Consider the following 40927-nt stretch of genomic DNA (forward strand, 5'->3'; position numbering starts at 1 on the left):
GCAAGCGCCAGATGGTCGCGGAGCAGCAGCGGCACGAAGCCGAGCGGCAGGAGCAGGAAGCCAAGCGCGTGAACGACGCGAACCAGGCGGCCATCTTGCGGCTGATGAACGAACTGCAGACGGTGGCCGAAGGCGACCTGACGCAGGAAGCGACCGTGACCGAGGACATCACCGGCGCCATCGCGGACTCGGTGAACTACACGGTGGAGGAACTGCGCCAGCTGGTGGGCAACGTGCAGACCACGGCCACGAAGGTGGCGGCCACGACGGCGCAGGTGGAATCGACGTCGACCGAGCTGCTCGCCGCGTCCACCGAACAGCTGCGCGAGATCCGCGAAACCGGCCAGTCGGTGCTCGACATGGCGACCCGAATCAACCAGGTGTCAGAGCAGGCGCAGGAATCGGCCCAGGTCGCGCGCCAGTCGCTGGTGGCCGCCGAGTCCGGCCTGGCCGCCGTGCAGAACGCGATCGGCGGCATGAACTCGATTCGCGACCAGATCCAGGAAACCTCCAAGCGGATCAAGCGGCTGGGCGAGTCCTCGCAGGAGATCGGCGAAATCACCGAGCTGATTTCCGACATTACCGAGCAGACCAACGTGCTGGCGCTGAACGCCGCCATCCAGGCGGCCTCGGCCGGGGAAGCCGGCCGCGGCTTCTCGGTGGTGGCGGAAGAAGTGCAGCGGCTGGCGGAACGCTCCGCCGATGCGACGCGCCAGATTTCGGCGCTGGTGAAGGCGATTCAGACCGACACGCAGGACGCCGTGGCCGCCATGGAGCGCTCGACGCAGGGCGTGGTCGAAGGCGCCAAGCTGTCCGATAACGCCGGCACCGCGCTGACCGAGATCGACCAGGTGTCGCGCCGGCTCGCCGAGCTGATCGAGCAGATCTCGGCTTCCGCTTCCAAGGAAGCGCAGTCCGCCAACGTCGTGGCCGACAACATCCAGCACATCTTCGCCGTGACCGAGCAGACCGGCGAAGGCACGCGCTCGACGGCGCAGCAGGTGCGTGAACTCTCGCGCATGGCCGAGGAGCTGCGCCAGTCGGTCGCGCGGTTCAAGATCGCCTGAAGGCCGCCGTCCCGCCCGAGCTTTTCATGCAAGCCACCGAACACGACCTCGACCTGGCCACCTCCGACCTCGGGCCGCTGGCCTGGGTGCTGGACGAGCTGCGCAAGTCGCTCGCCTCGGCCTCGGCCGCGCTGCGCCGGTTCGTGCGCGACACCAGCCTGGCGCGCGGCGCCGACCTGGCGTCGGTCGACGACGGCCAGTTGCGCATCGCCCGCCAGCAGCTGCATCAGGCCGTCGGTGCGCTGGAGATGGTCGGCCAGGGCGGGCCCGCGCACATGCTGCGGGCCATGGAAGCGGCCGTGCAGAAATTCATGGAGCGGCCCGAGCTGTGCACCGAGGCCGCCGCGGCCAAGGTGGAACGGGCCGGCTTTGCGCTGACCGACTACCTGGAGGCCCTGCTGCTCGGCAAGCACCCGTCGGCCGTGGCGCTGTTCCCGCAATACAGGGACGCGCAGGAGCTGGCCGGCGCCGACCGCAACCATCCGGCGGACCTGTGGGCCATGGAGTGGCGCTGGGAAGACCCGCAGGCGCCGGCGCCGGCCCAGACGCTGGCCTACGGCCCGCCGGTGCGCGCGCGGCTGGACGCGGCGGTGCTGCGCGTGATGAAGGCCGGCGACGCCGAGGCGGCCCATGACGTGGCCCAGGTCGGCCTGGGCCTGGCCGCGGCGCAGACGGCGCGCGAGCCGCGCATTTTCTGGAGCGTGTGCGCCGGCTTCTTCGAAGCGGTCGCGCTCAAGCTCGTTCCGCTGGACATCTACGTCAAGCGCGCCGCCACCCGGGTGCTGATGCAGTACGCATCGCTGGCCAAGGGCGACGCCGGCGTGTCGGACCGGCTGGTCCAGGACCTGGTGTTCTTCTGCGCCCAGGCGGCCTGCGGGAGCCGTCCGGGCGCCGACGCGCTGCGGGCGGTGCGCCAGGCGTGGCGGCTGGACCGCTACCCGCCGGTCGATTACCAGACGGCGCAGTACGGGCGGTTCGATCCGGCGGTGCTGGCGCAGGCGCGCAAGCGCATTGCCGCGGCCAAGGACCTGTGGTCGTCGCTGTCCGGCGGCGAGGCAGCCAAGCTCAAGGGCCTGACCGAGCAGTTCCAGAAGCTGTCCGACGCGCTGCTGAAGCTCCACCCGGCCACCCGGCCGCTGGCCCAGGCCCTGCAGCTGGTGATCGAAGCCGTGGTCCGTTCCGGACGCCCGCCCGGCGCCGAACTGGCGATGGAAGTGGCCACGGCGGTGTTGTACCTCGAGGCGGCCTTGCAGGACATGGATCCGGCGGACGCCGAACTGGCCGACCGCACGGCGCGCCTGGCCGAGCGCCTGGACCAAGTGCGCCAAGGCGGCCAGGCCGACGCGCTGGAGCCCTGGATGGAGGAGCTGTACCGCCGGGTCAGCGACCGCCAGACCATGGGCAGCGTGGTCAGCGAACTGCGCGGCACCCTGGGCGAGCTCGAGAAGGTGCTCGACCAGTTTTTCCGCGCCCCGGCCGAGAAGGGTCCGCTGCGCGAGGCGCCCGGCTACCTCTCGCAGATGCGCGGTGTGCTGTCGGTGCTGGGCCTCGATCAGGCCGCCCAGGCGGTCGCCCGCATGCGCGAGGCGGTCGAGGCGATCATGGTGGCCGAGGGCGATGCCGAGCAGGCGCGCGCCGCCGGCACCTTCGAGAAACTCGGCAACAACGTCGGCGCGCTCGGGTTCCTGATCGACATGCTGAATTACCAGCCGGCGCTGGCCAAGAAGCTGTTCATCTACGACGACGAGGCGCGCGAACTGCGGCCGCTGATGGGCCGCGCCGCGCCCCCGGCCGAGCAGCCGCTCACGGCCGCCACCCACGAGTTGTCGCGCCAGGTGAGCGCCGCGGCCGCCGCGCCGCAGGACATCTCGCGCGAGCAGCTCTCGGCCAAGCTCGACACGCTGGCCCAGCAGGCGGCGCTGGCGGAGCAGCCTTCGGTGGCGCAGACCGCGCGCGAAGCCGCCGCGACCTTGTCGGCGCATGGCCCCGAGGCCGCTGCGGCAACGCTGAGCCAGCTGTCCGCCGCGATGAAGCCGCAGCCGGCGGCCACGCCGGCGCCTGCCGATGAGGCGGGGATCGAGGAAGACGATCTGCTCGGCATCTTCCTGGAAGAAGCCCGCGAGGTGGTGCAGAACGGGCAGGCGGCGCTGCAGGCGCTGGCCGTGCAGCCCGCCGAGGTGTCGGAACTCACGATCCTGCGGCGCGCGTTCCACACGCTCAAGGGCAGCTCGCGGATGGTCGGGTTGACCGAATTCGGCGAAGCCGCGTGGTCGCTGGAGCAGGTGCTCAACACCTGGCTGGCCGACCAGAAGCCGGCCAGTCCTTCGCTGCTGACGCTGGCCGGCCAGGCGATGACCGGCTTCGAGCGCTGGATCGGCGATGTGGCGGCGCACGTCGACGGCGGCTGGAAGGCCGCCATGTTCCGCGGCCCGGCCGACGCATTGCGCACCGACAACCGGCTCATGCCATTGGTGCTGCCGCAAGCGCCGGCCCCCGCCGCCGCGCTGGAGGAATTGCCGGCTGCCGGGGCCGAGCCGGACGTGCCGCCACCGGACGCGCCGGCCCTGGATTTCGATTTCGCGCTCGACGCGCCGGTGGCCGCGGCGCCGCAGCCGTTCGCGCCCGAGCCCGCAGCCGAGCCGGCGTTCCCGCCAGTCGAGGCCCCCAGTGTCGCTCCGACCGAACTGCCCGCGCCGGATCAACCGGCATCCGGACGGGCGGCGCTCGACGAGTCGGCGGCGCAGGCGGATCTCGAGACAGCCCAGGTGCCGCGCGGTCCGTTGGAAACCGACGGGGTGCTGACGCCGCCGGACGTGCCGGCGGCCCTGTCGCCAATCGATCTGCCGGCAGAAGACTTCGATATCGATCTGACGGCGCACCTGTCGGGCGAGCCGCCCGCGGCGCCGGCCGCGCCGCCGTTGGAAATCGCCGGCATCGATTTCGACAGCCTTGCTGCTGCAGCGGGGCATGCCATCGAACCCGAAGCCGCGCCGCAGCCGGCGCACACCGCCGCATTGCCGGCCGGCATCGAGGTCTCGGACGAGACGCCGATGGACGAACTCGCGCTCGACCCGAGCGACTTCGCGCTGGCGCCGCCGGCATCGGAGGCGCCGGGCATGGCCGGCACGCCGGCCGCACCAGAGCCGGTGGCCGCCGAACAATCGACGGCGGCCCAGCCAACCGATGGGGCCGAAGAAGGGCGGCTGTCGGAAATCGACAGCGACGAACAGGTCAAGGTGATCGGTTCGCTGCGCATCGGCATACCGCTCTACAACGTCTACCTGAACGAAGCCGACGAGTGGTCGCGGCGGCTCGCCACCGAGATCGCCGAGTGGGCGTTGGAGCTCAACCATCCGGTCCAGGATTCCACGGTGGGACTCGCCCATGCGTTGGGCGGCAGCTCCGCCACTGTGGGTTTCCACGCGCTGTCGGAGATTGCCCGCGCGCTCGAGGGCGCCTTGCAGCGCGCCCAGTGGCTGCCGGTCGGCACGGCGCAGCATGCCCAGGCGTTCGGCGACGCCGCCGAGGAAATCCGCCGGCTGCTGCACCAGTTCGCGGCCGGCTTCCTGAAGGAAGCGAATCCCGACATCCTGGCCGCCCTGCAGGCGCTCGACGAAGCGCCGCTGACCCAGAGCGGTTTCGGCGCCAGCGTGCTGCCCGAGGAGGCGCAGGAGGCGCCCGCCCCGCCCCCGGTGGGGGCCGAGCCCAGCGCCGCTGCGGTCGCGGTGCCGCAGCCGGCGTCGGCCGTCAGGCGCGTGACCGAGGAGGAGGTCGAGCACGAGGATTTCGACGTCGCGGATGCGATCGACCCCGACCTCTTCCCCATCTTCGAGGAAGAAGCGCAGGAGCTGATGCCGCAACTCGGCGGCGCGCTGCGCCAGTGGGCGGCGCGGCCCGACAACCGCAGCGCGCGCGACGAAGTGCTGCGGTCGCTGCACACCATCAAGGGCAGCGCCCGCCTGGCCGGGGCCCTGCGCCTGGGCGAACTGGCGCACCGCCTCGAGTCCGAGATCGAATCCCTCGGCTGGGAACAGGAGTTCACGGTCGCCGACATCGACCCCTTGCTGCAGCGCTTCGACGGGCTGCAGGCGAATTTCGACCGCGTGCGGGCGCGCCTGGCCGGTGCCGCGCCCGCGCCGGAGGCGTTCGCTGCCGAGGCCGCAGGGGCCGCCGAGGTGACCGCGCCAGCCGCGCCCCTGCTGGCGCCTGCGCTCGCGGCGGCCACCACGCACCTGGCGCCCCAGCGCACCGCCGGCACGGTGCGGGTGCGCTCCGAACTGCTGGACCGGCTGGTGAACCGGGCCGGCGAGGTGACCATCACGCGGTCGCGGCTGGAAGCCGAAGTGCGCCAGCTGCGCGCCTCGCTCACGGACCTCACCGGCAACCTCGACCGGCTGCGCGCCCAGCTGCGCGACATCGAGCTGCAGGCCGAATCGCAGATGCAGTCCCGCCTGGCGCAGGCCCGCGACACGGCGGCCGGCTTCGACCCGCTCGAATTCGACCGCTTCACGCGCGTGCAGGAGCTCACGCGCATGATGGCCGAGTCGGTCAACGACGTCGCCACCGTGCAGCGCAACCTGCAGCGGACCGTGGAAGCGACGGAAGACAACCTGGTCGAGCAGGCGCGGCAGACGCGCGAACTGCAGCGCGACCTGCTGCGCACGCGCATGGTGGAGTTCGAGAGCATCTCCGACCGGCTGTACCGCGTGATCCGCCTGGCCTCCAAGGAAACCGGCAAGCAGGTGAACCTGGACATCACCGGCGGCACGATCGAAATGGACCGCGGCGTCCTCGATCGCATGACGCCCGCGTTCGAACACCTGCTGCGCAACTGCGTGGCCCACGGCATCGAGTTGCCGCAGGCCCGCGGCGCCGCCGGCAAGCCGCCGGCGGGGACGGTGCTGATCGGGCTGCACCAGGAAGGCAACGACGTCTCGGTCGAATTCCGCGACGACGGCGCCGGCATGGACCTCGCGGCGATCCGCCGCAAGGCCGCCGAGCAGGGACTCGTCGCGCCGGGGCAGGCGCTGAGCGACGCCGAGGCCGCGAACCTCGTTTTCGTGCCGGGGTTTTCGACCGCGGCGCAGGTCACCGAACTCGCCGGCCGTGGCATCGGCATGGACGTGGTCCGGGCCGAAGTGAACGCGCTGGGCGGGCGCATCGAGACACAGACCGAGGCCGGCCAGGGCACCACCTTCAAGCTGGTGCTGCCGCTGACGACCGCCGTTACCCAGGTGGTGATGATCCGCAGCGGCCAGCTCAGCGTCGGCGTGCCGGCCAACCTGGTGGAGATCGTCCGCCGCGCGACGGCCGCGGAGGTGCAGCAGGCCTATGAAACCGGGCTGTACGAGCTCGGCTCGGAGCAGCTGCCGTTCTACTGGTCCGGCGCGTTGCTGCAGGCCTCGCGCGGCAGCATCGAGCCGCCGGCGAAAACCATGCACATCGTGGTGGTGCGCAGCGCCGCGCAGCGCATCGCCATGCATGTGGACGAAGTGCTCGGCAACCAGGAAGTGGTGGTGAAGAACCTGGGGCCCCAGCTCGCGCGGCTGCCCGGCCTGGCCGGCATGACCGTGCTGGCCTCGGGCGCCGTGGTGCTGATCTACAACCCGGTGGCGCTCTCCACGTTCTACGGCGAGCAGGCCCGCCAGCTCGGACTCAGGCCGGGCGCCGTCGAAATTGCGCCGCCGGCGCTGCCGGCCTCGCCGGAGGCGATGACCGCGGCCCAGGCGCAGATCCCGTTGGTGCTGGTGGTCGACGATTCGATCACGGTGCGGCGGGTCACGCAGCGCCTGCTGCAGCGCGAGGGCTACCGCGTGGTCCTGGCGGCCGACGGGCTGCAGGCGCTCGAGCGGCTGGCCGAGGACGTGCCGGCGGTGGTGCTGTCGGACATCGAGATGCCGCGCATGGACGGCTTCGACCTGGCCCGCAACATCCGCGGCGACGATCGCCTCAAGCACCTGCCGATCGTGATGATCACCTCGCGCATCGCCGAGAAGCATCGCGAGCACGCCAAGGAGCTCGGCGTCGATCACTACCTGGGCAAGCCGTACGCCGAAGAGGAACTGCTGAGCCTGGTCAAGCACTACTGCAGCATCGCCGCCGCGGCTTGATCAGGCCGGGTGGCCGCGGACCGCGGCATAGCGGCGCAGCGTCTGCTGCCGTGCCGTCTCGTGGTCGACGATGGGCGCCGGGTAGGTGACTCCCAGTTCGATCCCGGCCGCCGCCAGTTCCAGCGGCGCCGCCGTCCACGGCGCGTGCAGCGTCGGGCCGGCCAGGCCGGCCAGCTGCGGCAGCCAGCGCCGGATGAAGCGGCCCTCGGCGTCGAACCTGCGGCTCTGCGTCACGGGATTGAAGATCCGGAACCAGGGCTGCGCATCGCAACCGGTGGACGCCGCCCACTGCCAGCCGCCGTTGTTGGCGGCCAGGTCGTAGTCGAGCAGCTGGCGGGCGAAATAGGACTCGCCGCGGCGCCAGTCGATGCCGAGGTCCTTCACCAGAAAGCTGGCCACGACCATTCGCAACCGGTTGTGCATGAAACCGGTGGCGTTGATCTGGGCCATGGCCGCGTCGACCAGCGGATAGCCGGTGCGCCCCGCGCACCAGGCCGCGAAGCGCTGCTGCGCCAGCGGGCCGTGCTCCCACTCGATGGCGTCGTAGGCCGGTTTGAAGCTGCGCCGCTCGCCCTCCGGCCCGGCGATGCGCGGGAAGTTCGACAGGATCTGCAGGTAGAAGTCGCGCCAGATCAGCTCGTCCAGCCAGACGGCCGCGCCCTGGCTGCCGGCCTGGGCCCGCGTCTGGGCCAGGCGCGCCAGGGCCCGGATCGACACGGTGCCGAAGCGCAGGTGCACGCTCAGCCCGCTGGTGGCGGCCAGGGCCGGGAAGTCGCGGGTGCGGCCGTAGTCGTCGATGCGCTCGGCGAAGGCCGCCAGCAGGGTCGCCGCGCCGGCGCTGCCGGACACGACGCCGAGCTGGCGCAGGTCGGTCCGGGCAAAGCCGAGCGCCTCCAGCTCGGGCACCGCGCGCTGCCAGCGCGCCGGCCGTGGCGCCAGCCGCCGGCCATGCTCCTGGACCGGGTGCGGCGCCAGGTCGTCGGGCCCCAGCTTGGCCAGCCAGGCGTTCCGGTACGGCGTGAACACGGTGTACGCGCCGCCGCCGCGGGTCAGCAGTTCGGACCGCTCGAAGATCGCGTGGTCCTTGAAGTCAGCGAAAGCGATGCCGGCTTGCGCCAGCCGCGTGCGCACGCCCTGATCGCGGGCGAGCGCCGCCGGCTCGTCGTCCCGGTTGGCGAACACCGCTTGCACGCCAAGCGCCTGCGCCAGACGCGGGATCTCGTCGAGCGCGGCGCCGTGGCACACGATCAGGCCGGCGCCGCCATGGCCGGCGAGCTGGCGCAGGTCGCCATCGAGCTGCACCAGCGACTCGCGGATGAACTCGACCCGGCGATCTGCTGGCGGCAGGGAGTCCAGGATCGCGCTGTCGAACAGGAAGGCGCAATGGACCTGCCGGCACTGCTGGAGCGCGCGGGACAGGGCGGCGTGGTCGTGGGCGCGCAGGTCGCGCCGGAACCACACCAGGCCGAGGGGATGGGTGCTGGACATGCGGTGGCTGCCCGGCGGTGCGGCCGCCGGGCATCGTCATTGTCCGGTAGCGCCGATTCGTGCTGGCGCTAAAATTGCGCCATGCCGGCCGATGATCCTTCGATCAACCTCACGCATCACTTCCTGATCGCGATGCCGGGCATGCAGGACCAGGCGTTCGCCCGCAGCGTGATCTACCTGTGCGAGCACAGCGCGCGGGGCGCCCTCGGCCTCGTGATCAACAAGCCCAGCGACATCGATCTGCGCCACCTGTTCGACAAGGTGGAACTGCCGCTGGGCCGCGCCGACCTGCAGCGCACCCCGGTGTTCCAGGGCGGACCGGTGCAGACCGAGCGCGGCTTCGTGCTGCACGAAGCTGTGCTGGCCGGCAGCGCCGCGCCCACCGAGCCGGTCTATGCGTCGACCATGACCATTCCGGGTGGTCTGGAGATGACGACGTCCAAGGACGTGCTGGAAGCACTCTCGACCGGCGCCGGTCCGCGCAAGGTGCTGGTGTCGCTCGGCTACTCGGCCTGGGCGGAGGGCCAGCTCGAGTCGGAGCTGGCGGAAAACAGCTGGCTCACCGTGGAAGCCGACCCGGCCGTCATCTTCGACACGCCGGTGGAGCAGCGCTACGACAAGGCGCTGTCGCTGCTGGGGCTGCAATCCTGGATGCTCTCGCCGGCGGCGGGGCATGCGTAGGGCGGGCATGAGACGACGCCCCGAGCACCTTGCGGGGGCCGCAGCATGAGCCTGGCGGCCGTGCCGGACGTTCCCTCCCACCTTCAAACCTTTCTCGCTTTCGATTACGGCCTCAAGCGCACCGGCGTCGCCGTGGGCAACCGCCTGCTGCGAAGCGCGACGCCGATGCCGACGATCCGGGCCGAGGGCCGGGCGCAGCTGGCGCAGGCCGAGGCCCGCGTGCGCGAATGGCAGCCCGACGCGCTGGTGGTCGGCGTCCCGTTGCATCCGGACGGCGCGCCGCACGAGAACACCGAGCGCGCGCAGCGGTTCGCCCGCCAGCTGCGCGGCCGGCTCCAGCTGCCGGTGTTCGAAGTCGACGAGCGCTACAGCACCACCGAAGCGCTGGCGCAGGGCGCCGCCGATGCCGACGCCGGCGCCGCCTGCATCATTCTTGAACAGTTCTTGAGGAGCTTGCCGTGAGCACATTCAACCCAGCCCGGCCGAGCCAGGGAGGATCTTCCCCCCCTGCCGCGGGCGCCCTGTTTCTCGACGCCGAGGCGCTGTACCGCGAGCTGTTGCGCGGCGTGCAGTCATTGCGCGGCCAGGAGGGCCGCCTGGTCGGCATCACCTCGGGCGGCGCCTGGCTGGCCGAACGGCTGCAGGGCGACCTGCAGCTGCCCGGCGAGCCCGGCGTGATCTCGTCGGCCATGCACCGCGACGATTTCGCCAAGCGCGGCCTGGCCGGCGCCGGTCACCAGACGCAGCTTCCGTTCGACGTCAACGACGCGCACATCATCCTGCTGGACGACGTGCTCTACACCGGACGCACGATCCGCGCCGTCCTCAACGAGCTGTTCGACTACGGCCGCCCGGCCAGCGTCAAGCTCGCCGTGCTGGTGGACCGCGGCGGCCGCGAGCTGCCGGTGTCGGCCGATTTCGCCGCGGCGCGGGTCGCCCTGCCGGACACGCAATCGCTGGCGCTGGCGCGCGATGCGAGCGGCCGCTTCAGCTTCCAGGTCGAGGGGCAATGACGATGCTCTACAAACGCAATCCGCAATTGAACAAGCACGGTGAACTGGTTCACCTGCTGTCCATCGAGGGGCTGCCGCGCAGCCTCATCACCCACATTCTGGACACCGCCGCCAGCTTCGTGAGCGTCAGCGACCGCGAAGTGAAGAAGGTGCCGCTGCTGCGCGGCAAGAGCGTGTTCAACCTGTTCTTCGAGAACTCCACCCGCACGCGCACCACGTTCGAGATCGCCGCCACCCGGCTGTCGGCCGACGTGATCAACCTCGATATCGCGCGCTCCTCGTCGTCCAAGGGCGAGTCGCTGCTGGACACCATCGCCAACCTGTCGGCGATGGCCGCCGACCTGTTCGTGGTGCGGCACAGCGAGTCGGGCGCGCCGTACCTGATCGCCGAGCACGTCGCGCCGCACGTGCACGTGATCAACGCCGGCGACGGGCGCCATGCGCATCCGACGCAGGGGCTGCTGGACATGTACACCATCCGGCACTACAAGAAGGACTTCTCGAACCTGACGGTGGCGATCGTCGGCGACGTGCTGCACTCGCGCGTGGCCCGCTCAGACATCCATGCCCTCACCACGCTGGGCTGCGCCGAGGTGCGGGTGGTGGGCCCCAAGACCCTGGTGCCGTCCGACATGGCGCCGATGGGGGTGCGGGTGTGCCATTCGCTGGAGGAGGGCATCCGCGGCTGCGACGTGATCATCATGCTGCGGCTGCAGAACGAGCGCATGAGCGGCGCGCTGCTGCCGTCGTCGCAGGAATTCTTCAAGAGCTTCGGCCTCACGCCCGAGAAGCTGCAGCTGGCCAAGCCCGACGCGATCGTGATGCACCCCGGTCCGATCAACCGCGGGGTCGAAATCGATTCGTCGGTGGCCGACGGCCGGCAAAGCGTCATCCTGCCGCAGGTGACCTTCGGCATTGCCGTGCGGATGGCGGTGATGAGCATCGTGGCGGGGACGGAAGCATCATGAAAATCCTGATCAGGAATGGCCGCGTCATCGACCCGGCCTCGAAGTTCGACGCGATCGCCGACGTGGCGGTGGCCGCCGGCCGGGTGCTGGCGATCAAGAACGTGCCGGAGGGCTTTGCGCCGACCAAGGTGATCGACGCGAGCGGCTGCCTGGTGGTGCCTGGCCTGGTCGACCTGTCGGTGCGGCTGGGCGAGCCGGGCTACGAGCACGAAGGCATGCTGGAAAGCGAGATGGCGGCGGCGGTGGCCGGCGGCGTCACCAGCGTGGTCTGCCCGCCCGACACCGATCCCGTGCTCGACGAGCCGGGGCTGGTCGAAATGCTCAAGTTCCGCTCCGAGAAGCTGCACCAGGCGCGGGTGTTCCCGCTGGGGGCGCTCACGCGCCGGTTGGAAGGCGAGATCCTCACCGAGATGATGGAACTCACCGAGGCCGGCTGCGTCGGCTTCAGCCAGGCCGAGGTGCCGCTCGGCAACACGCAGGTGGTGCAGCGCGCGCTGCAGTACGCCGCGACCTACGGCTACACGGTCTGGCTGCGGCCGCAGGAACTGCACCTGGGCCGCGGCGTGGCGGCCAGCGGCGCCCTGGCCACCCGGCTGGGCCTGCCGGGGGTGCCGGTGGCCGCCGAAACCATCGCGCTGCACACCATCTTCGAGCTGATGGCGGCCACCGGGGCCCGGGTCCACCTGTGCCGCCTCAGCAGCGCGGCGGGCGTGGAACTGGTGCGCCAGGCCAAGGACCGCGGCCTCGCGGTCACCTGCGACGTCAGCGTGAACTCGCTGCACCTGACCGACGTCGACATCGGCTATTTCGACAGCCGCATGCGGCTCAATCCGCCGCTGCGCCAGCAGCGCGATCGCGACGCGCTGCGCGCGGGGCTGGCGGACGGCACGATCGACGCCCTGGTGTCCGACCACACGCCGGTGAGCGAGGATGCCAAGACGCTGCCATTCACGGAAGCGGAGCCGGGCGCCACGGGGCTGGAGTTGCTGCTTGGCCTGGCGCTCAAGTGGGGCCAGGAGAGCGGGCTGGACGTCGCGCGCGTCCTGTCGGTCCTTACCAACGAGCCGGCCCGGGTGCTGGGGCGCGCGCTGGGCACCTTGCAGGCCAGCGTCGGCCAGCTGGTGGACGGCGGGATCGCCGACGTGTGCGTGTTCGATCCGCAGGCCCATTGGACGGTGGAAGCGGCATCGCTGCGCAGCCAGGCCAAGCACACGCCGTTCTCCGGCTACGAGCTGCCGGGGCGCGTGCGCTGCACGATCGCGGCGGGCCAGGTCGCCTTCGAGGGATGGGATCGCGCCTGAGCGCCGACCGCCGATGAATTCGCTGCGCGCCGCCTGGCGGCTGTGGCGCGCGGTGCTGCACGCGCTGGGCGGCCTGGCCACCATCCTGTTGCTCTTTCCGAGGATGACGGATGCTGCCCGCGAGGCGCGCGTGCAGACCTGGTCGCTGCGGATGCTCGCGCTGCTTGGCGTGCGGCTGGAGGTGCGCGGCGCACCGCCGTCGAACGGTCCGGTGCTGCTGGTGGCCAACCACATCTCCTGGCTCGACATCCTCGTGATGCACGCGGCCCGCTACTGCCGCTTCGTCTCGAAGGCGGACGTGAAACGCTGGCCGGTGATCGGCTCGCTGGCGACCGGCGGCGGCACGATCTACATCGAGCGCGAATCGCGCCGGGATGCGATGCGGGTGGTGCACGCGATGGCCGACAGCCTCAAACGCGGCGAGGTGGTCGCGGTGTTCCCGGAGGGCACGACCGGCGACGGGATCGAACTGCTGCCGTTCCACGGCAACCTGATCCAGGCGGCCATCGCGGCGCGGGCCCCCGCGCAACCGGTGGGCCTGTGTTTCCTGGATGCACGCACGCGCCGCCTGAGCCACTCCCCTTCGTACGTCGGCGACGAGACCCTGCTGGGTTCGGTCTGGCGGACCTTGAGCGGCCGCGGCCTGGTGGCCGTGGTCCATTACGGCGTGCCGCAGCTGCCGCACGGCCGCACGCGCCGCGAATGGGCGGCCGACCTGCGGACCGCGGTCGCGGCGCTGCGCCAGGTATGAGCGGCCGGCCCCGGGCGTCAGGCCTCGTCCGTCCAGTCGAGCCTGGTGTTGGCCGGTTTCCGGAACACCACCTCGCCGGTGGGCACGTGCACGACCCGGATTTCCTGGCCGGACGGTTTGGTCGCGCTCTTGGCCGCCATGGCGACGGCCAGGTCGCGGTTGTGGAAGAAATACTGGTGGCCCCCGGACAGCGGCCACAGCCGGCCGGTGATGGGGTGGTTGCTTTCGACGCGGAAATCGGCTGGCGACATGGGAACCTCGCTGCTCTCTTCGGTCTCGCCTGGACTGGAATGCTGCGCTCGCTCGAAACCATGCTAAGCAGCCGACCTCGTGCCAGCGCATCGCCCTTGCAAGCCGCCGGTCACAGCTGTAACTGAATGCGATGACGCGTTGCGACAAGTTAATGATTGGCGGTCCTGTCTGTAGGACGGGAGCCAGCATGCGCGTCGGAATAGCGCTCCCGGCGCGCCGCCAGCTCGGCCGCGGCGCCAAGGCCGCAGGAGGGATCGTGTGATCGGCAAACTCGTCATCGCAGCGATCTCGCCGCTGGGCACCGCGCTCTTGCTGGGGCTGTTCGGACTCGCCGTGCACCGCTGGGCGGCGGCGCCCTGGCGGGCCCGCGGGCTGCGCTGCGTCCTCGCGGCACTCGCCTGGTTGTGGCTGTGGTCCATGCCCGTCGCCAGTCACGCGCTGCGCGGCTGGTTGGAAGCGCAGGCGGGGCCGCGCACCATCGACGCGCTGCCTGCGGCGCCGGCGATGGTGGTGCTTGGCGGCGCCATGCGCGGCGCGCGGCCACCGCTGCGGCCGGACCCGGACCTCGGGTCGGCGGCCGATCGCGTCTGGCACGCGGCCCGCCTGTATCGGGCCGGCAAGGCGCCGCTGGTCGTGCTGTCCGGCGGCAGCGCCCGGCCGGGGCAAGCGCCGGAGGCGCAGGTGATGGGCCAGCTGCTGTCGGAACTGGGCGTGCCGGCGACGGCGCTGGCGACCGAGCCGCGCAGCATCACCACCACGGAAAACGCCGCCTACACCGCGCAACTGCTGCGGCAGCGGCACATCGGCCGGATCCTGCTGGTCACGTCGGCGCTGCACATGAGCCGGGCGCGGGCGCTGTTCGAACGCCAGGGACTCGAAGTGATTCCGGCGCCCACCGACTACGAGGTGGTGCAGCGGCCGTTCGATTTGCTGCAGGTGGTCCCGGACGGAGAAGCGCTGGAAGGCAGCGGACGCGCGATCAAGGAGATCGTGGGCGCGCTGGTCGTGGGCCAGCCGGCAATCACCAGCCGATAGTTCCGCCATGACCGGCCGACAGCGGCGGACCTTGCGCGCAGGAGCCGCAACGCATCGGGCGCCCGGCGGCGGGCCCCGGCCGGGACCTTCTCGGTGCTCGGCATCGTCAGGAACGCCTCGACTTCAGCTCGCCCGAGCTCGCGCGATGCCGCGGGCCGTGAAAGTTCACGAAGCATCTGCTCCAATCAAGGGTTGCAGGTGTTGTTCCGCATCCTGCGACTCACGACACAGTCAGGCCCCATGGGCCATGCAGAGGGATATGAAGCTTCTTCTCACCTCGGGGGGCATCACGAATGCGAGCATCCGGGACGCCCTGGTTCATCTCCTGGGCAAGCCGATCGCCGACGCCAGCGCCCTGTGCATCCCCACGGCGGAGTACGGGCACCCGATGTGCACTCCTGCCTCGGCCTGGCGTTTCGTCGCGGGCCAGAGCGCAGCACCCATGTGCGATCTGGCCTGGAAGTCATTGGGCCTGCTGGAGCTGACGGCGCTGCCCAGCATCGGACAGGAGCGCTGGGCCCCCTGGGTCCGAGCGGCCGACGTCCTGCTGGTGGACGGCGGCGATGCGACGTACTTGTGCCATTGGATGCGGCAGTCCGGTCTGGTGGACATCCTGCCGTCCCTGCGCGAGACGGTGTGGGTTGGGGTGAGCGCCGGAAGCATGGTGATGACTCCCCGGATCGGAGAAGACTTCGTCAGCTGGAAGGCATCCGCCGCGGGCGACAAGACCCTGGGACTCGTCGACTTTTCGATCTTCCCGCACTTGGGTCACGAATTCATGCCGGAAAACACCATGGCCTATGCGCAAGAGTGGGCGAAAGGTATCGGCGGTCCGGCATACGCCATCGACGACCAAACTGCCATCAAGGTGGTCGGTGGCGTTGCCGAAGTGGTCTCCGAGGGCCGCTGGAAGTTCTTCGCCCCGTGACCACGGAGACTCGTCTGATTCACTTGCGATCCCGGCTTGGGCCGGCGACGCGGCCAGGTCCTGGCGCCCCCGACAGGAATCGAACCTGTATCTAGCGCTTAGGAGGCGCTCGTTCTATCCATTGAACTACGGCGGCCGAGAGTGCGCCATTGTAATGGCGCACTGGCGGCCGCCGTTCGGCCGAATGTGGGTTCCCCATCGCCGGCCCTTCCCCTTCCCAGCGCACTTACTTCGACAGCAGCCGCATCGCCTCTTCGAGGCCCTTGAGCGTCAGCGGATACATCCGCTGGTTCATCAGTTGCTGGATCACGCTGATGCTCTGGCGGTACTGCCAGACGCCCTGCGGCTCGGGATTGATCCAGGCGAACTTGGGGAAGGCGCTGGTCAGGCGCTGCAGCCACTCGACCCCGGCTTCCTCGTTGTTGTATTCGACGCTGCCGCCCGGCTGCAGGATCTCGTACGGGCTCATGGTCGCATCGCCGACGAAGATCAGCTTGTAGTCCTTGTTGTACTTGCGGATGATGTCCCAGGTCGGGAACTTCTCCGAAAAGCGGCGCCGGTTGTTCTTCCACATGAAGTCGTAGACGCAGTTGTGGAAGTAGTAGAACTCCAGGTGCTTGAACTCCGCCTTCGCCGCCGAGAACATCTCCTCGACCCGGTGAATGTGTTCGTCCATCGTGCCGCCCACGTCCATCAGCAGCAGGATCTTCACGTTGTTGTGCCGCTCCGGCACCATCTTGATGTCCAGGTAGCCGGCGTTGGCCGCGGTGGAGCGGATCGTGTCGTCGAGATCCAGTTCCTCTTCCGAGCCTTCGCGCGCGAACTTGCGCAGCCGCCGCAATGCCACCTTGATGTTGCGCGTGCCCAGTTCCTGCGAGTCGTCGTAATCCTTGTACGCGCGCTGGTCCCACACCTTCACCGCGCTGCGGTTGCGGCCCTTGTCCTGGCCGATGCGGATGCCCTGCGGATTGAAGCCGTAGGCGCCGAACGGCGAAGTGCCGCCGGTGCCGATCATCTTGCTGCCGCCTTCGTGGCGCTCCTTCTGCTCCTCGAAGCGCTTTCTCAGCGTCTCCATGAGCTCGTCCCAGCCCATCTTCTCGATCTTCGCCTTGTCTTCGGGCGAAAGTTCCAGCTCGAGGTTCTTGCGCAGCCACTCCAGCGGGATGTCCTTGGTGAAGTCGGCCACCATCTCCACGCCCTTGAAGTAGGCGGCGAAGGCGCGGTCGAACTTGTCGTAGTGCTTCTCGTCCTTCACCAGCGCGGTGCGCGAGAGGTAGTAGAAGTCGTCGATGCTGTACGCGCCGTCGCTCTCCGGCCCGACGACGCCGGCCCGCAGCGCCTCGACCAGCGTCAGGTATTCCTTGACCGAGACCGGCAGCTTCGCGCTGCGCAAGGTGTAGAAGAAATCGATCAGCATGCTCAGGCCTCCCGCGGGCGGACGAGCTGGTATTCGAGGTGCGACTTCACCTCCGGCCATTCGCCGGCGGCGAGGCTGTACATGACGGTGTCGCGCACCGTGCCGTCGCGGCGCAGCGCGTGGTGGCGCAGCACGCCGTCCTTCTTCGCGCCCAGCCGCTCGATGGCGCGCTGGCTGGCGAAGTTGAAGTTGTCGGTGCGCCAGCCGACGAGCTGCGCGCCAAGGGCGTCGAAGGCGTGCGACATCAGCAGCAGCTTGCATGTCGTGTTGACGTGCGAGCGCTGCCAGCGCCTGGCGTACCAGGTGTAGCCGATCTCCAGCCGTTCCACCGCCGGCACGATGTCGTGATAGCGGGTCGTGCCGATCACGGCGCCGCTGGCCAGGTCGCGCACGGCGAACGGCAGCATGTGCCCGTCCTGGTAGCCCTTGAGCGCCGCGGCGACATAGCCGGGCGCCTCCCCCGGCGCCGGCACCGACGTGACGCGCAAGGTCCACAGTTCGCCGTCACGAGCGGCGGCTTCGAGCCCGGCGACATGGTCCAGCGTCAGCGGCTCCAGCCGCACGCCCCGCGATTCCAGCGTGCACGGTTCGGGCTTGCGCATCACTCCTCCTTGCGCCGGCCCGCCCGCCAGCGGCGGGCCAGCTGCAGCCCGGCGCCGCCGCCCAGCCCGGCCAGCAGGATGCCGGCGACGCTGCTGCCGGTGTAGCCGGTCGCGAACACGTCCCAGCCGGCCAGCCGCCCGACGCCGAAGCCGAGCAGCGCGCCGGCCAGGAAGCCGATCGCGTCGGTGAGGCCTTCGAGCAGCAGCTTGTTCATGTCAGCCTCGGCCCGCCCTTCAGCGGTTGTGGCGCTGCATGAAGACGAGCTTCTCGAACAGCGTCACATCCTGCTCGTTCTTCAGCAGCGCGCCCACCAGCGGCGGCACGGCGACCTTGTCGTCCTTGCTCTGCAGGGCTTCGAGCGGAATGTCCTCGGCCACCAGGAGCTTGAGCCAGTCCAGCAGCTCGCTGGTCGACGGCTTCTTCTTGAGTCCCGGCAGGTTGCGCACGTCGTAGAAGGTCTTCATCGCCGCCGTGAGCAGCTGCTGCTTCAGGCCCGGGAAATGCACTTCGACGATCTGCCGCATGGTGTCGGCGTCGGGAAACTTGATGTAGTGGAAGAAGCAGCGGCGCAGGAAGGCGTCCGGCAGCTCCTTCTCGTTGTTCGACGTGATGAACACCAGCGGGCGGTGCCTGGCCTTGATCAGCTCGCGCGTCTCGTAGACGTAGAACTCCATCCGGTCGAGCTCGCGCAGCAAGTCGTTCGGAAACTCGATGTCGGCCTTGTCGATCTCGTCGATCAGCAGCGCCACCGGCTGGTCGGCGGTGAAGGCCTGCCACAGCACGCCCTTGACGATGTAGTTGTGGATGTCCTTGACCCGCTCGTCGCCCAGCTGCGAATCGCGCAGGCGGCTGACGGCGTCGTATTCGTACAGACCCTGCTGCGCCTTGGTGGTGGACTTGATGTGCCACTGCAGCAGCGGCACGCCCACCGCCTGCGCCACTTCCTCGGCCAGCATCGTCTTGCCGGTGCCGGGCTCGCCCTTGACAAGCAGGGGGCGCTTCAGGGTGATCGCGGCATTCACCGCCAGCATCAGGTCCTGGGTGGCGACGTAGCTCTGGGAGCCTTGGAACTTCATGGGGAAATCCGGGAGGTGAAGGTGGCTGGACCGCCAGTTATACTCAAAGGTTCATTTCGAAACTGAACCTCTTACCGGATTTTGCTCGCAAAATGAATCTGTTGTTCAACGCGTTCTTGGCCTTGGGTGTCGCTTGCGTGACCAGTCTGGCCCATTCCCAGTCCGCGACGCCGGCGGCAGCGCCGGCGCAGCAGCAGGCCGTGGCCCCGGCTGCCGCGGGCGGTGTCAGCATCGAGTCGAAGGTCGCGATGTGCATGGGATGCCACAACATTCGCGGCTACCAGGCGAGCTTTCCGGAAGTGCACAAGGTGCCGATGATCGCGGGCCAGAGCGCCAAGTACATCGCGGCCGCGCTCACCGCGTACAAGAACGGCGATCGCAAGCACCCGACGATGCGCGGCATCGCGGCGAGCCTGACCGAGCAGGACGTGGCCACCATCGCCTCCTACTACGAGAGCCTGCCCAAGGAAGAAGTGAAGCCGCTGGCCGAGAAGCAGTCGCGTGAACCGAACGCCCAAGTGGCCGGCCTGCTGCAAAAGGCCGCGTGCGTGTCCTGCCACGGCGCGAACTTCTCCAAGCCGATCGATCCGAGCTACCCGAAGATCGCGGGCCAGCATGCCGATTACCTGTTCGTCGCGCTCAAGGCGTACAAGACCGAGAACAACCCCGCCGTCGGCCGCAGCAACGGCGTGATGGGCGCCATCGCCAAGCAGTTCAGCAACGCCGAACTGAAGGCGCTCGCCAGCTACGTGGGCTCGCTGGACAGCGAATTGCGCGTGCATCCCGAGCCGCGCTTCCACCGCGGCCGCTGATCCGGCCCGATCCCTGCAACGAGCCCCGCGATGCGGGGCTTTTTCATTGGGGACATGCCTCAGTCGCGGGTGGCGCGCCGCTGCACGCAGGCCACGTAGGCGTCGCCGTCGGGCGGCAGGCCGGAGCGCTGGCTTTCCCACAGCATCTGGCCCAGGCACTCCATCGCCTCGTGGTGCGCGTCGTGCAGCGAGTCGCGGCGGGCGGCCAGCAGTTCCACCGCCTGGCGGATGCCGCGCGGCTGGTCGATCGAGCACTGCTCGCTGATCGACAGGTGCATCGACAGGTGCAGGAAGGGGTTGCTGCGGCCGTCCTGGCCGTCGTAGGCGCGGGCGAGGGCCGCGTCGGCGTCCTCGAGTTCCGCCTGGTACTCGGGATGGTCCTGCAGCCACTGCGCCGCCAGCGTTTCGAGCGCGTCCATCGGCTGTCCGGCCCGGGCCTTGCCCTGCACCGAACAGAAGAAGCGCCGCACGTCCGCCTGAGAGGGATTGAACATGGCGGCCAGCGTAGCACGGGCGGGACGGCCGCCGGCGACGCTGGCTCTAGAATGCTGCGCAGGAAGTCAGACATCCGGCGGTCCGCTGGGCCAGCGCCGTCGCCGGGCCACATTCACCCATGATCGACAAGATTGCGCCCACCGTGGCGGACGCCATCGGGCAGCTCGCCGACGGCGCCACCGTGATGATCGGTGGCTTCGGCACCGCCGGCATCCCCAACGAGCTCATCGAGGGCCTGATCGCGCAGGGCGCGCGCGACCTCACCATCGTCAACAACAACGCCGGCAATGGCGACCACGGGCTGGCGGCACTGCTCAAAGCCGGCCGCGTGCGCAAGGTCATCTGCAGCTTCCCGCGCCAGGCCGACTCGCACGTGTTCGATGCCCTGTACCGCAGCGGCCGGCTGGAACTCGAATTGGTGCCGCAGGGCAACCTTGCCGAGCGCATTCGCGCGGCCGGCGCCGGCATCGGCGCCTTCTTCTGCCCGACGGCGTTCGGCACCGAGCTGGCGCGGGGCAAGGAAACGCGCGAGATCGCCGGGCGCCAGTACGTGCTGGAATATCCGATCCACGGCGACCTGGCGCTGATCAAGGCCGAATGCGGCGACCGCTGGGGCAACCTCACCTACCGCAAGGCCGCGCGCAATTTCGGCCCGGTGATGGCGACGGCGGCCAGGCACACCGTGGCCAGCGTGCACCGCATCGTCGAACTCGGCGGGCTCGACCCGGAGGCGATCGTCACCCCCGGCATCTACGTCAGCCGCATCGTGCAGGTCGAGCGGGTCGCCACCGCCGCCGGCGGCTTCAGGAAGGCGGCCTGAGATGGGGTACGGCAGACGCAGCAAGGAGCAACTCGCCGCGCGGGTGGCGCAGGACATCCACGACGGCGCCTACGTCAACCTGGGCATCGGCATGCCGACGGCCGTCGCCAACCACCTGCCGGCCGGCCGCGAGGTGATCCTGCACAGCGAGAACGGCATCCTCGGCATGGGCCCGGCACCGCGCGAGGGCGAGGAAGACTACGACCTCATCAACGCCGGCAAGCAGCCCGTGACGCTGTTGCCGGGCGGGGCGTTCTTCCACCACGCCGACAGCTTCGCGATGATGCGCGGCGGCCACCTCGACATCTGCGTGCTCGGCGCCTTCCAGGTGTCGGCCACCGGCGACCTCGCCAACTGGAGCACCGGCGAGCCCGGCGCCATCCCCGCCGTCGGCGGCGCGATGGACCTGGCGATCGGCGCCAAGCAGACCTGGGTGATGATGGACCTGCTCACCCGTGGCGGCGAGAGCAAGGTGGTCGCCCACTGCAGCTATCCGCTGACCGGCATCGGCTGCGTCAAGCGCATCTATACCGATCTCGCGACGTTCGCGTGCATGCCCAGCGGGCTGCGCCTGATCGACGCCGTGGCCGGGCTCGAGCGGGTCGAGCTCGAACGCCTGATCGGCCTGCCGGTGCAGGCCGCCTGACCCCGCCGCTGTCTTTGCCGCTTTTACAGGAGACCCCCATGACCAGACAAGCCTTCATCTGCGATGCGATCCGCACCCCCTTCGGACGCTACGGCGGGGCGCTGTCGTCGGTGCGCACCGACGACCTCGCGGCGCTCCCGATCAAGGCGCTGATGGCGCGCAACGCCAAGGTCGACTGGGAGGCACTCAGCGACGTGCTGTACGGCTGCGCCAACCAGGCCGGCGAAGACAACCGCAACGTCGCCCGCATGGCCGGGCTGCTGGCCGGGCTGCCGGTCGGCGTGCCGGGCGCCACCGTGAACCGGCTGTGCGGCTCGGGCCTGGATGCCCTGGGCACCGGGGCTCGCGCCATCAAGGCCGGCGAGGCTTCGCTGATCATCGCCGGCGGCGTCGAGAGCATGAGCCGCGCCCCGTTCGTGATGCCCAAGGCGGACAGCGCGTTTGCCCGCAGCAACGCGGTCTACGACACCACCATCGGCTGGCGCTTCGTCAACAAGCTGATGAAGGAGAAGTACGGCATCGATTCGATGCCCGAAACCGCGGAGAACGTCGCCGCCGAGTACAAGATCGAACGCGACGCGCAGGACCGGATGGCGCTGGCCAGCCAGCTGAAGGCCGTGGCGGCGCAGAAGGCCGGCTTCTTCGAAGGCGAGATCGCGCCGGTGACGATCCCGCAGAAAAAGGGCGATCCCATCGTCGTGAGCAAGGACGAACATCCGCGCGAAACCAGTCTGGAGGCGCTCGCCAAGCTCAAGCCGATCGTCAAGCCGGACGGCTCCGTCACGGCCGGCAACGCCAGCGGCGTCAACGACGGCTCGTGCGCCCTGCTGGTGGCCGACGAAGGCACCGCCGCCAGGCATGGCCTCACGCCGCGGGCCCGGGTGGTCGGCATGGCGACGGCCGGCGTGGCGCCCCGGGTGATGGGCATCGGCCCGGCACCGGCGACGCAGAAGGTGCTGGCGCTCACCGGCATCACGCTGGAGCAGATCGACGTGATCGAACTGAACGAGGCGTTCGCGGCGCAGGGCATCGCCGTGCTGCGGCTGCTGGGGCTGCCCGACGACGATCCGCGCGTGAATCCCAACGGCGGCGCGATCGCCCTGGGTCACCCGCTCGGCGCGTCGGGCGCCCGGCTGGCGACGACGGCGGTGAACCAGTTGCACCGCACCGGCGGCCGGTATGCGCTGTGCACGATGTGCATCGGCGTGGGACAGGGCATCGCTGTCATCCTCGAACGCGTCTGAGGCGCGGCTGAGGCCGGCGCCGGCTGCGACCGCCGGGCCGGCCCGGCTCACGAAGCGGCGCCGCGCCGCCGCTCCTCTTCACGCTGCCTGGCTTCGCTCGCGGCACGCTCCTGCGCCAGCTGCTCCTGCAGCTGCCGGCGCGCCTGCTTGGTCACCGCAATCACCTTGGCGCGGTCCTTGTGGTGCGGGTACATGTCCTCGAACAGCTGCAGGTTGGCGCGGCGAAAGCGCACGGCCAGGGTCCGCGCCTCGAACGGCGCGATCCCCAGCACCTCCAGCACGGTGCGGCCGCTGCGCAGGCTGGACTCGAACACCTCGCGCTCGACCCGCGTCACCCCGCGGTCGCGCAGTTCGTTCCAGTGCGTCACGTCGCGGGCGCGGGCAACCAGCTCCAGCTGCGGGAAGTGCCGGCGCGCGAGGTCGACGATGCGCAGCGACTGCTCGACGTCGTCCACCGCCACCAGCAGCACCCTGGCGCTGGCCGCGCCGGCCGTGCGCAGCAGGTCCAGCCGCGTCGCGTCGCCGTAGAACACCTTGTAGCCGAAGGCGCGGGCGGTGGCGATCATGTCGGCGTCGTGGTCGAGCACCGTGGACTGGATGCCTTGCGCCGCCAGCATGCGGCCCACGATCTGGCCGTAGCGGCCGAAGCCTGCGATGATCACCGGCGCGTGCTGCGGCTCGCTGAGCTCGGGCGGGGCAGGGCGCCGCGGGCCCGCGCGCGGAACCAGCCAGCGATCGGCCAACACCAGCAGCAACGGGCCGAGCAGCATGGAGACGGCCACCGCCCCGATCAGCAGCGACGCGGCCTGCGGCGCCAGCACCCGGGCTCCGGTGGCCGCCTGGAAGACCACGAATGCGAACTCGCCGCCCTGGGCGAGCAGCAGCACGAAGACCGGCCGTTCCTGCGCCGGCAGCTCGATCCAGCGGGCGAGCGCGTAGATCGCCAGCGCCTTGAGCGCCAGAAAGCCGGCGACCAGCAGCGCCATCAGCCCCGGCGACGCGAGCAGCACGCCGAAGTCGATGCTCATGCCGACGGCGATGAAGAACAGGCCCAGCAGCAATCCCTTGAACGGCTCGATGTCGGTTTCCAGCTCCTGGCGGTATTCGCTGTCGGCCAGCAGCACGCCCGCCAGGAACGCGCCGAGCGCCATCGACAGGCCCACGAACTGCATCGACGCGGCGGTCGCGACCACCAGCAGCAGCGCGGCGGCGGTGAAGATCTCGGGGGTCCGGCTGCGGGCGATCCAGCGCAACAGCGGGCGCAGCAGCAGCCGGCCGCCGATCACCACCGCCAGCACCACGGCCACGATCCGCGCCGCCTCCAGCCATCCGGCGCCGTCGGGCGAGCGTCCCGCGTCGCCGGCGCCGCCGAGCAGCGGCAACAGCGCCAGGATCGGGATCGCCGCGACGTCCTGGAACAGCAGGATGGAGAACCCGGCCTGTCCGCTGGAAGTGGACAGCAGGTTGCGCTCGCCCATGACCTGCAGCGCGATGGCCGTGGACGACAGCGCCAAGCCCAGCGCCGCCACCAGGCCGACACGCCATGGCTGCCCCGCCAGCAGGGTCGCCGCGAGGAACAGCAGCGCCGCGCAGCCGAGCACCTGGGCGCTGCCCCAGCCGAAGATCGATCGGCGCAGGCTCCAGAGCCGGCGCGGCTCGAGCTCCAGCCCCACCAGGAACAGCATCAGCACGATGCCCAGCTCGGCGAAATGCAGGATGTCCTGCACGTTGCGCACGAACCCGAAGCCCCAGGGACCGATCACGATGCCGGCGGCCAGGTAGCCGATGATGGAACCGAGGCCCAGCGCGCGCGCCAGCGGCACGGCGAGCACCGCCGCGGCCAGGTAGACGAGGCTGCCGGTGAGCCAGCCGGGCGCGTGTTCCACTAGGCGTGCTCCCGGCTCCGGGCCGCAGGCGCGGGACGGTCGGCGACCGGCACTTCGCAGCCGGGGCACGGCGGCAGGCCGTCCAGCTCCGGCCAGCGCGGATACGTGGCCAGGCGTTCCTGGAAGATGGCGGCGTGCGCCGCCAGCGCCGAATCGCCGACGGTGCGCGCCCCGTGCAGCACCAGCGGCGGCAGGAAGCGCATGCCGCACAGGGCGGCGGTCTGCTCGTACGGCGGCAGGAACGCATCGAAGAAGTAGCGGTTGTAGCCCTGCGGGTGGTACGACGGCTCGGCGCCGCCGGTGCTGGCCACCAGCCACAGGTCCTTGCCGCGCAGGGCCCGGCCGCCGCTGCCGTAGGCCCAGCCATAGGTCAGCACTTCGTCCAGCCAGAGTTTCTGCAGCGCGGGCATCGAGTACCACTGGATCGGGTGGAGCAGGACCACCAGTTGCGCGGCGGCCAGCGCCGCCTGCTCGGCCGGGACGTCGAGGTCGTAATCGGGATACAGGCCGTAGAGATCGCGCACGGCCACCCCCGGCGAGCGTCGCGCGCCGGCCAGCAGCTGCCGGTTCACGCGCGACTCGCGCCAGTTGGGGTGGGCAGCCAGCACCAGGATGGCAGGCTTGGCCGCCGCTGTCGTCAACTCAACCATAGGGGTACCATTGGGACCGGCCGCGCTCCCGGTGGGAGCGTGCAACCTCTGGAAGGAGTCTGCCATGCCGATCGTGGTCGTTGCGAATCCCAAGGGTGGCGTCGGCAAGTCGACGCTGGCGACGCAGATGGCCGGCTATCTCGCCAGCCGCGGCCGGTCCGTGATGCTGGGCGATGCCGACCGCCAGCAATCGTCCCGCCTCTGGCTGGGGCTGCGGCCGGCCGCCGCGCGCCCGATCAGCACCTGGGACGTCGGCGAAGACAGGATCGTCAGGCCGCCGCGGGGCACCACCCACGTCGTGCTCGATACGCCGGCCGGCCTGCACGGCCCGATGTTCAACCAGGTCATGCAGCTGGCCGACAAGGTGGTGGTGCCGCTGCAGCCGAGCGTGTTCGACATGTTCGCCACCCGTGCCTTCCTGGACGACCTCGCGGCGCACCGCAAGGCCGGGCGCCTGCAGGTCGGCATCGTCGGCATGCGGGTCGACGAGCGCACCATCGCGGCCGACAAGCTGCACGAGTTCGTCGACAGCCTCGGGTTGCCGGTGCTCGGCTTCGTGCGCCACACGCAGAACTACATCCACCTCGCCGCGCGCGGCCTGACAGTCTTCGACGTCGCGCCGGGCCGGGTGGAGCGGGACCTGGCGCAATGGGAGGGCATCTGTCGCTGGCTCGACAATTGAACGGCGCGGGTCCTTGCTACATTGGCGCGATGAAGACCTTCCAGAACCTCGCCGAGCTGCCCGCGTTCGTGGGCCAGGAAGTCGCCGTGAGCGACTGGCTCACGATCACGCAGGAGCAGATCAACCTGTTCGCGCAGGCGACCGGCGACCACCAGTGGATCCACGTCGACGTGGAGAAGGCGAAGGCGGGGCCGTTCGGAGCGCCGATCGCGCACGGCTTTCTCACCCTGTCGCTGATCCCGAAGTTCTTCGAGAGCTCGTTCCGGATCGAGAACGCCCGCATGGGCGTGAACTACGGCCTCAACAAGGTGCGCTTCACGGCGCCGGTGCCGGTGGGCAGCCGGCTGCGGGGCCGCATGAAGCTGCTGGAGTGCAAGCCGATCGAGAACGACGGCATGCAGATGACGTGGCAGGTGACGATCGAGCGTGAAGGCGGCGACCGCCCGGTGTGCGTCGCCGAGTCGCTGAGCCGGCGCTATCCCTAGGCCTCAGGCAAATCCGTTCTGGCGCCAGGCCTCGAAAACCGTGACGGCCACGGCGTTCGAGAGATTCAGGCTGCGTTGACCGGGACGCATCGGCAGGCGCAGCCGCTGCCCGGGGGCAAACGAGTCGCGCAGCGCGGGCGCCAAGCCCGCCGTCTCCGAACCGAACACCAGCCAGTCGCCCGGGCGGAACGCGGCCTCGTGCACCAGCCGCTGGCCGCGCGTCGTGAGCGCGAACATGCGCTGCGGATCGGGCTGCGCGCGGGCCAAAAACGCGTCCCAGCCGGCATGCCGCTGCACCTCGGCGTACTCGTGGTAGTCGAGCCCGGCGCGGCGCATCAGCCGGTCCTCCATCGAAAAGCCGAGCGGCTCGATCAGGTGCAGCGTGCACCCGGTGTTGGCGGCCAGCCGGATCACGTTGCCGGTGTTGGGCGGGATCTCCGGCTGCACGAGGACGATGTGGAACATCGCGCCATTGTCGGGCCGCGGGGTCACGCCGGCAGTTCGGTGCGCGCGATCACCACCGCGGTGATGTGCGCCGCGCCGGCCCGCCGCAGGGCGGCCGCGGCACTGAAGATCGAAGCGCCGCTCGTCATCACGTCGTCCACCAGGACGAGCCGCGCGCCACGCAGCTGCGCCGCCAGCGCCGGCTCGACCGCGAAGGCGCCCTTCACGTTGGCCGCGCGGTCGCGCCGGTCGAGCGCCGTCTGCGCCCGGGTGTGCCGCGTGCGCAGCAGCAGGTCGGCGCGCGCCTTGGCCGGCGCCAAGGCGCGCGCCAGCAGCAGTGCCTGGTTGAAGCCGCGCTCGGCCAGGCGCGGCGCCGACAGCGGCATCGGCAGCACCAGCGCCGCCCGGTCCAGCGCCGGCTCCACCCAGGGCGCGCTGCGCATCAGCAGGGCGAAGGTGCGGGCCCAGCCAGGCTCCCCGTTGAACTTGAACTGGGTGATCAGGCCCGACCAGGGATAGTCGTAGTTGACCGCCGCCAGGCAGGCGTCCAGCGGCGGCGGCTCGCGCAGGCAGCGGCCGCACTCGGCGGTGCCCGAAGGCAGCGGCAGGGCGCAGCGGCCACAGCGCGGCTGGGGCTGCGCGAAGCGCGCGACGCAGCCCTCGCACACCGGTTGCGCCGGCCAGGCCCGGCAGACCGCGCACTGGCCCGGCAGGCGGTCCGCAACCCCTTCGACCAAGTGGCGCAGCATGGGCTCAATATACTGGCCGGCTGCGCCATGGCCAATCCACGCCCACCCACCATCGATCCCGTCGCCGCCCGCCACTGGCACCGCGTCGCGCCCGCCACGTCGCCCTGGTTGCACGAGGAGGTCGGCCGGCGCATGGAGGACCGCCTGCAGTGGATCCGGCTCGAACCCAAGGTCTGGGCCGACTGGGCGCCGGTGCGCGGCGGCCTGGAGGCGCATGCGCTGGTGGAGCGGCGCTATCCGCAGGCCCAGTGCATCGTCCACGAGACCAATCCGGCGCACGCGCAGGCAGCGCAGCAACTGCTGGCCAAGCCCTGGTGGCGGCGCTGGTCGGGCCCGATGCCGCGTCATGCGCCCGTGCCGGACGGCACCGCGCAGATGCTGTGGGCCAACATGGCCCTGCACCTGTCGGCGGAGCCGGAAGGCCTGCTGGCCGCCTGGCACCGGGCGCTGGCCCCGGACGGCTTCCTGATGTTCTCCTGCCTGGGCCCCGACACGCTGCGCGAGCTGCGGGCGCTGTACCGCGCCTTGGGATGGCCGGCCCCGGCCCACGAGTTCACCGACATGCACGACTGGGGCGACATGCTGGCCCACGCCGGCTTCGCCGACCCGGTCATGGACATGGAGCACATCACGCTCACCTGGGAGACGGCGCCGCGCCTGCTGCAGGAACTGCGCGAACTCGGGGCCAACCTGCATCCGGGCCGGTTCGGGTCGCTGCGCGGTCGGGGCTGGCGCGCGCGCCTGGACAGCGAGCTGGCCGCCGCCTTGACCAACGGCGAGGGTCGGCTCGCGCTGACCTTCGAGATCATCTACGGCCACGCCGTGAAGCCGCAGCCGCGGATCAAGGTGGCCGGCGAGAGCGCGGTGTCGCTCCAGGAGATGCGCGCGATGCTGCGGCCGGGGCGGTCGAATCCCGGTTGAGTTGATCTGGCGCAAGGGCCGAGACTGACCTGAAACAAGGAATTCCCGGAAAGCACCTTGCCCGGCGGTAGGAATTGCGGTAACGGCGCTCCCGATACGGAGCGCTACAATCCGCCGTTCATTTTTCAAGCGACACCTTGCCGACCCCGGTCTTTCGTTTCGCCACCGTGCAGGGCCAGAGCATTTCCTGGCTTCTGCGGCGCAACTGCTCCGTGACGCCGGCCCAGCTGGGATGGCTGTATGCCTCGCTCTGCGCCCTGTCGCTTGGGATCGCGATGCTGTTCTGGGTGCTGGGGGCGGTGCTCGTGCTGCCGTTCGCCTGGCTGGAACTGGCCGCGCTCGGCGTCGCTTTTCTCGCCTATGCGCGGCACGCCGCGGACGGCGAGACGATCCAGCTGCGCGGCCGGCAGCTGGTGGTCGAACTGGAGTCGGCCGGCCACCGGCAGCGCGCCGAGTTCGACCGCGAGCGCGTGCGGGTGGAGCCCAGCGTCGCCGACCGGTCGTTGATCGAGCTGTCGGGGCAGGGGCGGCGGGTGAATGTGGGCCGATTCGTGCGCCCCGAGCTGCGGCCGGTGCTGGCGCAGGAGATCAGAAGGGCATTGCGCGAAGGCGCCGGACAGCCGCGCGGAGACAGCGGCGGGGATTGAGTGAAGGTAGAACGAGTGAGAACCATGAAGAGCATTTCGGACACCCTGGCTTCGCTGCTGCTCCCGCTGGGCGCGTTTGGCGCGGCCGCGGCCCATGCGGCCAACAACGACCTGCCGGGCGGCCCGGCGGTGCGCCAGCTGAACCTGCACGACGCCGCCACCCGCGTGGCGGTCGAGCAGTCGTGGCTGCACTGGTTCATGCTGATCACGTGCATCGTGATCTTCGTGCTGGTGTTCGGCGTGATGTTCTATTCGATCTGGAAGCACCGCCGCTCGCTCGGCCACAAGCCGGCCAACTTCCACGAATCGGTCACCGTGGAGGTGATCTGGACCGTCATCCCGTTCCTGATCGTGATCGGCATGGCGCTGCCGGCCACCAAGGTGGTGGTCGCGCAGAAGGACACCAGCAATGCCGACCTCACCATCAAGGCCACCGGCTACCAGTGGAAGTGGGGCTATGACTACCTGAAGGGCGAAGGCGAGGGCGTCTCGTTCCTGTCCACGCTCGACACCGCCCACCGCCAGATGTCCAACGACGGCGCGGCCGGCCAGGTGCCCGACAACTACCTGCTCAAGGTCGACAACCCGCTGGTGGTGCCGGTCAACAAGAAGATCCGCGTCATCACCACGGCCAACGACGTGATCCACGCCTGGGGCGTGCCGGCCTTCGGCGTCAAGCAGGATGCGATTCCCGGCTTCGTGCGCGACACCTGGTTCCGCAGCGAGAAGACCGGCGACTTCTACGGCCAGTGCTACGAGCTGTGCGGCAAGGAGCACGCCTACATGCCGATCCACGTCAAGGTGCTGTCGCAGCAGGACTACACCGCCTGGGTCGACGGCGAGAAGAAGAAGATGGCGGCCAAGGCCGACGATCCGAACAAGATCTGGGTGCTCGACGAGCTCGCCAAGCGCGGCGAGAAGGTCTACGCGGCCAACTGCGCGGCCTGCCACCAGCCCAACGGCAAGGGCGCCGGCCCGATCAAGCCGCTGGACGGCTCGCCGATCGTGCAGGACGCCGACAAGACCAAGCAGATCCAGGTGGTGCTCCATGGCCGCGCCGCCATGCCCGCGTGGAAGCAGCTGTCCGACACCGACCTCGCGGCGGTGATCAGCTACACCAAGAACAACTGGTCCAACAAGACCGGCCAGATCGTGCAGCCCAGCGAAGTGCTGGCGCAGCGCGCCAAGTAAGCCGGCCGTTTCGCCCCCGCAGACAAGGAATTCCCGATGAGCGCCGTCCTCGACCATCCCGGGCACCACGCCCACGACGACCACCACCACGCGCCGGCCGGCTGGCGGCGATGGGTCTTCGCCACCAACCACAAGGACATCGGGACGCTGTACCTGCTGTTCTCGTTCACCATGCTGATGATCGGCGGGCTGCTGGCGCTGATGATCCGCGCCGAGCTGTTCCAGCCCGGCCTGCAGCTGGTCAATCCCGAGCTGTTCAACCAGTTCACGACCATGCACGGGCTGATCATGGTGTTCGGCGCCATCATGCCGGCCTTCGTCGGCTTCGCGAACTGGATGATCCCGCTGCAGATCGGCGCGCCCGACATGGCGTTCGCTCGCCTGAACAACTTCAGCTTCTGGCTGCTGATCCCGGCCGCGCTGATGCTGGTGGGTTCGTTCTTCATGCCCGGCGGCGCACCGGCGGCCGGCTGGACGCTCTACGCGCCGCTGACGCTGCAGATGGGCCCGTCGATGGACGCCGGCATCTTCGCGATGCACATCATGGGCGCCTCGTCGATCATGGGCTCGATCAACATCATCGTCACCATCCTGAACATGCGCGCGCCCGGCATGACGCTGATGAAGATGCCGATGTTCGCCTGGACCTGGCTGATCACCGCCTACCTGCTGATCGCCGTGATGCCGGTGCTCGCCGGCGCCATCACGATGACGCTGACCGACCGCCACTTCGGCACGACCTTCTTCAACCCCGCCGGCGGCGGCGACCCGGTGATGTACCAGCACATCTTCTGGTTCTTCGGCCACCCCGAGGTCTACATCATGATCCTGCCGGCCTTCGGCATCATCAGCCAGGTCGTGCCCGCGTTCGCCCGCAAGCGCCTGTTCGGCTACGCCTCCATGGTGTACGCCACCAGCTCGATCGCCATCCTGTCGTTCATCGTCTGGGCGCACCACATGTTCACCACCGGCATGCCGGTGACCGGGCAGCTGTTCTTCATGTACGCGACGATGCTGATCGCGGTGCCGACGTCGGTGAAGATCTTCAACTGGATCGCGACGATGTGGGAAGGCTCGATGACCTTCGAGACGCCGATGCTGTTCGCCGTCGGCTTCATCTTCGTGTTCACGATCGGCGGCTTCACCGGCCTGATCCTGGCGGTGGCGCCGATCGATCTGGTGCTGCAGGACACCTACTACGTGGTGGCGCACTTCCACTACGTGCTGGTGGCCGGCTCGCTGTTCGCCATGTTCTCCGGCTTCTACTACTGGGCGCCGAAGTGGACCGGCGTGATGTACAACGAGCGCATGGGGCAGATCCACTTCTGGTGGTCGATGATCAGCTTCAACGTCGCGTTCTTCGTGATGCACTTCCTGGGCCTGGCCGGCATGCCGCGCCGCTACGCCGACTATCCGGCCCAGTTCGCGGACTTCAACGCCGTCGCCACCATCGGCGCCTTCGGCTTCGGCTTCGCGCAGGTGTTCTTCTTCTTCTTCGTGGTGCTGCCGATGATGCGCGGCAAGGGCGAACCGGCCCCGCAGCGCCCCTGGAACGATCCCGACGGCAAGGGCGCCGAGGGCCTGGAGTGGGAAGTGCCGTCGCCGGCCCCGTTCCACACGTTCGAGACGCCCCCGGTGCTGGACGGCAGCGGCAACCGGCTGCTGAATCCGCAGCTGTCCGGCCGCTCGCACTGATGCAGACGGCCATGACGGATCACGAGCAAAGGAAGAAGAACGTGCGGCTGGCGCTGATCCTGGCGTCGATCGCGGCGGCGTTCTTCCTCGGCTTCATGGCCAAGTTCGTGCTGTTCGCCCACTGAGCGCCACCATGAGCCCGCGCGCCGACAACCTGAAGATGCTGGGCAAGCTGGCCGTCGTGGCGGCCGGCATGTTCGTGTTCGGGTACGCGCTGATCCCGCTGTACAAGAGCATCTGCGAGGTGACCGGGATCAACATCCTGTCGCTGGCCGAGCGCCAGGTGCCGGGCGCGGCAGGCACCGGCGGCGCGGTGGTGAACACGCAGGTGGACACGAGCCGCACCATCACGGTGGAGTTCGACGCCAATGCGCGCGGGCCGTGGGAGTTCAGGCCGGCGCAGCGCTCGGTGCAGGTCCACCCGGGCGAGCTCACGACGGTGATGTACGAGTTCCGCAACGTGCAGAACCGGCGCATGGTGGCCCAGGCCATCCCGAGCTATGCGCCGACCCAGGCCGGGGCCCACTTCAACAAGGTCCAGTGCTTCTGCTTCACGCAGCACACGCTGGAGCCGGGCGAGTCCAGGCAGTGGCCGGTGGCGTTCGTGATCGATCCGAAGCTGTCCAAGGACGTGAAGACGATCACGCTGTCCTACACCTTCTTCGAGGTCGGCGGCACCGGCGGGCCGAGCGCCGCCGCGCCGGGCGCGGCGGGGTCGCCGACATGATGGCCCACGGCCCGATGGACCGGCCGCGCGGCAACACGCTGTGGCGCAGCGTCAAGGCGGTGTTGTGGTCGTTCCTGGGGATCCGTCAGAACCGGGCCTCGCACGAGGACATGTCCAGCCTGAACCCGGTGCATATCATCGTGGTCGCGCTGGTCGCGCTCGGGCTGTTCGTCGGCGCGCTGGTGGCGCTGGTCCACTGGGTGGTCGGTTGAGAATCAAAGAGACAAGTTTGGGAATCAGGAGTTGAGATGAGTAGCAGCGCACCGGGCACCACGCCTCACTATTTCGTGCCGGAGCCGTCACGGCATCCGGTGTTCACGGCCTTCGGCCTGTTCTGGGTGATCCTGGGCGCCGCCCAGTGGATCAACGGCAACGACTGGGGCAAGTACGCCCTCCTGTTCGGCTTCCTGTGGGTGGCCTGGGTGCTGTTCCACTGGTTCGGCGACGCCATCGGCGAAAGCGAGCGCGGCGCGTACGGCCGCAAGGTGGACATCTCCTATCGCTGGAGCATGAGCTGGTTCATCTTCTCGGAGGTGATGTTCTTCGGCGCCTTCTTCACCGCGCTGTGGTGGATGCGCTCGCACTCGGTGCCGGCGCTGGGCGGCGTCGACAACGCGCTGCTGTGGCCCGACTTCAAGGGTGTCTGGCCGACGATCGCGCCCGGCACCACGGCTTCGCCCGGCGGGATCATCGAGCCGTTCCAGGTGATGACGCCGTTCTGGCTGCCCACCATCAACACGGCGCTGCTGCTGTCGTCGGGCGTCACGCTGACCATCGCCCACCACGCGCTGCGCGAGAACCATCGCAGCCGCACGATCCTGTTCATGTGGATCACGGTGCTGCTCGGCGCGACCTTCGTCGCGGTACAGGGCTACGAATACTTCCACGCGTACACCGAACTGAACCTGAAGCTGACCTCTGGCGCGTACGGTTCGACCTTCTTCATGCTGACCGGCTTCCACGGCTTCCACGTGATCGTCGGCATGCTGATGCTGCTGTTCATCACGCTGCGCCTGATGAAGGGCCACTTCACCGCCGAGCGCCACTTCGGCTTCGAGGGCGCCGCCTGGTACTGGCACTTCGTGGACGTCGTGTGGCTGGGCCTGTACACCCTCGTGTACTGGCTGTGAGCCGGCGCGGCCCCCAGCAAAGAAAAGCGCCGCGAGGCGCTTTTTCTTTTCCGGCCCCGGCCGCCGCCGCTAGGCGCCTGCGGGAATGCCGGTGGGCTGGATGTAGCCCAGCTTCCAGGCCAGCAGGATGCCCAGGAACAGCAGGATGGAAAATCCCACCCGGAAAGCCAGCGCCCGGGCCATGTTGCTGGTTTTGGGCCGGCCGTCCCGCCCGTCGCGCATCATGAAGAACAGCGCCGAACCCAGGCTGCCGATGATGGCAACGAAGGCGAGCAGCACGAGGTATTTCATGGCGCCGATTATCCTGTGAGCACCCGATCGCGTCCCCGCTTCTGGCTGATCACCCTGGCCGCGCTGGTGGTCGCCGGCGCCGGGCTCGCGCTCGGCGCGTGGCAGCTCGACCGCGGTCGCCAGAAAGTCGCGCTGCACCAGGCGATGGCGGCGCGCGAGCGGCTGCCTGCGGTCGGCAACGCGGCGCTCCTGGCCGCCGGCGAGGGCGCGCTGCTGCACCGGCCGGTCGTCGTTCGGGGCCGCTGGGTGCCTCAGCGCACGGTCTTTCTCGACAACCGGCAGATGCAGGGGCGGCAGGGCTTCTACGTCGTCACGCCGCTGCTGCTGGAAGGCGGCGGCGGGGCCGCCGTGCTGGTCGAGCGCGGCTGGGTGCCGCGCAATTTCGAGCACCGCGAGCAGTTGCCGACGGTGCCCACGCCGGCCGGCGTGGTGGCCGTGCACGGACGCGTTGCCCCGCCCCCGGCCAGGCTCTATGACCTCGGCAGGGCGCCGGCCGGTGCGATCCGGCAAAATCTCGACCTGACCGGCTTCCGCGCCGAAACGGGCCTGCCCCTGCTGGACCTCGCCGTGCGCCAGACGGGCAACGACGCCTCGGACGGGTTGCAGCGCCAGTGGCCCGAGCCCGCCAGCGGTGCCGAGAAGAATTACGGCTATGCCTTCCAGTGGTGGGCGCTCGCCGCGCTCACCACGATCCTCTATGTCTGGTTCCAGTTCATCGCCCCCCGCCGGAAGGCCCCGCCTGCTTGACGAGCCGCTCGGCCTCACGGTGTATTCGCTGCCCGCGCCGCAGGAGGCGCTGGCCGCGGACAGCCGGCGCACGCGCAGCGGCCGGCTGAAGATGTTCCTCGTGCTGGCGGTCTGCACGGCGCCGATCGTGGCGTCGTACCTCAGCTATTACGTGTTCCATCCGCAGGGGCAGGCCGGTTTCGGCGAGCTGATGCCGCCCAGGCCGCTGCCGGCGCTGACAGCCACCACACTGGCGGGCCAGGCCCTGCCGCTGCCGTCGCTCAAGGGCCAGTGGCTGCTGGTGAGCGTGGCCGGCGGCGCCTGCGACGCCGGATGCGAGCAGCACCTGTACCTGCAGCGGCAGCTGCGCGAGGCGCTGGGCAAGGAAAAGGAGCGCCTGGACTGGGTCTGGCTGGTGGCCGACGGCCAGCCGGTGCGCGCCGAACTGCTGCCCGCGCTGAAGCAGGCCACGGTGCTGCAGGTGCCCGAGCGCGAGCTCGCCGCCTGGCTGGCGCCGGCGCCCGGCCATCGCCTTGCCGATCACCTGTACCTGGTCGATCCCCTGGGCAACTGGATGATGCGCTTCCCCGCCAACCTCGACCTGGCGGGTGCCGCCAAGGCCAGGCGCGACCTCGAACGGCTGCTGCGCGCGGCCGCGGCCTGGGACCGGCCGGGACGCGATCCGTCATGAGCCAGCCGCTGTACGACCTCTCGCCGGTGCTGCACATCATGTCGATGGGCGTGGTGGTGGCGCTGGGCCCGCTGTCCTGGCTGTGGCTGCGCAACCCGCGCGCGGTGCCGGCGCGCCGGCTGCAGCTGCTCACGCTGGCGGTGCTGTTCCTCACCTTCGACCTGGTGCTGTTCGGCGCCTTCACCCGGCTCACCGATTCGGGCCTGGGCTGCCCCGACTGGCCGGGCTGCTACGGCAATGCCAGCCCCAGCGGCGCCCACGAGCACATCGAGCAGGCCCAGGCGGCGATGCCGACCGGACCGGTCACGCACGCCAAGGCCTGGATCGAGATGATCCACCGCTACCTCGCCACCGGCGTCGGCGTGCTGATCCTCACGCTCACGGCGGGCACCTGGGTGCTGCGGCGGCGCGGCGCCGCCGTCAGCCCATGGTGGCCGACCGCGACCCTGGGTTGGGTGTCGCTGCAAGGGGCGCTGGGGGCTTGGACCGTCACCATGAAGCTGTTCCCCGCCGTCGTCACCCTGCACCTGCTGGCGGGGCTCGCCCTGCTGGCGCTGCTGTGCCGCCAGGCCGTTGCCTACGAGCACGCGCAGCAGGGGCGCGCGCCGACCGCCGTCGCACCGGGGCTGCGCGGCTTGCTGCTGGCCGCCACGCTGCTGGTGTGGCTGCAGGTGGCGCTCGGCGGTTGGGTCAGCACCAACTATGCGGTGCTGGCCTGCAGCGACTTTCCCCGCTGCCAGGGCAGCTGGTGGCCCGCCATGGACTGGCGGCAGGGCTTCGAACTGTGGCGTCCGCTGGGCCTGACCGCGGGCGGCGAGCACATCGGCTTCGCCGCCCTGACGGCCATTCACTACGCCCACCGCCTGCTCGCGTACCTGGTGCTGGCGGTGCTGGCGCTCCTGTCCTGGCGCCTGCTCGGCGCCCCGGCCCTGCGGCGCCACGGCCTGCTGTTGGCGGCGCTCGCGCTCTGGCAGCTGGCGACCGGCGTGTCGAACGTGCTGTTCGACTGGCCGCTGGCGGTGGCCGTCGGTCACACCGGCGGGGCCGCCGGGCTGGTGCTGGTGCTCACCTGGGCCCTGGGCGAGACGCGGCGGATCGGGGCCACGGCGGGCGCCGCGGCGCCGTTGCGGCCGCAGGAGCGTTCGGCATGAGCACGATGAAGTCCGAGGCCCTGCAGCACCCGCTGGCGTCGCGCCTGCGCCAGTTCCATGCGCTGACCAAGCCGCGCGTCGTGCAGCTGATCGTCTTCTGCGCCGTGATCGGGATGGCCCTGGCCGTGCCGGGCATCCCGACCCTGGCCGACCTGCGCGTCGGTTTCGTCGCCGGCATCGGCATCTGGCTGCTCGCCGGGGCCGCCGCCGTCTTCAACTGCCTGGTCGAGAAGAGCATCGACGCCAAGATGCGCCGCACCTCGTGGCGTCCCACGGCGCGCGGCGAGATGGGCGACTGGGAAACACTGGTCTTCGCGGCGCTGCTGTGCGCACTCGGCTCCTGGCTGCTGTACGCGTGGGTCAATCCGCTCACGATGTGGCTGACCTTCGCCACCTTCGTCGGCTACGCCGTGGTCTACACCGTGGTGCTCAAGCCGCTGACGCCGCAGAACATCGTGATCGGCGGCGCCTCGGGCGCGATGCCGCCGGTGTTGGGCTGGGCCGCCATGACCGGCGATGTCGGTCCGCAGGCGCTGATCCTGTTCCTGATCATCTTCCTGTGGACGCCGCCGCACTTCTGGGCGCTGGCGCTGTACCGGGTCGAGGACTACCGCAAGTCGGGGCTGCCGATGCTGCCGGTGACGCACGGCAACGAGTTCACGCGGCTGCAGATCTTCCTGTACACGCTGGTGCTGTTCGCCGCCTGCCTGATGCCGTTCGCCTCCGGCATGAGCTCGTGGTTCTATCTCGTCTGCGCGGTCGCGCTCAGCCTGGGCTTCTGCTGGTATGGTTTCCGGCTCTGGCGCGGCTATTCCGACACGCTGGCGCGCATGACCTTCCGCTTCTCGCTGATCCACCTCAGCCTGCTGTTTGCGGCCCTGCTGGTGGACCATTATCTTTTCTGACATGGACCGTCGAAGCTTCCTGCGCACCGTGCCGGCCATCGCCGCCGGCGCCCTGATCGCGAGCTGCACGCAGGACAAGCCGCAGTTCAAGGCGGTGGACCTCACCGGCGCCGACTACGCGCGCGACTTCCAGCTGGTCGACTTCGACGGCCGGCCGCGCAGCCTGAAGGATTTCCGCGGCCGGGCCGTGGTGCTGTTCTTCGGCTACACGCAGTGCCCCGACGTGTGCCCGACCACGCTGTCGGAGGTGGCCGAGGCCAAGCGGCTGCTCGGGCCGGACGGCGCCAAGGTGCAGGCGGTGTTCATCACGCTCGATCCGGAGCGGGACACGCCCGAGGTGCTCAAGGCCTACATGGCCAATTTCGATCCCGCGTTCCTGGCGCTGCGCCCGGCGCCGGCGCAGCTGCCCGAGCTGGCGAAGGAATTCAAGATCTACTACAAGAAGGTGGACGGCAAGACGCCCACCAGCTACACGATGGATCACTCCGCGGCCAGCTACGTCTACGATCCGCGCGGCCGGCTGCGGCTGTACACGCGCTACGGCACGGGGCCCGAGGCGCTCGCGTCCGACCTGAAGCTGCTGCTCGGCGACGCCTGAAGCCGCGCTTCAGAAGTTCATCGGCCGGATCGCCTTGCGGCTGTCGGCCGGCATCGCCTCCAGCGCGTCCATGAGCCACTGCAGCGATGCCTTGGCATCGAGCCGCTCGTGCGGCAGCAGCGCCACCGCGGCATGGAACTTGATGGAGGCCATCGGCGGCAGCGCATTCGAGGATCGCAGGCCGCGCGCCACCAGTTCCTGGGCCCGGTTCACCGCGTTCTCCGCCGTCGTCGGGCTCTCCAGCAGCAGCGCGAACTGGTGCTCGCCGACCCGCGCTTCGACGTCGATGTCGGTCGCCGCGCGGCGCAGCAGCGACGCCGCCACCACCAGCGCCCGGTCGGCGGTCTCGCGCCCGAATTCGGCGCTGAGCGCGTCGAAGTTGGCGATGTCGAGGGTGACCAGCGCGCACTGCTGTTTCAGGTCGCGGGCGCGGTCGATGGCGCTTTCCAGGCGCTGCAGCAGCGTGCCCTCGTGCGCGATGCCCGTCAGCACGTCGTGGCGCGTCAGCGCCGCCGCCCGCAGCTGCGCCTCGCGCCGGTGGCTGGTGCGCAGGCTCAGCGCGTAGAACAGGATCGGCAGCCCGAGGGCCGCGCCCAGCGCCAGGCCGTCGCGCGTGAGCGGCGTGGGCGCCAGGATGTCGAGCCCGGCCAGCACCGTCAGCAGGCCCATCAGCAGGATGGGGACGAAGCCGGCCGCGATCAGGCCGATGTGCGGATCCTCGCCCTGGGTCCACACCAGCACCAGCAGCCCGACGATCACCCCGATGCCGACCAGCGTCAGGACCATCAGCAGCAGGAAGGACGCGGGCGATCCCAGCACGGTGTCGAGCGCGGCGGCGGACAGCAGGGCGGCGATCACGCTCCAGACCGCCAGGTCCAGGGCGCGCGAAAAGCGAGCCGGCTCGGTGACGTTGCGGGCGAACCAGATCCCGGCGGACGACGAGATTCCCGGCAGCAGGAACATCGCGACCTCGTTCCAGCGGGTGGCGCCGTCCCACAGGTGCTGCTCGCCGAGGCCGAACGCCGCCAGCTGGCCGGCCGCGAGCGCCCCCACGTAGAGGGCGAACACGGCGAAGTTGCGATCGCGAAAAGCCAGCGCGTTGGCGAGGGCGCCGAGGGCGATCAGGCCGGCCAGGCCGAAATAGGCACCCAGCACGAACTGGTTCTGCTCGCGCGCCGCCAGCAGGCTCGCGAAGTCGTACAGGCGCAGCGGCGCGGAAAAGTCGACGTGCTCCTGCTCGATGCGCAGCCAGTAGCGCACCGGCCGCTCCGCCGGGCCGGCCAGCTCGAACGTGGGATAGCGGCCCGGCACCGGCCATTCGGACACGCTCTGGCTGTTGCCCGCCACCTGCTCGTGCCAGCGGCCGTCGGCCGCCCGGTAGAACAGCTGGGCCTTGGACACGTGGGAGGAGGTCACCTGCAGGAAGAAGCGGCGCTCGCCTTGCACCTGGGCGTCGAACTGCACCCACAGCGCCTTGTCATCGAGCTCGTAGCGGCGGTCGCGCTGGTGGACACCCCAGCTGAGACCGGGCGCGCTCGCCTCGACCTGGTCCACCGTCCGAAATCCGGTCGGATCGATCCAGGAGCGGCTGCGGCCCGACAGCGGCACCAGGTGCTGGGCCGGCGACAGGACGATCGGGTCGAGCGGCGCAGCGGCCGTGGGGCCGGCCTGCTGGGCCAGTGCGCCCGTCACGCCGAACAACCACAGCAGCGCGCCGAGCCAGCATGCCGCGAACAACCTCATCCATGAATTGTTACCGCATTCGCAGGGCGGACAAGCAAAAGGCCCGGTCGCCCGGGCCTGGTGTCTCATCGGCGCACCGGACGGGTGCGTCAGGCGTAGGCGGCCAGCGCCTTCTTCATCTTCTTCATCGCGGCCGACTCGATCTGGCGGATGCGCTCGGCACTGACGCCGTATTCGCTCGCCAGCTCGTGCAGCGTCAGGCCACCCGAGCCGTCGTCGTTGACCTTGAGCCAGCGCTCCTCGACGATGCGGCGGCTGCGCGGATCGAGTCCCTCGAGCGCCGCCGCGATGCCGTCGGTGGCCATCACGTCGCGCTGGCGCGACTCCATCACGGCCGTCGGCTCGTGGCTGGCGTCCGACAGGTAGGCGATCGGCCCGAAGGCTTCATCGCCGTCGTCGGCGGGCGCCGGATCGAGCAGCACGTCGCCGCCGGCCATCCGGGCTTCCATCTCGATCACTTCCTCGCGCTTGACCTTCAGCTCGCGGGCCATGACCTCGATCTGGTCGTCGGTCAGGGTGTCCCTGTGGGTCTGGGCGTCGGCCTCGTCCTTGAAGCCCTGCTTCATGGAACGAAGGTTGAAGAACAGCTTGCGCTGGGCCTTGGTGGTCGCCACCTTCACCATGCGCCAGTTCTTCAGGATGTACTCGTGGATCTCCGCGCGGATCCAGTGCAGGGCGTAGCTCACCAGCCGCACGCCCTGGTCCGGGTCGAAGCGCTTCACCGCCTTCATCAGGCCGATGTTGCCTTCCTGGATGAGGTCGCCATGGGGCAGGCCGTAGCCGAGGTACTTGCGAGAGACGGAAACGACCAGGCGCAGGTGCGAGAGCACCAGCTTCCCGGCGGCTTCGATGTCGTTGTGCTGCTTGAACTTCCGCGCGTACTCCTGTTCCTCCTCGAGCGTCAGCAG

General features: G+C 69.8%; 43 protein-coding genes and 1 tRNA gene. 29 read left to right on the top strand and 15 right to left on the bottom strand.

The annotated features are described in order from the left end of the window. Both VNT59_RS05265 and VNT59_RS05270 read left to right on the top strand, forming a co-directional pair. Positions 1–1067 (top strand): methyl-accepting chemotaxis protein (locus VNT59_RS05265; protein WP_325497271.1); only part of this gene is annotated, 1067 nt, incomplete at its 5' end. Positions 1068–1093: 26 nt separating this feature from the next. Further along, the gene (locus tag VNT59_RS05270) at positions 1094–7177 is read left to right on the top strand and encodes an Hpt domain-containing protein (RefSeq protein WP_325497272.1); all 6084 of its coding nucleotides are present in this window, start codon (positions 1094–1096) and stop codon (positions 7175–7177) included. On the opposite strand, the gene VNT59_RS05275 is transcribed toward VNT59_RS05270, so the two are convergent. Continuing rightward, positions 7178–8665 (bottom strand): deoxyribodipyrimidine photo-lyase, encoded by a 1488-nt coding sequence (locus tag VNT59_RS05275; protein WP_325497273.1) that lies wholly within the window; start codon positions 8663–8665, stop codon positions 7178–7180. Between the two features lie 81 nt (positions 8666–8746). Here VNT59_RS05275 and VNT59_RS05280 point away from each other — a divergent pair, with 81 nt between their 5' ends. Genes VNT59_RS05280 through VNT59_RS05305 form a run of 6 tightly spaced genes read left to right on the top strand, consistent with a single transcriptional unit; the run spans position 8747 to position 13379 of the window. Then, positions 8747–9346, top strand: coding sequence for a YqgE/AlgH family protein (locus VNT59_RS05280; RefSeq protein WP_325497274.1), 600 nt, complete (start codon positions 8747–8749; stop codon positions 9344–9346). A 45-nt stretch (positions 9347–9391) separates the two neighbouring features. Further along, complete coding sequence (ruvX, locus tag VNT59_RS05285; RefSeq protein WP_325497275.1) at positions 9392–9808, top strand: Holliday junction resolvase RuvX; 417 nt, start codon at positions 9392–9394, stop codon at positions 9806–9808. Next, entirely contained in the window at positions 9805–10359 is a 555-nt protein-coding gene (gene pyrR / locus VNT59_RS05290) for a bifunctional pyr operon transcriptional regulator/uracil phosphoribosyltransferase PyrR (protein WP_325497276.1), read from the top strand. The genes ruvX and pyrR overlap by 4 nt, the downstream gene beginning before the upstream one ends. A gap of 2 nt (positions 10360–10361) precedes the next feature. Further along, the gene (locus VNT59_RS05295; RefSeq protein ID WP_325497313.1) at positions 10362–11327 is read left to right on the top strand and encodes an aspartate carbamoyltransferase catalytic subunit; all 966 of its coding nucleotides are present in this window, start codon (positions 10362–10364) and stop codon (positions 11325–11327) included. After that, positions 11324–12628 carry a dihydroorotase gene (locus VNT59_RS05300; protein ID WP_325497277.1) on the top strand — a complete coding sequence of 435 codons (1305 nt, stop codon included), beginning with the start codon at positions 11324–11326 and terminating at the stop codon, positions 12626–12628. Before VNT59_RS05295 ends, VNT59_RS05300 begins: the two co-directional genes overlap by 4 nt. Before the next feature lie 13 nt (positions 12629–12641). Continuing rightward, on the top strand, positions 12642–13379 hold the full coding sequence (locus VNT59_RS05305) for a lysophospholipid acyltransferase family protein (RefSeq protein WP_325497278.1): 738 nt from the start codon (positions 12642–12644) through the stop codon (positions 13377–13379). Positions 13380–13396: 17 nt separating this feature from the next. Here the strand turns inward: VNT59_RS05305 and VNT59_RS05310 are convergent, their stop codons facing one another. Next, positions 13397–13630, bottom strand: coding sequence for a hypothetical protein (locus VNT59_RS05310; protein WP_325497279.1), 234 nt, complete (start codon positions 13628–13630; stop codon positions 13397–13399). A 259-nt stretch (positions 13631–13889) separates the two neighbouring features. Between VNT59_RS05310 and VNT59_RS05315 the strand changes: the two genes are divergently transcribed. Both VNT59_RS05315 and VNT59_RS05320 read left to right on the top strand, forming a co-directional pair. Next, a complete protein-coding gene (locus VNT59_RS05315) occupies positions 13890–14666 on the top strand; it encodes a YdcF family protein (RefSeq protein ID WP_325497280.1) in 777 nt (258 codons plus the stop codon). A gap of 259 nt (positions 14667–14925) precedes the next feature. Then, the gene (locus tag VNT59_RS05320) at positions 14926–15594 is read left to right on the top strand and encodes a Type 1 glutamine amidotransferase-like domain-containing protein (protein ID WP_325497281.1); all 669 of its coding nucleotides are present in this window, start codon (positions 14926–14928) and stop codon (positions 15592–15594) included. Positions 15595–15655: 61 nt separating this feature from the next. On the opposite strand, the gene VNT59_RS05325 is transcribed toward VNT59_RS05320, so the two are convergent. The 5 genes from VNT59_RS05325 to VNT59_RS05345 form a co-directional block, all read right to left on the bottom strand. Beyond that, positions 15656–15730: transfer RNA gene (locus VNT59_RS05325), tRNA-Arg, on the bottom strand. A gap of 90 nt (positions 15731–15820) precedes the next feature. Next, positions 15821–17011 carry a VWA domain-containing protein gene (locus VNT59_RS05330; protein ID WP_325497282.1) on the bottom strand — a complete coding sequence of 397 codons (1191 nt, stop codon included), beginning with the start codon at positions 17009–17011 and terminating at the stop codon, positions 15821–15823. A gap of 2 nt (positions 17012–17013) precedes the next feature. Next, a complete protein-coding gene (locus VNT59_RS05335) occupies positions 17014–17613 on the bottom strand; it encodes a GNAT family N-acetyltransferase (protein WP_325497283.1) in 600 nt (199 codons plus the stop codon). Beyond that, positions 17613–17828: a hypothetical protein gene (locus VNT59_RS05340; protein ID WP_325497284.1), complete on the bottom strand. Its 216-nt coding sequence runs from the start codon at positions 17826–17828 to the stop codon at positions 17613–17615. Before VNT59_RS05340 ends, VNT59_RS05335 begins: the two co-directional genes overlap by 1 nt. Before the next feature lie 19 nt (positions 17829–17847). Next, positions 17848–18690 carry a MoxR family ATPase gene (locus VNT59_RS05345; RefSeq protein ID WP_325497285.1) on the bottom strand — a complete coding sequence of 281 codons (843 nt, stop codon included), beginning with the start codon at positions 18688–18690 and terminating at the stop codon, positions 17848–17850. Positions 18691–18782: 92 nt separating this feature from the next. Here VNT59_RS05345 and VNT59_RS05350 point away from each other — a divergent pair, with 92 nt between their 5' ends. Next, the gene (locus tag VNT59_RS05350) at positions 18783–19502 is read left to right on the top strand and encodes a c-type cytochrome (protein WP_325497286.1); all 720 of its coding nucleotides are present in this window, start codon (positions 18783–18785) and stop codon (positions 19500–19502) included. A 59-nt stretch (positions 19503–19561) separates the two neighbouring features. Here the strand turns inward: VNT59_RS05350 and VNT59_RS05355 are convergent, their stop codons facing one another. Continuing rightward, a complete protein-coding gene (locus VNT59_RS05355; protein ID WP_325497287.1) occupies positions 19562–19996 on the bottom strand; it encodes a DUF1841 family protein in 435 nt (144 codons plus the stop codon). A 119-nt stretch (positions 19997–20115) separates the two neighbouring features. On the opposite strand from VNT59_RS05355, the gene VNT59_RS05360 reads away from it, so the two are divergent. The 3 genes from VNT59_RS05360 to pcaF are packed head-to-tail and all read left to right on the top strand — an operon-like array spanning position 20116 to position 22707. After that, a complete protein-coding gene (locus tag VNT59_RS05360) occupies positions 20116–20817 on the top strand; it encodes a 3-oxoacid CoA-transferase subunit A (RefSeq protein WP_325497288.1) in 702 nt (233 codons plus the stop codon). Between the two features lies 1 nt (position 20818). Then, positions 20819–21463: a 3-oxoacid CoA-transferase subunit B gene (locus VNT59_RS05365; RefSeq protein WP_325497289.1), complete on the top strand. Its 645-nt coding sequence runs from the start codon at positions 20819–20821 to the stop codon at positions 21461–21463. A 38-nt stretch (positions 21464–21501) separates the two neighbouring features. After that, positions 21502–22707: a 3-oxoadipyl-CoA thiolase gene (gene pcaF / locus VNT59_RS05370; RefSeq protein ID WP_325497290.1), complete on the top strand. Its 1206-nt coding sequence runs from the start codon at positions 21502–21504 to the stop codon at positions 22705–22707. A gap of 47 nt (positions 22708–22754) precedes the next feature. On the opposite strand, the gene kefC is transcribed toward pcaF, so the two are convergent. Both kefC and VNT59_RS05380 read right to left on the bottom strand, forming a co-directional pair. After that, entirely contained in the window at positions 22755–24593 is a 1839-nt protein-coding gene (gene kefC / locus VNT59_RS05375) for a glutathione-regulated potassium-efflux system protein KefC (RefSeq protein ID WP_325497291.1), read from the bottom strand. Beyond that, positions 24593–25243, bottom strand: a complete 651-nt coding sequence (locus VNT59_RS05380) for an NAD(P)H-dependent oxidoreductase (RefSeq protein WP_325497292.1) — start codon at positions 25241–25243, stop codon at positions 24593–24595. Before VNT59_RS05380 ends, kefC begins: the two co-directional genes overlap by 1 nt. Positions 25244–25307: 64 nt before the next feature. Between VNT59_RS05380 and VNT59_RS05385 the strand changes: the two genes are divergently transcribed. Both VNT59_RS05385 and VNT59_RS05390 read left to right on the top strand, forming a co-directional pair. After that, positions 25308–25925, top strand: coding sequence for a ParA family protein (locus VNT59_RS05385; RefSeq protein WP_325497293.1), 618 nt, complete (start codon positions 25308–25310; stop codon positions 25923–25925). A 29-nt stretch (positions 25926–25954) separates the two neighbouring features. Then, the gene (locus VNT59_RS05390) at positions 25955–26410 is read left to right on the top strand and encodes a MaoC family dehydratase (protein WP_325497294.1); all 456 of its coding nucleotides are present in this window, start codon (positions 25955–25957) and stop codon (positions 26408–26410) included. A 3-nt stretch (positions 26411–26413) separates the two neighbouring features. Here VNT59_RS05390 and VNT59_RS05395 read toward each other — a convergent pair whose 3' ends face one another. Together VNT59_RS05395 and VNT59_RS05400 are read right to left on the bottom strand one after the other, a co-directional pair. After that, the gene (locus VNT59_RS05395; RefSeq protein WP_325497295.1) at positions 26414–26875 is read right to left on the bottom strand and encodes a tRNA (cytidine(34)-2'-O)-methyltransferase; all 462 of its coding nucleotides are present in this window, start codon (positions 26873–26875) and stop codon (positions 26414–26416) included. 23 nt (positions 26876–26898) lie between these two features. Next, positions 26899–27603: a phosphoribosyltransferase family protein gene (locus VNT59_RS05400; protein WP_325497296.1), complete on the bottom strand. Its 705-nt coding sequence runs from the start codon at positions 27601–27603 to the stop codon at positions 26899–26901. 27 nt (positions 27604–27630) lie between these two features. Here VNT59_RS05400 and VNT59_RS05405 point away from each other — a divergent pair, with 27 nt between their 5' ends. From VNT59_RS05405 to VNT59_RS05440, 8 genes are all read left to right on the top strand, one after another. After that, positions 27631–28524, top strand: coding sequence for a methyltransferase domain-containing protein (locus VNT59_RS05405; RefSeq protein WP_325497297.1), 894 nt, complete (start codon positions 27631–27633; stop codon positions 28522–28524). Positions 28525–28661: 137 nt separating this feature from the next. After that, entirely contained in the window at positions 28662–29171 is a 510-nt protein-coding gene (locus VNT59_RS05410) for a DUF2244 domain-containing protein (RefSeq protein ID WP_325497298.1), read from the top strand. A gap of 24 nt (positions 29172–29195) precedes the next feature. Next, complete coding sequence (gene coxB, locus VNT59_RS05415) at positions 29196–30362, top strand: cytochrome c oxidase subunit II (protein WP_325497299.1); 1167 nt, start codon at positions 29196–29198, stop codon at positions 30360–30362. Positions 30363–30398: 36 nt separating this feature from the next. Further along, positions 30399–32057 carry a cytochrome c oxidase subunit I gene (gene ctaD / locus VNT59_RS05420; RefSeq protein WP_325497300.1) on the top strand — a complete coding sequence of 553 codons (1659 nt, stop codon included), beginning with the start codon at positions 30399–30401 and terminating at the stop codon, positions 32055–32057. An 11-nt stretch (positions 32058–32068) separates the two neighbouring features. Further along, positions 32069–32182: a cytochrome oxidase small assembly protein gene (locus VNT59_RS05425; RefSeq protein WP_325497301.1), complete on the top strand. Its 114-nt coding sequence runs from the start codon at positions 32069–32071 to the stop codon at positions 32180–32182. A gap of 8 nt (positions 32183–32190) precedes the next feature. Next, complete coding sequence (locus VNT59_RS05430; RefSeq protein ID WP_325497302.1) at positions 32191–32784, top strand: cytochrome c oxidase assembly protein; 594 nt, start codon at positions 32191–32193, stop codon at positions 32782–32784. Beyond that, complete coding sequence (locus VNT59_RS05435; protein WP_325497303.1) at positions 32781–32996, top strand: DUF2970 domain-containing protein; 216 nt, start codon at positions 32781–32783, stop codon at positions 32994–32996. Before VNT59_RS05430 ends, VNT59_RS05435 begins: the two co-directional genes overlap by 4 nt. 36 nt (positions 32997–33032) lie before the next feature. Further along, the gene (locus VNT59_RS05440; protein WP_325497304.1) at positions 33033–33914 is read left to right on the top strand and encodes a cytochrome c oxidase subunit 3; all 882 of its coding nucleotides are present in this window, start codon (positions 33033–33035) and stop codon (positions 33912–33914) included. 69 nt (positions 33915–33983) lie between these two features. Here the strand turns inward: VNT59_RS05440 and VNT59_RS05445 are convergent, their stop codons facing one another. After that, positions 33984–34205, bottom strand: a complete 222-nt coding sequence (locus VNT59_RS05445) for a twin transmembrane helix small protein (protein ID WP_325497305.1) — start codon at positions 34203–34205, stop codon at positions 33984–33986. Positions 34206–34220: 15 nt separating this feature from the next. Here VNT59_RS05445 and VNT59_RS05450 point away from each other — a divergent pair, with 15 nt between their 5' ends. From VNT59_RS05450 to VNT59_RS05470, 5 genes are read left to right on the top strand one after another with little or no spacing between them, the layout of a single operon-like run. After that, on the top strand, positions 34221–34952 hold the full coding sequence (locus VNT59_RS05450; protein ID WP_325497306.1) for an SURF1 family protein: 732 nt from the start codon (positions 34221–34223) through the stop codon (positions 34950–34952). Beyond that, positions 34903–35622 carry a hypothetical protein gene (locus tag VNT59_RS05455; RefSeq protein WP_325497307.1) on the top strand — a complete coding sequence of 240 codons (720 nt, stop codon included), beginning with the start codon at positions 34903–34905 and terminating at the stop codon, positions 35620–35622. Before VNT59_RS05450 ends, VNT59_RS05455 begins: the two co-directional genes overlap by 50 nt. Beyond that, the gene (locus VNT59_RS05460; protein ID WP_325497308.1) at positions 35619–36773 is read left to right on the top strand and encodes a COX15/CtaA family protein; all 1155 of its coding nucleotides are present in this window, start codon (positions 35619–35621) and stop codon (positions 36771–36773) included. The genes VNT59_RS05455 and VNT59_RS05460 overlap by 4 nt, the downstream gene beginning before the upstream one ends. Beyond that, positions 36770–37678, top strand: a complete 909-nt coding sequence (gene cyoE, locus VNT59_RS05465) for a heme o synthase (protein WP_325497309.1) — start codon at positions 36770–36772, stop codon at positions 37676–37678. Before VNT59_RS05460 ends, cyoE begins: the two co-directional genes overlap by 4 nt. Before the next feature lies 1 nt (position 37679). Further along, on the top strand, positions 37680–38276 hold the full coding sequence (locus tag VNT59_RS05470) for an SCO family protein (protein ID WP_325497310.1): 597 nt from the start codon (positions 37680–37682) through the stop codon (positions 38274–38276). A gap of 9 nt (positions 38277–38285) precedes the next feature. On the opposite strand, the gene VNT59_RS05475 is transcribed toward VNT59_RS05470, so the two are convergent. After that, positions 38286–40019: a sensor domain-containing diguanylate cyclase gene (locus VNT59_RS05475; RefSeq protein ID WP_325497311.1), complete on the bottom strand. Its 1734-nt coding sequence runs from the start codon at positions 40017–40019 to the stop codon at positions 38286–38288. A gap of 89 nt (positions 40020–40108) precedes the next feature. Further along, positions 40109–40927: RNA polymerase sigma factor RpoH (gene rpoH, locus VNT59_RS05480; protein WP_325497312.1), on the bottom strand; the 819-nt coding region annotated here is incomplete at its 5' end.

Origin of the sequence: Ramlibacter sp. (assembly GCF_035554825.1) — a bacterium.
GTDB lineage: Bacteria > Pseudomonadota > Gammaproteobacteria > Burkholderiales > Burkholderiaceae_C > Ramlibacter.

Excerpts from the sequence above, each read along its gene's own strand:
- VNT59_RS05385 (WP_325497293.1), top strand. The coding sequence starts at position 25,308 with ATGCCGATCGTGGTCGTTGCGAATCCCAAGGGTGGCGTCGGCAAGTCG.
- VNT59_RS05425 (WP_325497301.1), top strand. The coding sequence starts at position 32,069 with ATGACGGATCACGAGCAAAGGAAGAAGAACGTGCGGCTGGCGCTGATC.
- VNT59_RS05455 (WP_325497307.1), top strand. The coding sequence starts at position 34,903 with ATGTCTGGTTCCAGTTCATCGCCCCCCGCCGGAAGGCCCCGCCTGCTT.
- VNT59_RS05295 (WP_325497313.1), top strand. The coding sequence starts at position 10,362 with ATGCTCTACAAACGCAATCCGCAATTGAACAAGCACGGTGAACTGGTT.
- VNT59_RS05270 (WP_325497272.1), top strand. The coding sequence starts at position 1,094 with ATGCAAGCCACCGAACACGACCTCGACCTGGCCACCTCCGACCTCGGG.
- VNT59_RS05445 (WP_325497305.1), bottom strand. The coding sequence starts at position 34,205 with ATGAAATACCTCGTGCTGCTCGCCTTCGTTGCCATCATCGGCAGCCTG.
- VNT59_RS05310 (WP_325497279.1), bottom strand. The coding sequence starts at position 13,630 with ATGTCGCCAGCCGATTTCCGCGTCGAAAGCAACCACCCCATCACCGGC.
- VNT59_RS05330 (WP_325497282.1), bottom strand. The coding sequence starts at position 17,011 with ATGCTGATCGATTTCTTCTACACCTTGCGCAGCGCGAAGCTGCCGGTC.
- VNT59_RS05430 (WP_325497302.1), top strand. The coding sequence starts at position 32,191 with ATGAGCCCGCGCGCCGACAACCTGAAGATGCTGGGCAAGCTGGCCGTC.
- VNT59_RS05280 (WP_325497274.1), top strand. The coding sequence starts at position 8,747 with ATGCCGGCCGATGATCCTTCGATCAACCTCACGCATCACTTCCTGATC.
- VNT59_RS05345 (WP_325497285.1), bottom strand. The coding sequence starts at position 18,690 with ATGAAGTTCCAAGGCTCCCAGAGCTACGTCGCCACCCAGGACCTGATG.
- VNT59_RS05305 (WP_325497278.1), top strand. The coding sequence starts at position 12,642 with ATGAATTCGCTGCGCGCCGCCTGGCGGCTGTGGCGCGCGGTGCTGCAC.
- VNT59_RS05355 (WP_325497287.1), bottom strand. The coding sequence starts at position 19,996 with ATGTTCAATCCCTCTCAGGCGGACGTGCGGCGCTTCTTCTGTTCGGTG.
- VNT59_RS05400 (WP_325497296.1), bottom strand. The coding sequence starts at position 27,603 with ATGCTGCGCCACTTGGTCGAAGGGGTTGCGGACCGCCTGCCGGGCCAG.
- VNT59_RS05440 (WP_325497304.1), top strand. The coding sequence starts at position 33,033 with ATGAGTAGCAGCGCACCGGGCACCACGCCTCACTATTTCGTGCCGGAG.
- VNT59_RS05275 (WP_325497273.1), bottom strand. The coding sequence starts at position 8,665 with ATGTCCAGCACCCATCCCCTCGGCCTGGTGTGGTTCCGGCGCGACCTG.
- VNT59_RS05300 (WP_325497277.1), top strand. The coding sequence starts at position 11,324 with ATGAAAATCCTGATCAGGAATGGCCGCGTCATCGACCCGGCCTCGAAG.
- pcaF (WP_325497290.1), top strand. The coding sequence starts at position 21,502 with ATGACCAGACAAGCCTTCATCTGCGATGCGATCCGCACCCCCTTCGGA.
- VNT59_RS05350 (WP_325497286.1), top strand. The coding sequence starts at position 18,783 with ATGAATCTGTTGTTCAACGCGTTCTTGGCCTTGGGTGTCGCTTGCGTG.
- VNT59_RS05435 (WP_325497303.1), top strand. The coding sequence starts at position 32,781 with ATGATGGCCCACGGCCCGATGGACCGGCCGCGCGGCAACACGCTGTGG.
- VNT59_RS05405 (WP_325497297.1), top strand. The coding sequence starts at position 27,631 with ATGGCCAATCCACGCCCACCCACCATCGATCCCGTCGCCGCCCGCCAC.
- VNT59_RS05340 (WP_325497284.1), bottom strand. The coding sequence starts at position 17,828 with ATGAACAAGCTGCTGCTCGAAGGCCTCACCGACGCGATCGGCTTCCTG.
- VNT59_RS05320 (WP_325497281.1), top strand. The coding sequence starts at position 14,926 with ATGAAGCTTCTTCTCACCTCGGGGGGCATCACGAATGCGAGCATCCGG.
- VNT59_RS05365 (WP_325497289.1), top strand. The coding sequence starts at position 20,819 with ATGGGGTACGGCAGACGCAGCAAGGAGCAACTCGCCGCGCGGGTGGCG.
- coxB (WP_325497299.1), top strand. The coding sequence starts at position 29,196 with ATGAAGAGCATTTCGGACACCCTGGCTTCGCTGCTGCTCCCGCTGGGC.
- VNT59_RS05380 (WP_325497292.1), bottom strand. The coding sequence starts at position 25,243 with ATGGTTGAGTTGACGACAGCGGCGGCCAAGCCTGCCATCCTGGTGCTG.
- ctaD (WP_325497300.1), top strand. The coding sequence starts at position 30,399 with ATGAGCGCCGTCCTCGACCATCCCGGGCACCACGCCCACGACGACCAC.
- VNT59_RS05335 (WP_325497283.1), bottom strand. The coding sequence starts at position 17,613 with ATGCGCAAGCCCGAACCGTGCACGCTGGAATCGCGGGGCGTGCGGCTG.
- VNT59_RS05475 (WP_325497311.1), bottom strand. The coding sequence starts at position 40,019 with ATGAGGTTGTTCGCGGCATGCTGGCTCGGCGCGCTGCTGTGGTTGTTC.
- VNT59_RS05470 (WP_325497310.1), top strand. The coding sequence starts at position 37,680 with ATGGACCGTCGAAGCTTCCTGCGCACCGTGCCGGCCATCGCCGCCGGC.
- VNT59_RS05395 (WP_325497295.1), bottom strand. The coding sequence starts at position 26,875 with ATGTTCCACATCGTCCTCGTGCAGCCGGAGATCCCGCCCAACACCGGC.
- VNT59_RS05460 (WP_325497308.1), top strand. The coding sequence starts at position 35,619 with ATGAGCCAGCCGCTGTACGACCTCTCGCCGGTGCTGCACATCATGTCG.
- VNT59_RS05360 (WP_325497288.1), top strand. The coding sequence starts at position 20,116 with ATGATCGACAAGATTGCGCCCACCGTGGCGGACGCCATCGGGCAGCTC.
- cyoE (WP_325497309.1), top strand. The coding sequence starts at position 36,770 with ATGAGCACGATGAAGTCCGAGGCCCTGCAGCACCCGCTGGCGTCGCGC.
- ruvX (WP_325497275.1), top strand. The coding sequence starts at position 9,392 with ATGAGCCTGGCGGCCGTGCCGGACGTTCCCTCCCACCTTCAAACCTTT.
- VNT59_RS05390 (WP_325497294.1), top strand. The coding sequence starts at position 25,955 with ATGAAGACCTTCCAGAACCTCGCCGAGCTGCCCGCGTTCGTGGGCCAG.